We start from the raw sequence: 57,671 nt of genomic DNA on the forward strand, positions 1-57,671 counted from the left end.
CAAACAAGCCGAATCAACTACTGCTGCAGCGTGCTCTGAAGAACCTTCAGTACTTCACGAGCCGCAGTCGGCCCGGTATTGAGGTAGAAGACGTCGTCGTCGACAGCAACGGCATGATTGGCAACCACCCCACGTAACTGCGCCCACAACGGCGCGTTGGTCAACGTCGCCGGGTCCCCGCCCTGCACCCCGTAGAAGATCCAATCAGCGTCCGCCACGTTCAGCTCTTCCTCACTGATGTCTCTCGAAGTGTCGTCGAATTGCTGCGACTCCGGACGCGCCAGACCGGCATCCTGGGCGATACTTCCGGTGAATGAAGGAATACCGAAGATGCGCAGGCGATTTCCGTTCTGTCGGGTGAACGACACCGTGGGCGGCGATGACAGGGAAGCACCGAGGGCCGCCGCGTCGGCGTTGAACGTATCCAGTAGCGCCGTCGCCTGTTGCGTCTTTCCGACTCCGTCGGCTACCAGCAGGAAGTCCTGCTTCCAGTAGACACCGGTCCCCTGCGTTGCCACCGTGGGTGCGATAGCCGAAAGCTGGTCGTAGAGCGAATCAGCGTCCTTTCCTGCAACATTCATCAAGATCAGGTCAGGATCGAGCGTGACGATCGCTTCGAAATTCGGGGTGAAGCGACCACCAGCGTCAACGACATCACCTAGCTGAGTACGGAATTCCGGGTAGGCAGCCGACAAGTACGGCGGAACCAGGTCCGCACCGTCACCACGCGTCGAACCTGCGGGCACGACACCGAGCGACAGCAGTGCGTCGGCCTGTCCGGTCGAGATCACCACCACCTTCTGCGGCTGCGATTCGATCGTGGTGTCTCCTTTGAAGTGAGAGACGGTGCGAGGAAACTCGCCGTCCGACTTTCCGCTCCCCATTCCGGCCGGGACTGCTCGCGGAGCGACGAACGCAGAGTCCGTCGGCGCCGACGCACTGGTCCCTGAATCTGTGGTCGAGGCGTCCTCGCTCGAGCAGCCACTGAGAGTTGCCGCCAATGCCAGCGCGCCGATCAGCATTGCACTGCGTGACTTCTTTCGAAAATTCATGATCATGTCCCGTACGTCGTGAAGCATGACAGCTTTTACTTCCGCCATGGTTAGGTGACCCTATCCTTCGAAGAACTGTAAACTATATCTGTGTCAGATACAGTTTCAGGGCGTGGATCACACGAGATCGATCACTACTCTGATCGCGTGCCCACTGCAGAAGAAACGTCGAGATCACTCATCGCTGCAGCATTCGAATTACGTCGAGCGCTGCGCGAATACATGGATGCGTCGGGCACCGACGCGACTTTGCCGGAGGCACAATCCGAAGTACTTCACGATGTAGCACGTCATCCGGGCACTCGGATCGGGGCGGTGGCCGATCGACTCTCCCGGCGCCCGAACACCATCAGCACACTGGTGCGCACCCTCTCCGACAAGGACCTGATAGAGCGGCGACCCGACACCACGGACGGCCGAGTGAGCACACTTTTCGTGAAGGACGAGCGAAGCGCGCGTCGGGACCGTCGGTCCGAACTTCGCATCGGCGTCCTGGCCCAAGAACTGGCAGGTCTCGACGAGGGTGACCTCGACACACTGACCGCTGCCATCGGTATCCTCGACCGAGTCAATCGATCATTGAGAGTTCATGCGCCGCAGTAATGCGGCGGTAATGCTGCTCAGGTGACGTTCCCACTCTTCTCGTAGACGTCGGCAAAACGCTTCATCTGCTCCGTGATGCCCGTCAGGCTGTACCCCGTACGCAGTTCCACCGACGCGACCTGGCCCGAAACCACGGACGGAAGCCTCGTGAACGTCGGCGAATCGAGTTCCGGCGCATCCGACCACGTCGGCGGAATCAGAACGAGATCGGCCGGAAAGATGCCTGGCTCTTCCCAACTCGCCGATGCCCAGAAACCGTCCTCGCTGTCGAGCTTGGCGAATTCGACGCCCATCGTTTCGAGAATACTTCCGAGTGGAGTCCATCCCGGCACGGCGTAGTCCAGGCTCGATTCCAACGGAATCACGTATGCAACAGAGATATTCGTCCGCGCTGCAGCCAATTCGCGCACCCGATCGCCGAGCGCACTCAGCTCTTCCCGTTTCGCCGCGTAGACCGGCGAGGTGTCGGTGCCGCCGATGCCCTGGACCAACGAACTGAAGCTGTCCAGCGCCGCTTGCGCCCCATCGGTGATCTTGACACCTGCAATGGGAGCAACCTCTTCGACGCGAGCGATGTCGTCGCCCCAGATGCTGCCGAAGTTGCCACCGTTGTACGAACTCCAGATGTCGATGACAAGATCCGGGTTCACGGCCAGGAGTTTCTCGGCGCTGATGTCCGTGTCAGTCTCGCTGACATGGGCAATTCCGCTGAAGTCGAATGCATTCAACGTTGATTCGTCCAGCCTGGAGAAGCCGATGATGCCGACCGGAACGACGCCGTATTCGAGCAGTACCGGCGCGGTGTCCGCCGTCGCCACGATGCGTTCGGGGATCTTGTCGAGCGAAATCTGCTGACCACGCGCATCGACGTACGTCCACGCTTCACTGTCGTACGTCCACGCTTCACCGTCGCCCGTCGTGTCGGTCGTCGAGGTGCCACACGCAGCCAGCACCGTCGAAAGTGCCACTGCCACAGCCATGAAGATGGTCCTGCTACCGCGTTTCGAACGCCGCGCAACAAAATCGATCACTTCTGCCCCCATGCTGTCGAGCGGGTGTCGGGAGAACTCCGAACCCGGAAAGTAAAGTAAGCCTCGCCTACATGGGTAACGGTAGAGCGGATCAGGAGTTGACGCAATCGCGGAGTTTTGTCAGAGAATGTCGAAATCGGATCAACGATCCGCGTTCTTTCGAAAAACCATCGGCGTGACACCGGTGGACTGTTTGAAGGCGGCGACGAAACTGCTGGGCGTCGAGTATCCGATGCGTTCTGCCACGTCGGCGACCGCAGCCCCTTGGCCGAGCAGGGACATCGCCACGTTCATCCGAAGCAGCACTCGCCACTGGCCGAAACTGACGCCGGTGTCCACCTTGAATCGACGAGCCAAAGTGCTGGTGCTGACACCGATCTCGTTCGCCCAGTCTTCGAAACTGCGCGGGTCCTCCGGTCGAGCCAACAGGTCGCGCGCAATCCGGCCGACCGGGCCCGCATCGGGAATCTTGATCGCCCCGCGCGCGTCGCTGGGAACAACGAGGTCGAAGAACACTCGCTCGGCGCGGCCCCTCGCATCGTCCGACATCTCGCGAGCACTCAGATGCAGAAACAGTTCGTACAGAAGTGGCGTGCCATGTACCGCAACCGGATGATCGCCGAGCGAAGGCCCTTGTCCGACAGCACAATACACGGTCAAGAATTGCGCACCCGCGGCAACGCGCACCGAGTGTCGAAGCAGTGCCGGTATCCACAGCCCGCGCCCCGGGAGCAACGTCCACATCTGAGCGCCTGAGCGCACAACCACAATGCCGGAACGAGGGAACAATATCTCGTTCGATCGGTGTGAGTGGGTTTCCCACGTCACCGGTTGATCAGCACTCGACGCACCACCCCACAGAACCAAATCTTCAGGCTCGTCGTCCAATTCGTGTTCGGATACCACCAACTCGTCGTTCGACGGCACTCCCCACCGGAGCCAATCACCGTCGATCTCGGACTTTGTCCGCCTCACGTCTACATCCCTGGGTCGAGCGTCGCCTGTCCACGTGACTCTAACCCCTGGACATACCGAACAGGTGCGGCAGAAACCGATCCCACCGCACCTGTCAGCGAGTTACCCCGCTAGTTCATGTCGTTCGCGATGATGTTCTCGATATTCCGTTCGGCAAGCGCGGTGATGGTGACAAACGGATTGACGCCGACATTGCCCGGAACGAGGGATCCGTCCATGACGTACAGACCCGGGTACTCCGGCAGACGACCATAGCCGTCGGTCGCCTTGCCCAGCACACAACCGCCGAGGGGGTGATACGTCAACTGGTCACCCCACGTCTGTGTCGGGCCGAAGAGGTCGGTCCGGTAGATCGTGCCTTCCTTCTTGTTGATCTTGTCGAAGAGTTTCTTCGCCATGTCGATCGACGGCTGGTTTTGCGAGCGTTGCCAATTCAGTCCGACTTTGCCGGTTGCCGAGTTGAATTGAAATTGAGCGCGTTGCGGATTCTTTGCAATCGCCAAGTACAGACTCACCCACAGTTCGGTACCCGCCGGGAAGGGCGCGATTTCCGCGAAGACGGGAGCGGATGTGTCGGCCCAGTTGTCGATGCCCATCACGGGGATCGCCGACTGCTTCGCGCCGGTCGCGTCCCACATGTGATTGGCGCGGCCCACCATCACGTTGCCGTTGTGACCCCACTCCTGCCCCACAGCACCCGGCAAATTCGCCAGTTGCCCTTGCGCTTTCATCGAGACCAGAAGCTTGCTGGTACCGATACTGCCCGCCGCGAAGAAGACCTTGTCGGCTGTCACCGTCTTGGTGCCGACGGTGTTGCCCTGCTCGTTGATCTGATTCATCACCACTTGATAGCCACCACCGGTCGCGGCCGGCGCAACCGAGGTCACGACGTGCAGCGCCGAGATCGTGAGCTTGCCGGTGGCGGATGCCGCAGCGAGGTACGTCTTGTCCAGCGACTTCTTTCCCGCGTTGTTGCCGTAGATGACCTCACTCACCAGGGCAGACTTGGTGACCTGACCAGCAGCTTCCTGCTTCATGTAGTTGAAGTCGTACACATTCGGCACGAACGTTGTCGTGTAACCGGATCTCTCAGCGGTCTTTCGGCCGGTCCGTGCGAACTTGTAGTACTCGGTCGACTCGAACCAAGCCGGGTCGATGTTGTTGACTCCGAGCGCAGCGTTGGCCCGCGGGAAGTACGTCGAGTACATCTCGTTGGAATCGACTCCGGGCAGGATCTCTTCGAAATAGTTGCGCTTGGGTGTGACGGCCATGCCGCCGTTCACCAACGATCCGCCGCCGACCCCTCGACCTTGGTAGACCTTGATCCCGCCGAAGTCCTCGGCGTCGAGAACACCGACGTAGCGACTGATGTTCTTGTCCACCGAGCCGCCGGAAAAGTGTGAAACCGGTTGAACTGTACGGTCTCTGAGCCAGAAGGAACGGCCGTCAGGTGAGAGCATCGGGCAGAAGACCTTGCCGTCGGACCCTGGCGTGGTCCACGACTTCCCCATTTCGACCATGTGTGTGTCGATTCCGGCCTGCGTCAACCGAAGAGCCGCAACGGCCCCGCCGTATCCGCTGCCGATCACGAGCGCGGGGACACGGTCTCCGTCGTTCAATGCTCGCCTGGGCGCCGCGGCCGCCGTGGTCCACGAGGACGAGAGCGCGGCGGCCCCCACAGCTAATCCTGTTGCTGCCAAGAAGTTTCTACGCGAGAGCGTGGAATTGGTACGTGCGTGCCGTTCGTTGGATCCAGCGCGAATGCTCAAGTGTGCCCTTCTCTTTCCGTGACCCCCGCGCTGAGATATACCGGGAGAAACCGAACGAGAAGTCCATACTCGTGGGTAACTTGAAGGAACCGTTGATTTTCCACGAAAAGGGCCGATGAACAGAAAGTTCACCGGCCCTCCGAAAGAACGAGTCAGGGAAGAGAGATGCGACCTTCGACGGCGCCGAGTCCGATGTCCTTGCGGAAATGACCGCCGGGAAGCTTGACGTCGGCGATCTTTGCGTAGGCGTCGTCGCGCGCTTCGGTCAGATCCTTGCCCACTCCGACAACACTCAGCACACGTCCACCGGCCGAGACGACGGCTCCGTCTTCACGCTTCTTGGTACCGGCGTGCAGGACTCCGTCGGCGTCGGCTCCGGTGATCACGTCGCCGGTGCGCGGAGTCGCCGGGTAGTTCTCGGCAGCAATCACGACCGTGACAGCGGAACCGTCGCGCCACTGCAACGGACCGACCGAATCGAGTGTTCCGGTCGAGGCCGCATTGAGTAGGCCACCCAGCGGTGTTTCGAGGAGAGCAAGCACGGCCTGCGTTTCGGGGTCACCGAACCGGCAGTTGAATTCGACCACCGCCGGGCCGTCGACTCCGATCGCCAGACCCGCATAGAGAAGACCGGAGAAGCTGCTACCGCGTGCCACCAACTCGGCAGCGACAGGCTTGACGACGTCGTCGACAATCTGCGTGACCATCTCGTCGGGCAGCCACGGCAAGGGGGTGTACGCGCCCATGCCGCCGGTGTTGGGTCCGGAGTCTCCGTCGCCGACGCGCTTGTGGTCCTGAGCCGGAAGCAGCGGGATCACGGTTTCGCCGTCGACGAGGCAGAAGAGCGAAACTTCCGGACCGTCGAGGAAGGATTCGAGGAGAACCGGATGTCCGGTCTCGAGCAGTTCCGCGGCATGGTCGCGTGCGGCGAGACGATCCGTCGTGACGACAACACCCTTGCCCGCGGCCAGTCCGTCGTCCTTGACCACCCAGTTCGGCCCGAAGCGGTCGAGCGCTTCGTCGAGCTTGGCCGGATTGTCGACGATCTCGCTATGCGCGGTCTTGACGCCGGCAACAGCCATCACATCCTTGGCGAAAGCCTTGGAGCCCTCGATGCGGGCGGCGTCGGCCGACGGCCCGAAGCAGGCGATACCTGCTGCACGCACCGCGTCGGCGACACCGAGGACCAGCGGAACCTCGGGCCCGATGACGACGAGGTCGGCGTCGACCTTCTGGGCCAGCGCGGTAACCGCGTCACCCGAAGCGACGTCGACGGGGTGCTGCTCGGCGATTTTTGCGATCCCGGCATTGCCAGGCGCGCAGATCAGGGCCGTGACACCTGGATCGCGAGCAAGAGAGAGAAGGAGGGCATGTTCACGGGCTCCGGAGCCGATTACTAGTACGCGCACGGGGAACAGACTACGGCCTGCGATAACAGCGCTCTCGGAGTGCCACTGACGGGGCCAAGGTCCCAGCGTTCGACCTTTGTGCGAAATATCCGTTTCGAGATGCGATCATATGAATACCTGAATAGGTGAACAGATGTTTTTCGGACACCTGTCCACCAAGGAAAGGACACCCGTGAAACTCCACAAACCAGGCGTTCTGACGCTCACCGCAACCGCCGCAATCGGCGCACTTCTGATCACGTCGTGCAGTAGCCCGACTGGCACCGACTCATCGGGCAACGACAACGGCCTGGTCCTGGCCGACGGCTACGAATTGGGCGGCTACAACCCGGTCGCAGGTTTCGGCGCCGCCGGTGAAGCCAAGATGTACGACGGTCTCGTCCGGCTCACCGGAGGCACCGGCATGCCGGGATTCGAGCCGTCTCTGGCGGCGGAGATGCCCACCGCCAACACCGACGCAACAGTCTGGACGGTCAAACTCCGCGACGGGGTCACCTTCTCCGACGGATCGACCTTCGACGCCGCCGACGTGGTTGCCACGTACAAGGCGATCCTCGATCCCGCTTCCGCCTCCGAAGCGCGGTCGTCGTACGACATGATCAGCGACGTCGTGGCCGTCGACGACAGCACAGTCGAGTTCCGCCTCGCCTACTCGTATGCGCCGCTGCTGACGAAAATGCTGATCGGCATGGTTCCGTCGGAATCCCTCGCGACACCCGGGCTTGCCGCCGAGTCGCCGTTGAACACCGCGCCCGTCGGTACCGGTCCCTACACACTCGTCGACCTCTCACCGGATCGAGCGGTCTTCGAGGCGAACGAGAACTACTGGGACGGTGCACCGGAGATCAAGAAACTCACTCTCCTCTACGTTCCTGACGACAACACCCGAGCCCAGCGCATGGTGTCCGGCGAGATCGACGGCACCAATCTCCCTCCACTGCTTGCCAATACGTTTTCGGGCAAAGACAACATGTCCGTGACGGCCCACCAGTCAGCAGACTGGCGCGGCCTCTCACTCCCGACGAACAATCCCGTGGCAGGCGACAAAGCCGTGCGGATGGCACTCAATCGCGCCGCCAACCGCCAGTCGATGATCGACAACGTCCTGGGCGGACACGGCCGCGTTGCCGCCACTCCGATCCCCGAGGTGTACGGCGACTCGTACAACCCGAACGCAACCTTCGCCTACGACCCGACCGAGGCCGAGCGAATTCTGACCGAAGCGGGCTGGATCGAAGGCGCCGACGGAATCCGTTCGAAAAACGGTCAGCGGGCGCAGTTCACGATCATGTACAACTCCGTCGACACCGTTCGACGTGATCTTGCTCAGGCATTTGCCTCCGACGCCCTTGCGGTCGGCATCGAGGTGGATCTCGAGGCGCTCTCCTGGGACCGCATAGACCCTCGAATCAACCAGGATTCGACACTTCTCGGTGGCGGAGACGAACCTTTCGACCCCGACACGCAGGCGTACGACGCGCTGAACTCGAAGTACATCGCACCCGGGGTCGGCAGCATCTACGACAACGCCAGCGACTACTCCAATCCAGCAGTCGACGCAGGCTTGGAAGTAGGACGCCGCAGCCTCGACCAGGCAACGCGTGACGCCGCGTATCGCGACGTTCAGCAGGCGTACGTCGAGGATCCCGGATTTGTCATCCTCGTGTTCCTCGACCATACGTACGTTTCGAAGGATTCCGACTGGCAGATGTCCGGGCCGGTACTCGAACCACACTCACACGGTGTGACCTGGGGTCCGTGGTGGTCACTGCAGACGTGGGCCAGAGGGCAATGACAGCGGTCGACGTTCGGGCAGACACGCGGCCGACGCAGGGCCACCGTGACAACTCCCGCCGAAAGGCCATCCTCACGATGGTCGGTCGGCGGGTGTTGTTCATCGTGCCGGTGATCGTCGTGGTGTCCGCGGGACTCTTTGCTGCCGCTGCGATTTCACCGTTCGATCCGTTGGTCGGCTATCTAGGCACGCGATACATGACGACCAGCGACGCGGACAAAGCGCTGATCGCCGACCAGATGGGTTTCGACAACCCCTGGTACAGCACGTATTGGAATTGGCTCCAAGGAGTATTCACCGGCGATCTCGGGATTTCCAGGTCGTTCAATCAACCTGTTTCCCAAGTCATCTCCGAACGTCTGCCATGGACCCTGCTGCTGGTGGGCATCTCACTTCTCATTGCGATTCTCGCCTCGCTTGCCCTGGGTGTTCTCGCCGGAATCCGCAGTGGAGGAATCCTGGACAAGACCGTGTCAGGGCTGAGCGTCGTAATTCAAGGCCTTCCGCCGTTCGTCTTGTCTCTGGGGGCAATCGCCCTCTTCGCGTTGACCCTCGGCTGGCTCCCCGTCGCCGGACTGACCGACGGGGGTGCCGATCCCACACCGGGACAGGTGATCCGGCACTTGGTGCTGCCGGTGACGGTCCTCGCCATCTCGCAGATGCCGTGGCTCCTACTCGCGGTCCGAGAATCCGTCGTGGGTTCGAAAAGCGAGGGGTCTGTCGCGGGCGCGGTAGCGCGCGGAATCCCGACGCCGACCATCACGAAACGCCACATACTGCCCACATCGCTGGCACCGTTCGTCAACATCGTCGGCGTGCGGTTGCCCGAACTGATAGTCGGAGCAGTTCTGGTGGAAGAAGTCTTCAGTTGGCCAGGGATTGCCGGGGCCATCGTGTCGTCTGCGCGTGACCTCGACATGGCCCTTCTCGCGTTCCTCACCGTCGGTACGACATTGACGGTCATGCTCGGCTCATTACTTGCCGACGTCCTGGTTGCAGTACTCGACCCGAGAGTGAGTACCGATGGCTGAGCGACGCTTCAAGATCGCCCTCGGCGTGCTGATCTTCGTTGCGCTGTACGCGGCGCTGGTCCCATGGTTAGCCGACGTCGACGACCGAGTCACAGACTTCTCGTCGGCTCGCCTGGCCCCGTCCTTCGATCACCCGTTCGGAACGGACTCGGCAGGACGAGACCTTTTCGTGCGCATAGCTGCAGGGATTCGAACCTCACTTCTCATCGCGCTCGCATGCGCGCTGCTCGCCACGGTGATCGGCGTCGCCGTCGGTACCACGGCCGGACTGGTCGGAGGCTGGGTCGACAGGTTCGTCATGCGCGGCACCGACGCTGTCAACGCTCTCCCCCACCTACTGCTCGGCATCGTCATCGTCGCGATGTTCCGTGGAAGCATTGCCGCCATCGTGCTTTCGATCGCACTGACCCACTGGACCCAAGTGGCCAGGATCATCCGCTCCGAGATCTTGAGTCTGCGCGAGCGTCCCTACATCGACGCCGCCATTCTCGCGGGAGCAAGTCGACGTCACGTGATCATGCGCCACCTCGTGCCGGCGACGGCGCCGCAGGCCCTGATCGCAGTCGTTCTCCTGCTGCCCCACGCCGTCTGGCACGAATCGACGTTGTCGTTCCTGGGTTTCGGCCTACCCCCGCACAAGCCCAGTCTCGGAACGCTTCTCGAAGAGGCACGCAGTTCTCTGCTCCTCGGCGGTTGGTGGACGCTGGTATTCCCCGCCGCAGTCCTCGTGATCGCCACCGTCGCAGTTGCAGTCGCCGGTTCGGCCCTGCGGTCGATGCTCACGCCCCCTCGACCTTCGGAGCTACGACTGTGAACCCCGGCCTACGCATCGAATCCCTCACCGTCAGGATCCCGCTGCCCGGCGGATCCGTAGTCCACGCTGCGAGCGACATCGACCTCGACGTTCCAGCCGGCACGGTGACCGCGCTGGTCGGCGAATCCGGGTGCGGCAAGTCGATCATCGCCACCGCAGTCATGAACATGTTGCCGCCGAACGCTTCTCGAACCGGAACGGTCACCGTCGGTACCCCGGACGTCGAGATCGACGTCTTCTCCGGCACCCCCTTCCGCGGACGGTACGTGGCTCTCGTTCCACAATCCGCCGCAACACATCTCACCCCCGTCCGGACTGCGAGATCGCAGCTACAGGAGACGATCGACGCACTCGGCGGCGATCACACTTGCGACGCCTTGGCACTTCGCGTCGGACTCGACCCCTCGGCCCTGAACTGCTACCCGCACGAACTGTCGGGCGGCATGGCACAACGCGTTGCCATTGCCGGTGCGCTGGCCGGGAATCCGTCGGTGATCGTGGCAGACGAACCCACCGCCAACCTCGACCGGGAACTCACCGACCACGTCATGCGACTACTTCGAGAATGCGCGGACGCCGGGGCGGCGGTCCTGCTCATCACCCATGACCTTGCATCACTTACCCGCAGCGGAGTCGCGGATCGACTTGCCGTCATGTACGCATCACGCATCATGGAAACCGGACCGGCTGCCCTGGTGTTTCAGGATCCACTCCACGACTACACCCGAGACCTTCTCGGCGCCTTACCTTCCCGCGGCTTGCATCCGATACCGGGCTCGCCGCCGCAACTCACCGACCTCCCCGACGACTGCGTCTATCACCTACGACGCCCGGAGTCGAAACAGTCCGGCGGCCCGACCGAGTTGGTAACCCTCGGCGAACGCACATACCGAACATTGCGGAGGGTGGGCTGATATGAGTCTGCAAGCTCTGGGAATCACCAGCGGTTACCATCGCAACCGGCCAGTTCTCGAGAACGTCTCGCTCGAGATTCCGCCTGGGAAACTGATCGGCCTGACCGGTCCTTCGGGCACCGGAAAATCAACACTTGCAAGGATTCTCGCCTCACTGGACGCACCGTGGTCAGGCGAAGTGAGGATCGACGGATCGCCCGTTGTGGGTACCAAATTCTCGGTACCCGCAGCACTGCGCGGCACGGCGTCCATGCTGTTTCAGTCACCTCGCGCATCAACCGACCCTCGGCAGACGCTCGCCTCGATCATCGGCCAACCCGGTGATATTGCCGGTAGGACAATCGATGTGGCCGCACTGGCAGCAGAAGTGGGCCTCACTCCCGATCTCTTGTCGCGCAGACCGCACCAGGTCAGCGACGGCCAACTGCAGCGAGCTTGCCTGGCGAGATCGCTGGCGCAACAACCGAAATACCTCATCTGCGACGAGGCGACGGCGATGCTCGACGCTGCCACGACGGCCGCGCTCGTTCGGCTGGTCGAGAGTCGCGCCACCGAAACCGGCGTCGGCGTACTACTTATCAGCCATGATCGCGAATTACTCGACGCCTGCTGCGACCTGGTCCACGACCTCGACAGTATCAGCGCTTAGCCTCCCCGAAATCCATCCTTGACTCGAACGCATGTTCGAGTATGCTTTGGGTAGGGGATCGGGGGATTCAATGAGTGTTCTGTCATCGGATGTGGTGTCTGGTTCTGCGGTGGGGTTGCGCAAACGCCTGTGGCAGTTGTCTGCTGCGGAATTGCGTGATGGTGCTATCGAGGCGAGTGCGGAGATACTGCGCCTGGAAGCCGTTCGAGTGGCGGTGGTCGACGAGCTCTCGTTGCGCCCGGATGATCAGGTGATCGCCAGCCGCGGAGTGGGTTCCTGGTTGGCAGCGAACACGATGTTGCAGGTTCGGGACGGGAAAAAGATCGCCGCCCTCGGTGCTGCGCTGCGGCCGTTTCCGGCGGTGGCAGCCCGGTTCGATTGCGGGGATTGTTCGTTCGATCATGCTGTTTTGATCGTGGCGTTTTGCGAGTCGCCTCCGAAGGGGATGCCGGACGAAGCATTGCCTCGCTGCATCGACTTGTTGTTGGCTGCCGCGTCGGGCGTGGAAGCCACGACCACGAAGGTGCGGAACGTCATCGCGACCTTGGAGCGAATCTTCGAATCCGATGAAATTCCGCCCGCCGAAGACGTCGACCGCAACGAACTCCGGATCGCCTCGACGTTGAACGGTCGGGTGGTGGTGCGTGAGGATTTCGATGCCCTCACCGGCGAAATGCTGCTGTCGGCGTTGTCGAACCTGACGATGCCCACCCCGGCACCCGATGGAACCCCCGATGCTCGGTCGGCGGCGAAGCGGACCGCGGACGGGTTCACCGAACTGATCCGCCGCTATTTGGACTGCGCCAAGACCGGTATGGATGGTGGGCAGCGGCCGCACGTGAACGTACACATCAACGCCCGGGATCTCGCCGAGCACCGGGACTGCGCAGCATCTGCCGCTGCCGCTGACGTCGACGAAGGCTCGCTCGATCTGAATCTGTCGGATCTCGATGTCGGGCACATGCCCTGGCTCGGACCACTCTCGATCTCGCAGACCAGACTTCTCGGGTGCGACTGCTTCCTGTCCACTGTCCTACTCGATGATCACGGAGCGCCGCTCGATGCGAAACCAGGGAAACGGTTGGTCACCGCCGAACAGAGAGTGGCATTGATCGCGAGAGACAAAGGCTGCGCGTTCCCCGGCTGCACATGCGTCCCCGCGTGGACGGATGCCCACCACATCCGGCACTGGGCCAACGGCGGCCCGACCGTGATGAACAACCTGGTCCTGCTGTGCCGTTCACATCACCGCCTGATGCACCGCAAATCCGGGTACGTCGGCAAGTGGGAGATCCGGATCGGGGTCGACAACAAACCGTGGTTCATCCCGCCGCCGTCGATCGACCCGCAGCGGCACCCGTGGCCGGCGAACACCACCTTCAAAACCTGAGGACAAACCTCGGGCATACAACTTCACGCCAGGTCCGCATCGGAGGGAGCACCTCCGATGCGGACCTGGCGTGCGTTCATGTTGGTCAGCCTGCAACCGTCAAGTCGTAGAGGGTCACTCCGTCCACCGTTGTGGCGGTGAAGTTTTCGGTCACCCACGTCGAGATGGCTGTAGCGGTGCCTTCGGCGTTCATACTGCCACCCATCCCCCCGCCCGCAATGAAGTAGTGAATCTTGCCCTCTGCCACGTACTGCTGGAACTGCGCGAGCGTCGGGGACGGATCGCTCCCGTTGAAGCCTCCGATAGCCATGACCGGTGACTGCGTCGCAAGCTGATAGCCCGAGGCGCTGTTGGATCCTATTGCCGCGGCGACCCACGTGAACTGGTCGGAGTTCTCTTCGAGTGTGGACACGACCGCAGCTCCCGGTGTGCTGCCCTGAAGCAAACCACCTCCCGCTCCGCCGCCCATTGCGCCGCGTGTTGCGTCAGTGGTCGATGTGGTGCCGCCCGGAACTGTTGCACCCCCTGGTATCTGACCCATTCCCGCAGGCGGCACCCCCAGTGTCCCTGTCCCTGCCCCGGTACCGTCCGTCCGGCGGTTACCGCCGTCAGCCATGCCACTGAATCCGCCGAATCCTCCACGACCACCGCCGGGCCCGCCCATTCCACCTTCGACGCTCGGTCCGGCAGAAACTATGGAACCGGTGTGCGGAGTGTTGATCGTGTCGATCGCGTACGCAGTCGGACCCGCCAGACCGGTGAAGATCGCCGCGAGAATCACTGCCGCAGCCAATCGACCTCGCGTCACTGCCGGGATCAGCACTGCCACAGCAGCGACGATGCCGACGACCAGAATCGCCCAGCGAAGCCACGGTACGAACGAAGGCGAGCGTCCGAGCAGTACCCACGCCATCGCAATGGTTGCGGCCAACGACACTGCCAGAACGAGGCGAACCCAGAGAACGTCACGATGACGCCAAGCGAATACGGATCCTGAACCGATCAGTGCGGCGATCGCCGGCGCCAACGCAACCGTGTAGTACGCGTGGAAGATTCCCGCCATGAAACTGAAGGTCAGTCCGGTCACCAACAGCCACAGTCCCCAGACGATGAATGAAGCGCGCTGTGTGTCGACGCGCGGCGCCTTGCCCCGCAGCACGATTCCAGCCGCCAGAAGAATCAGTGCGGCAGGAATCAGCCAGGCAATCTGGCCGCCCTGGGCAGATTCGAACAATCGGGTGATGCCGGTACTCCCCCACATTCCACCGCCTGCCCCGCCCCCTGGTGCCATACCTCCCGCTGCCATACCACCTGCGGCCTCGCCCATTCCGGGGAAACCACCGACAGCACCGGTCGCAGCGTCACCAGCACCGCGCATTCCGCCGCCGCCGACGCTTCCGGTCTCGTTGCCGCTCAGGCGTCCGAGTCCGTTGTAGCCGAGCGTCAGTTCGAGAATCGAGTTGTTCTGCGAACCACCGATCCACGGACGTGAGTCGGCCGGCCACAGTTCGACGATTGCCAACCACCATCCGGCGGAGACGATCAGCCCGCCCAGTGCAGCGAACAGTTGAAGTACCCGCTTACCCAGTTTCGGCGGACCGGCGATCAGGTAGGTGAGCGCCAGTGGCGGTACCACCAACATGACCTGTAATTGCTTTGTCAGGAAACCGAATCCACAGAAGACACCGACCAACACGAGCCAGCGGGTGCGACCATCCTGAACCGCGCGCATCATCGCCCACACCGCCGCGATCATCAGGAGCACCAGCAGGGCATCCGGGTTGTTGAACCGGAACATCAGCGCCGCGACGGGAGTGAGAGCAAGAACCAAACCGGCGAGGAGGCCGGCGGCCGCACCGAAGTACCGTCGCACCGTTCCCCACAACAGCGCTACCGACCCGACACCGAGCAACGCCTGCGGCACCAACATCGCCCAGGAATTGAGTCCGAAGATGCGAACCGACAGCGACATCAACCACAGGGACATCGGCGGTTTGTCGACGGTGATCGAGTTGGCGGCGTCCGAGGATCCGAAGAAGAAGGCCTTCCAGGACACCGAACCTGCCTGTACCGCAGCGGCATAGAACGAGTTGGCCCAACCGGATGCGCCGAGACCCCAGATGTAGGCGACTCCGGTGCCCACCAACAGCACTCCGAGCGCCCACGGTTCCCAGCGCGCCTGACGTGGCGGTTCCGGTGCCGGGACCGGTGCGGCCAATCTCTCTGCAGTGGCGGTCATCGATTAGCTCCTACGGGTTGTGCGGTGCGAAACACCCAGCGCAGTGCGATGAATCGACTCACTGTGGCAACAAGATTGGCAATGACGAGTACTGCAAGTTCGACGTGCTTGGACGCGTCAGGCGCCACAACGTCGAGGACGAACAACGATCCGCTGGTGAGCAGTAGACCGAACCCGAACACGAGCAAGCCCTGCATCTGGTGACGGGCGGATCCCTCCGACCCGCGAATCCCGAAGGTGAAGGCTCGATTGGCGGCGGTATTGAACACTGCCGTCACCAGCAATGCGACGGCGTTGGCCCACTGCGCACCCATCACCGAGTGCAGTGCGAGGTAAAGCAGCGCATACGCGAGCGTCGAAATGACTCCCACCACGGCAAAGCGTGAGAGCTGCCCGACCATTCCTCGAGGAACTCCGGGAACCAGTGGTTCACGTCCGAAACTCGCCCTGAGCTCGGCCAGTGGGAGCGAGCCGGTCGACAGTGCTCGTCCGACGCGGACGACACCTTTGAGGTCGGCGACTGCCGTGGCGACGATGTCTACCCGACTGTCCGGGTCGTCCACCCAGTCGACGGGCACCTCGTGAATCCGCATGCCCGCTCGCTCGGCCAACACGAGCAGTTCGGTGTCGAAGAACCACCCGGTGTCCTCCACCAGCGGAAGTAGTTGCCGCGCAACATCGACGCGCATGGCTTTGAATCCGCACTGGGCGTCGGAGAAGCGAGCGTGCAGTGCGCTTCGGAGGATGAGGTTGTAGCTACGCGAGATGAACTCACGCTTGGGGCCGCGCACCACGCGCGACGACCGTGCCAGCCGGGAACCGATGGCGATGTCCGAGTGCCCGGAGAGCAGCGGAGCAATCAACGGCATCAGGGCGTTGAGGTCGGTGGAGAGGTCGACGTCCATGTATGCGACCACGTCCGCGTCGGAGTCGCTCCACACCTGCCGCAATGCTCGGCCGCGACCCTTCGCGTCCAGGTGGACGACCCGGACGTCGTCGAATTCTTCGGCGAGGGAACGTGCGAGCGCCAACGTGCCGTCGACACTGGCGTTGTCCGCGATGGTAATTCGTGCAGAAAATGGCACCTGTGTGCGTAAATGCCGGCGCAGGCGCCGCACGCACGTCTCGAGGCCTGCCTCTTCGTTGTATACCGGGACGACCACGTCCAGCACTACAGTCGTCGCGGAAAGCTCCCCTGCGTCCGTGCTGCCCGCGGTCTGCATGGCTTCTGTCGTCATGCGTCCTAGATTTGTCGGGCCGGCTCCGACGAACCTGCGTCCAGCCTGGGAGTTTCCTGGCAACCGGACGCGGGCTAATCTCGGGGTATGCCTTCAGTCTTCAGCGCCATCATCAACGGGGATCTACCAGGACGTTTCGTGTGGGAGGACGACGACGTTGTCGCGTTCTTGACCATCGCACCGGTCACGCAAGGTCACGTACTTGTCGTACCGCGCGCCGAGGTCGATCAGTGGCAGGACGTAGATCCTGACCTCTTTGCCAAGGTCACCGCGGTTGCACGCAACCTGGGTCAGGCCGTGAGGAAGGCGTTCGACGCACCTCGGGCCGGTCTCCTCATCGCAGGTCTGGAAGTTCCGCATCTTCACGTTCACGTCTTCCCCGCGTACGACATGGGCAACTTCGACATCAGCGGCGCCGACACTTCGCCGTCACCCGAATCTCTCGACGAGGCACAGACCAAACTCAAGTCGGCACTGCGCGACCTCGGCTTCGAGGCAACCGTCTCGACTCGTTGATCGCGCACCTTCGACCGAATTTCGCTGGCCGATAACTGGACTCCCCGCCGCAGCCTCCCCCGGAGGCTGCGGCGGTCGCATTTGTCGCTCCTACCGACCGTGACCTGCGATTGCACACCGAACAGTCCGTTTCGCGCTGTCGCGCGAGCACGAGTTTCGCTGCTACCGTGGGGCGCCGGTCCGGGACCTAGGGCCCTAAAACTAGTTCACGTGTTAACAGTCGGAGGACAAGGGAGCAATGCAGGAACGTGCCAAGATCAGTCGCCGACAGATTCTTCAAGGCGCTGCTGATCGGTTCGAAGTCACGGGGTACGGCAGCACGAGCATGAACGACATCGTGTCCGCGGCACGGATGACCAAGGGTGCGGTCTATTTTCACTTCTCGTCCAAAGACGAATTGGCCCAAGCCGTCATGGAAGAGCAACACCAGATCTCGATCTCGGCTTTCTCCGCGGTAGCCGCCACGGGCGCACCGGCACTCGAACAGCTCGTCATGGTGTGCCACGAGATGGGCCGCCAACTCGTCGCGGACTCGATTGTTCGTGCGGGAGTCCGGCTTAACCTCGAATTGGCCTCTGTCGACGGTTCGCAAGGCCCGTACCTCGCGTGGATCCGCGACCTTCGAAAACTGGCCGAGACCGCGAAGCTCGAAGGCGATATCCGCGAAGACGTGGAGCCGGAATCGGTGGGTCGCGTGGTGATCTCGGCGTTCACCGGCGTTCAGCTGGTATCGAACGTACTCACCCGACGAAGCGATTTGAACGATCGTATCGACGAGTTGTTCTCGTTGCTCTTGGCCGGTGTGGTCTCGGACAAGCGCCGCACCGAGGTCGCCGACCTGGTCGGATGCCGCCTCGAAACCTATGTGTCCTGACCCCGGAACACCCTGACAATCGATTGATTCGGCGTATCGGCACCGAACCGCGCGCCAACCTTCGTCGATTCGTACAAGACCCCCCGTCGTCGACTCACTATCGTCAGATCCACGAATAACCCAGATAGACGGATACCGACGAAAGGGCTTCTCGAATGACCGAAACCGCCACGTACGTTGAGAGCGCACAGCAGGAGATCGCTGCTGTACTGGCCGAAGCGAAGACCGATGCGTTCGTCCACGCACGCGACATCGATTCGGGCGAAGAGTTCGGCTACGGCGCTGACGAGGGTGTCATCCTCGCCTCCGTTTTCAAGATTCCCGTCGTGCTGCAGTACGCCCGCGAAGTTGCGGCCGGCACCCTTGATCCGACCGAGCACGCCACCGTGACCGCCGAGTTCCGCTCCGGCGGCATCGGTATCGGCGGTTGCGCCGACGACGTCACGGCCAGTTGGCGAGATCTCGCTCTGCTCATGATGAGCTTCAGCGACAACGCCGCCACCGATTTCCTGTACGAGCGTCTTGGACTCGACAACATCGTCGCGACGCTGCGTGGGCTCGGTTTGGAGAAGACCAACTTGGTTCGTGACTGCCGCGGTCTGTTCAAATCGGTCTACGACGACCTCGGCGTCGACAAGGGCACCTTGCTGGAGATGCCCCCGATCGAAATTCTCCGGACGATTTCCGTCATGGATCCGGCTCGCTCCAACTCCAGCACTCCTCGTGAGATCACAATGTTGCTGGCTGCAATCTGGAAGGACGAAGCGGGGCCCGCTTCAGCCTGTGAGGAAGTCCGAACGATCATGAGCAAGCAGGTCTGGCCGCACCGCCTTTCGTCCGGGTTCCCCGACGAGGTCACCGTCGCCGCCAAGACCGGAACGCTGGGATTGGTACGAAACGAAGCCGGTGTCGTGGCGTACCCCGACGGCAAGCGTTACGCCGTCGGCGTCTTCACCAAGTCCCACGAACTCACGCATCGCGCCCCGAAGATCGACGCCTCGATCGGAACCGTCGGCCGCATCGCCGTCGAAGCACTCCGCAACAGCTGAGCAGTACCCGCTGACAGCTGAGCAGTACCCGCTGACAGCTGAGCAGTACCCGCTGACAAAAGTGCGGGTCGCGCTGAGAAATCAGCACGACCCGCACTTTTCGGCTTTCGAGCTAGCGCGGACCGCGCAGACGAAGGTGCACCATCAAGCGGAACCGGACGTTGGGATCGTCGAGATCCAACGCGGCCATACCCTTGAGCTTACTTAGACGATACCGAAAGGTATTGGGGTGCACGTGCAATGACGCTGCAGCGTCACCGACATCGCCGAAGGCATTGAGCCACGCATCGAGAGTGTCGACGAACGAGGTCGCATGAGCAGCATCGTGGCTGGCGATCGCCTCGATGGGCCCCAGGTCCGAAAACCCTTCGGCTGCGGCTTCCGACGCAATCTCGAGCAGAATGGCGTCGACGTGGACACTGCTGAAAGTGGCGACGCTGCCCGACGCTCGTCCCGCCAACAACACTTCGAGGGCATGTTCGGCATCACGCTTCGATCGGCTCAACTGTGCCGGCCTGGTCACGACCCGACCGATTCCGATGATCGTGTCGCCGGACGCTCCGGTACGGTCCAGAAAATCCGAAGCCACACGGAACGCCTGCAGTTCGGCTTCGGCCGGGGAATGCCCGCGAACGGACAGCACTGCGTAGCCGGTCCCGTTGACCAAGGCAGCCGCCGACTGTGAGTGGACGGCGCCGAGGTGCATGGCCAGAGCGTCGGTCAGTCGCACCACGTGGGCGGCGTCATCGGGTTTCGACGAACCTTCGAAAGACCTTCGGCCCAAAGCCATTACGAGCGCCGGGCCGGTTCCGAGACCGAGGCGGTTCATCGCGTCGACCGCACCGGCCCCACCGTCGAGAAGGGTTGCGATCAGGTCTGCGCGCAGTCGACGTTCGGCATCCGCGCCGCCGCGCAAACGCAACATCTGCAGCGCGATCAACCCTGCCGAATCGCGCAAGGCTCGCATCCGGTCCTCGGACATCGGCTCACCGGTTGCCACCCACATGGAGCCGAGGAACTCGTCGCCGGCCCGGATGGACACGGCGATACGACCCATTTTCGTACCGAGGGTCTCGGCCGAGACCCACACCGGATCGTCGCTGCGATAGAGCCGGTCGAAAACCCCTGCTTCTTCGAGCACCCGAATGTACTGGTCAGGAACTTGCCGCTCCAAGACGGTCGCGATACGTGGACCGTCTCCTTCTTCCTGGCGGCCCGAGAAGGCGATGACCCGCGAGCTTCGGTCCTCGATCGTGATCGGCGCGTCCAGCAGCGCACTGACAGCGTTGGCGAAGGCGAACAGATCGCCCGCCGGACCACCCCCGCGTGAATGGATGTGCCCGACTTCGTTCCGTGCCGAGAGCACCGAATGAAGCAGACTGGTCAGCTGAACCCACGAGACTCCGCGGGCCAACGTCAACACGACGACGCCCGAGGACATGATGGATTCGCGGTCTGCGTCGCTGACCTCGGTGGTCACTCGCGCGACCACCACTCGCACTCCGCGCTCGGCCAGTCCTGCGACGGACTCCGCGATACGTTTGCCGCCGGTGATGCCGACCAGCAGCACCATGGAGTCGGGCGTCGAGGGTGAGTCGTCGTCGGGGTCGTGAATGACCACCGAAGCGATCTCCTCGACCGCCTCCGGGTCACCGACAACCGGATTCAGCACCGTAGTTCCCACGTCTTCGAGAAGCCGCACCAAACTGATGCGAGGTCGTACGGTGCCCACGTCTATCACTCCTTCGTCCTGTGAACGAAGTGTGTCATAGTGATTCGTCAAAACCGATCCATGCCGATCCATTCGACCGACGTGGTAATCGCTTCGAGCAGGTCAGGGATCGGTTCGACGCCGATACCCGGTCCTTCCGGGACCTTCACGTAACCGTTGTCGAGAACGAACGGCTCGGTGATGTCTTCGGCGAAGTACCGGTCGGAAGCCGACGTATCGCCTGGTAGGACAAATCCGGGGAGCGCGGCAAGAGCAACGTTGGCGGCTCGACCGATTCCGGTCTCGAGCATTCCGCCGCACCACACGGCAATTCCGTTGGCCTTGCAGACGTCGTGGATACGGCGCGATTCGAGATAGCCGCCGACACGTCCCGGTTTGATGTTCACCACGCTGCATGCACCGATGGCCAGTGCGTCGGCGGTAACCTTGGCGGAGGTGATCGACTCGTCGAGGCAGACCGGCGTCCGCATCATCTCGGCCAGCCTGGCATGGCCGCGGAGTTCCTCTTCGGGAAGCGGCTGCTCGATCAGCAGGAGGTCGAAGTCGTCGAGCCGCTGGAGATGGCGCGCGTCAGCCAGGGTGTACGCGGTGTTCGCGTCGACCTGGAGGAGTACGTTTTCGCCGAACCGCTCGCGGACCGCGCGGACCGGCTCGATGTCCCAGCCCGGTTCGATCTTCAGTTTGATCCGCAGGTATCCGGCATCGAGGAAGCCGCTCACCTCCTCGAGCAGTTCGTCGATCGAGTTCTTGATACCCACCGAGACACCGGCCGGTACGCGATCGACTACTGCGCCGAGGTACGAAGACATGCTCGTCCCGCAGGCGCGCAACTCGGCGTCGAGGAAAGCGGTTTCCAAGGCGGCTTTGGCCATCGGGTGTCCGGCGAACTGTTCCATCGCGGCGCTCAGTGCGTGCACGTCGGGATCGGTGAGTTCGCCCAGAGACGGGATCAGGAACTTGCGAAGTACTTCGGCGGCGCCGTCCGTGTATTCGGAGCAGTAGCGAGGCTCGGACATCGCTACGCACTCGCCCCAGCCCTCCGACTCGGAGGTGACGACCTTGATGAACAGCACGTCCTTGGTGGTCTCCGTGCCGAACGAGGTCCGGAACGGCGCCTTCAACGGCAGTGCTGCCCGGCGTAATTCAACTCCGTCGATCTTCACGAGGTAACCTCCGCTGTTGTCCTGCCTGCCTGTGTTCCCGGCGCACGGTCCAGGACATACTTTCCGGTCCTGGTGACAGCGAGAACCACTCCGTTCTCGGCGAGCACACCGCCGAGAGTCTCGCGGACTGCCAGACGCCAGTCGTTCGCTGCCGCCGGATCCGACTTACGTAGTGCGTACACGTCATTCGGTGTAGCCACCGTGACGAAACGATTCTTCGTCGACTTCAACACGGGCAGGCCGGCTTCGGAGATGGACAACAGTTCGCTGGCTCCCAACGACTCGGGAGTCGGGACCTCTCCCGAACCGGCGACGACGTCGGAAACCTTGCTGCTACCGATTTCCCAGTCGATCAGCAACCGGTCGCTGTCTGCGCCGCCGTTGAGACTGTCGTTCATCGGCGCGTAGAAACGCGGCAGATACTGGATCGGGAACGCACCGAGTTTCGAGACGTTGAAGTAGGCATTGCGCGCGACGAGCGGGTCGAAAGTCCACCGCACGTGGAGAATTCCCCGTTCCAGTGCCCACGCTCGCTGGAACAGTTTCAACGCGAGGCCGATGTGCCCGTTCTGCACGTTCGGGAGGATCCCCGTGATGTGTGAATGCAACGAACGATGTTGCGGTTCCTCGAAGAATGCGACCGAGCCGCCGATCAGATCTCCGCCGCGAAAAGCGCCGGCGACGTAGTTACCGGAGTGCGCGAGCGCTTTCATCATGTCCCGATGGACGGGAGGGTTACCGCTCTCCGGCTGCCATACCTTCTCGAACAGACCGAATACCTGTTCCAACTCGGCATGTCCGGTGACGGTTTCGATAGTCACACATGCAAGCAGTGCGGCCTGCTCGGCCTGGCTGATAGCTTGCCGCATCCGTGAAGGCGATACACCTCCGAATGGTTGAACGGTCTTGCGTTGGACATTGTTCGGCGTCGTCATCGTCACAGTCCTCCCTCCAGGATTCGAGTCACCAGACCGGCCAACAAGGTGGCGCGCGGGATCATCTGATCTATCTCTACGTGTTCTGTCGCTGCGTGGGCACCACCGCCGACGGCGCCGAGGCCGTCCAACGTGGGAGTTCCGACTGCGGCAGTGAAGTTTCCGTCCGAGGCGCCGCCCACAGCGCAGTCGCGAAGCATTCCCAGCCCGTTCTCGCTGCTGACCTGGTGAGCGAGAAAGTACAGCTTCTCCGACGACACTGACTCCAAGGGCCCACGGTTGGGTCCTCCGGACACCGAAATTCGACTTTCGGCCAGCACCGGCATCAGTGCGCGGATCGAACGATCGATGCGTTCCTGTTCCTTCGCCGACCACATACGAACGTCACACGACAGTTTCGCTTGCGCTGCAACGGTATTGGTGGTGGTACCGCCACTGATCACGGACGGCACCACCGACGTTCCTGCCGACGGGTCCGCGAGCTCCACCACGGCCTGAATCTGATGTGCGAGTTCCACGACAGCGTTCACGCCTCGCTCCGGTTCCAGTCCGGCGTGTGCTGCGCGTCCTTCGATGTCGACGCAGTACAGCGACATTCCCTTGCGCGCTGTCTTCACCGCGCCGTCGGCCGCGGCTTCGAGGACCAGCACCGCGTCGACCTGACGTGCTTGGTCCTCGATCAGTGCGCGCGAGGTCGGGGAGCCGATTTCCTCGTCGGAATTGAGGAGCACGACCACCCCGTCCAGCGACGGAAGAGACGCCAACGCATGGAAGAGCTGGACGATGCCGGCCTTCATGTCGAAGACTCCGGGTCCGGTGGCGATGTTGTCGGTGACCGACCACGGCAACTCCGCGAGCGTTCCGAGCGGCCAGACGGTGTCGAAATGGCCCAGAAGCATCACCTTCGGCTCCGCGCCGAACGACCAGCGCAAGTGCTGGCGACCGTCGATGCGGATACGTTCGGGAGCGCTTCCAAGATGACGTTCGCCGATTTCGGCCACCACGTCCGCACATGCATCGACTGCGCCGAGATCGGAACTGGGCGACTCGGCGGTTACCAACGCCGCCAGGTCCGCCACCATTGATTTCTTGTCCACTCCGACGCTCTCCTGTCACCGACTTGCAACTTCGCAGTCAAGCTTGGTCGAAGCGACCCTGTCGGATCTTGTCCAAGACTCCTGTCCTTCGGGCTCGGATTCGTCGTGTGTCACGAACAGCTGGGTGTAACAAGCAGGTGCGTCAGGTTCCGATCTCGGTTCGGGCGGCAAACAGTTCGGGGAAGAAGCTCAACTCCAGCGCACGTTGCAAGAACCCGGCACCGCCACTCGAACCGCCGGTCCCCTTCTTCATGCCGATCACTCGCAGCACGGTCCGAAGGTGCCGGAACCGCCACAGCTGAAAGCTCTCCTCGAGGTCGACCAACTCCTCGAACGCCTCGTACGCGGTCCAGTGCTGCTCGACGTTCTCGTAGATTGCCTTGACCAGCGGAATCAGTTCGTCGTTTCGCACGTAGGGCGCGCTGACATCTCGCTCGAGAGCCGACGCCGGAACGTCGTAACCTTGCCTGGACAAGTACCGCCAGAACTCGTCGTACAGTGTCGGCTCCCCGAGCAGGGTCTCCAACAATCGATGGGCGGACGGATCCGATTCGAACACCTTCAGCATGCCCGCGTTCTTGTTTCCGAGCACGAATTCCACGGCGCGGTACTGGTACGACTGGAATCCCGAGGAGTTGCCGAGAACGCCCCTGAACTCCGCATACTCCGCCGGTGTCAGTGTCGCCAGCACGGACCACTGTTCGGTGAGAGTGGCCTGGATGTGTTTGACGCGTGCGATCCGCTTGAATGCGACGCGGATGTCGTCGGCAACGATCGCCGCTCTGGCCGCCCGTATCTCGTGGAGAAACAGCTTGAGCCACAACTCGCTGGTCTGGTGCTGAATGATGAACAGAAGTTCGTCATGGTGTTCGGGCTCGCTCACCGGGTGTTGCGAATCCAGAAGGGTGTCGAGTCCGAGGTAGGCCCCGTAACTCATCTTCTCGGAAAAATCGGTGACGACGTCGTCTTCGATCTTTCGTGTGCCGTCAGTTGCCGACATCTTCGGTCTCCTTCTCAGAATTTCGCCGGGGTCTGCGGAACGATCATGGCCACCAATGCGGCAGCGCTCGTCGCTCCGACCAGGACTCCGAATGCAGCCATGTACGAGAACTGGTCCACCATCCATCCCATCACGAGCGGAGTGATGAAACCGGCGAACTGACCACACCCGTTGATCAAACCCATTCCGGAACCCAGGAATTCGGAGGGAAGTGCCCGCAACGGCATCGCGAAGATCGACATCGAGCACAGACCGCTGATGCCGAGAGCCAAGGTCTCGTAGAACGTGAACATCGCGACGGTGTCAGCAGTTGTCATCAGGAACAACAGGACGGCCGACGTGGCCATACACGGAACCAGAAGAATCCGAGCCCGGTCGTGGAAGTACTTGTCCACCAACCGCCCGCCCACAATCGTGGCCAGCGCCGTGACGATGAAGGGGATCGCGGCAAAGATTCCCGTATCGATCAGCGATAGTCCCTTGTCGTTGAGCAGATAACTCGGCACCCAGGTCATCAGCCCGTACGCGGACATGTTGGCCAGACAGAACAGAATCGCGAACTTCCACACCGACGCGGACTTGAACACCGCGGCGCGGGAGTGCTCGCTCGCGAGGGGTTGCAGCGCAGCCTCCGGATCTTCCGAGATTTCGGTGTCCAACGGCGCCGGCAGCACCAACCACACCACCGTGCCGATCACGGCGCCGACGATCGCCACCAGCCAGAACGCGTCACGCCACCCCACGGCCATGAGGACCGGCGCGATGATCAGCGGTGCGATGCCGGGGCCGAGGTTGTTGGCGCCGAGCATGAAACCCATCGCGGTCGCTCTGGTTTTCGGACGCGTCCGCTCAGCCAAAGCCTTGAACGACGCCGCCGGAAAGAGCCCCTGGCTGATGCCGAACATCGCACGCATGACCATCAGCGAGATGAGCCCCCACGCGAACCCTGTCAATGCTGTGAACACCGACCACAGGATCAAAGCAACGATCAACAGGGGCCTGGGTCCGAAGCGGTCGGCCAACATTCCGCCGGGAACCTGCCCGAGCATGTAGAAGATCGCGAAGACCGAGACCACGCCACCCAACTGCGTACTGCTGAGCGAGAATTCGTCGCCGATCATCGGAAGCGCAAGCCCGATCATGACGCGATCCACCATGTCGATCAACCAGATAGTACTTAGCAGCCCCACCGTAACGGTGGTCGTGCGACGAATCGACTTGTCGTCCATCATGTTTCGAACCGAACCGTCGACCCTCCGCGATGATTCTTCCACTGTGACGCGTTCCGCCTTCATCAAGCCTCCCGAATTGTCTTGTGCTGCATGGACTGGAACATTGAAAGACTGATGAAGTGTGACAGCGAACACGTCTACCGCATTGGTCCGTTTCACCAATACCCGAAGCAACGTTTGGTTGTTCGGAACATGTTCTGCCCCAGGAGATGACAAATGCCGCCGACGCACACGGCGTCGGCGGCATTTCGCGATAGAGTCGCTACTTCATTACGTGCGATTGGCGACTGCGATGATCGTCGAGACACCCGCGGCTGCGAGCCGAGCATTGACAGTGATCAGACCGAGAATGTCGTCGACGCTACCGAGCGTGTGCGAAATCGTGCGGTCCGAAATCCGTCGCGAGCCGGGAACAGCCTCGGCGAGTTCGGCTCCCGTCGTGGTGGGGTGAACGATCTCGAGGGTCCATTCGTCACGCAGCTCGACCGGCTTCAGTGTGTCGGCCTTGCGCACTGCACGCTCGGCGCCTGCTCGGATCTGCTCGCACGCCAGCGAAGGCGGCAGCGAATTGGTTGCCGACCATCCGTGCGCCTTCTTGACCTCGACGGTCTCGGTTGTCGGCGAGGCCGCATCCACCAGGCCACAGATGATGTCGTCACCCGTCACCAACCCGACGGGAACGCCCTGCGTGGCGGCATAGAGGGTGTTGACGTCGGTCTCGGAGACGGACTTACCGTCGAGGCGGACGTCGGCGAACAAACTCGAGAACGTGTGCGCCAGAACGCCGGGGCCGCCGGCAGGTGCGTGGTAGCCGACGAACAGTGCGACGTCGTGATCGGACGTCAGCCCCTCCGCCATGCACTGCATCTTCGGTGTTCCGAAGATCAGACGCGCCCGTGGATCCAGGTCTGCGTGAAGCAGGTTGTCCATCGTTCCGTGGCTGTCGTTGACCAGGACGCTCGTCGCACCGGCGTCGAACGCACCCGCGATCGCAGCGTTGGTCTCGGCGGTCATGAGCATCTGCGCACGGTGGTAGCCGCCACCGCCACGGATCGTCTGATCGAGCGTCGCGATACCCGCGATACCCTCCATGTCCACCGAAATATAGACGTGCATTCCTGTCCTCCATCGATCTCAATCGGCCGAATTGATAACTTCGCTTTCACCTTCACACTCGGCTGCATTCGTTTCTTGTCCGGTAGAACGGTGAGTCGGCCTCCATTTGGGACGTTCACACCAGATTCCGCTACCCGAGCCGTGAAACCATCGGGACATTCGCCGGGCCAGGCGGTTCGACCAACGACAGGAGTGCAGCGCTGATGCAGGTCCACGACATCGTGTTCACCGGCGGCCGCGTCGTCGATCCCGCATCGGGGACCGACGAGGTTCGGGGCATCGCGATCACCGGCGGCAAGGTCTCCGCTTGGGGTCACGACGCGATCGAAGCCCGGCAGACGATCGACGTGACCGGTCAGGTGATCTGCCCCGGATTCATCGACCTGCACAGCCACGGGCAGGAAATCGCCGAGCAGCGACTTCAAGCGTTGGACGGAGTCACGACGGCCCTCGAACTGGAGGCCGGCGTCATTCCCGTCGCGAAAGCATATGCGCGAGCCGGTGCCGAGGGACGCCCGATCAACTACGGCTACGCGACGTCGTGGGCGCACGCCCGAATGATCGAGCTCTCGGGAGCCGATCCCGACGGCGACATCAGGACTCTCCTGCATCATCTCGGTTCCCCGAGCTGGCAGGGCGAGCCCACCGCCTCCCAGCGTGCACACATTCTCGAACTCCTCGAAAACGATCTGGCCGCAGGCGCTCTCGGCATCGGCGTCGTCGTCGGGTACGCCCCGAAATCCGATCCGGTGGAGTACTTGCAGGTGGCGGATCTCGCGGCCCGAGCCGGTGTCCCCACCTACACCCATGCGCGCCCGCTCATCTCGGCCGATCCGTCGAGCCCGGTGGACGGCGCCGTCGAAATCGCCCGTGCAGCAGCCGAAACCGGCGCACACATGCACTACTGCCACGTCAACAGCACCTCGGGGATGCACGTCGACCACGCGCTGTCGGTGGTGGCGCAAGTCCAGGCAGCCGGATCACGCGTCACGACGGAGGCGTATCCGTACGGTTCCGGGTCGACGGCCGTCGGAGCTGCGTTTCTCGATCCGGACAAGCTGCACCTGATGAATCTGACACCACGGTCGCTGACATTCGTGCCCACCGGCGAACGTATCGCGGACCGCAAACAGCTCGAACACCTTCGGGCCACCGACCCTGGTGGGCTGGTACTGGTGGAGTTCCTCGACGAAAACGACACCGTACAGCGCGAATTCCTCGAACGGGCGATGACTTTCGACCGCGCCGCCATCGCGAGCGACGCGATGCCACTGACCTGGCCCGGCCGTTCACCCGCCGATGCTTTGCAGTGGCCATTGCCCGAAAAAGCACTCGGTCATCCCCGCGGCGCCGGCACCTACGCACGCGCGTTTCGTACGCTGTATCGCGAGCGTCAACTGCTGTCGTTGTCGGAGATCATCGCGCGCTGCTCGTTGATCCCCGCGCAGATCCTCGAGGAGTCGGTTCCCTCGATGGCGACGAAAGGTCGGATCAGCCCCGGTAGCGACGCCGACATCCTCGTTTTCGATCCCGAGCGGATCACCGACAACGCCACCTACATCGACGGCACCCGTCCCTCCAGCGGAATCAGCCGCGTGCTGGTCGGCGGGGTACCCGTCGTCGAAGGCGGTGTCGTGGTCGAGGACGCACTGCCCGGTCGCCCGGTACGCCGCCCGTAGCCGAATCACGTTCTGACCTGCATAGTTCTGACAGAAAGTCACCACACATGAACACATCGTCTGCAATCAACGGCACAATCGATGCCATGACGGATTTCGCGAACCCCCCGATCGGTTGGCAGCACAAGGCCTTCGGCACCGACCTCGAAGGTCGCGACGGTTCCGACCTCGAGCCGCTGGGGATCTCGGCGCTCGACGGCAACCTCCTGCTGCCGGTGATGACACTCAACCGTGCAGCGATCGCGCACAATGTCGACCTCATGGCGCAGTTCTGCTCCGATCACGATGTGGACCTGGCGCCCCACGCGAAGACCACGATGAGCCCCGAACTGGTTCGTCGGCAACTCGACGCCGGGGCATGGGCTATGACGGCGGCAACCGTTGCGCAGGCACGCATCCTGCGTGAGTTCGGTGTGGACACCATCGTCATCGCCAGCCAGGTTCTCGATCCCGCCGGCATTCGGTGGATCTGCGACGCCCAGGCCACCGATCCCGATTTCTTCGTCACCACCCTCGTCGACTCCGTCGAGAGCGTCCGGCTGATGGAACAGTTGATCGCGAAAGTCTCACCGGCCAGCCGTATCCGGGTTCTCGTCGAGTTGGGCTACGACAGCGGGCGCGCCGGCGCTCGCACGGTCGAGCAGGCACTCGATGTTGCACGCGCAGCGTCGCAGGCTCCTTCCTTGATTCTCACCGGAGTCGAGGGGTTCGAGGGCATGATGCCAGGAGCCTCGGTAGCCGCCCGCCGTATCTCCGTCGATTCGTATCTCAAATCCGCGCGGGTGTTCACGGAAATCTGTGTGGCCGAGAACCTGTTCGAGAACAACTCCGCGAAGGCTCCGCGGCCGCTGGTCACTTTCGGCGGCAGTGCATTTCACGATCTCGTGGTGCGCGAACTGGCCGGCCGGTGGGCGCTCGACAACGGCGTACGCGTCGTACTGCGCAGTGGTTGTTACATCACCCATGATCACGGTCTCTATGCCGAGACTTCGCCGTGGGCGGACGGTCCGCGAACTCTGCAGGGAGCCGCAGAAGTCTGGGGTGTCGTGCTGTCGATTCCGGAACCCGGCCGCGCGATCTTGGGTTTCGGGCGTCGCGACGTCGGTTCCGACGCAGGCTTTCCCATCGTCCTGTGGCGCCGACGCGACGGATCCAACCGCTCGGCGCGAGAACTGACCATCACCGCGCTCAACGACCAGCACGCGTACGTCGACGTTCCGGCTGACTTCGACGTGACCGTCGGCGATCTGCTCGGTTGCGGAATCTCGCATCCGTGCACCACTTTCGACAAGTGGTCACTGATTCCCGAGGTCGACTCGGAATACCGCGTCGTCGGCACGGTGCACACCTACTTCTGAGAAACAGCTCCCTTAAGTCCTCGTCAGTCGTCCTTCGAGTCACGCGGCAATTCGACGCGGAACGTCGTTCCCTGCCCGAGGGCCGTCTCGACGCTGACGGTTCCGTCGTGCGCTGCAACCAAAGCCGAGACGATGGACAGGCCGAGACCGGCGCCCCCGGTCTCGCGGGTGCGAGAGGTGTCCGCGCGGTAGAAACGCTCGAAGATACGCGCGGCATCCTCGTCACTCAAACCCTGGCCGGTATCCGAAACTTCGACCACCGCGGAGTTCTCGGTCGTACCGACACGAACGGTGACCTGCGCATCCGGCGGCGTGTGTTTGATCGCGTTGCCCACCAGATTGGCGACGACCTGACGCAGTCTGGCCTCGTCACCGTGCACCTCGGGCAGGCCTGGGCCGCCGGTCATCTGAAGTTTGACAGTTCGATCCGGTGCAATCGCACGCGCCGCCTGCACCGAATCAGCCGCAACTGCAAGCAGATCCACCGGCTTGTTCTCGAGCGGTCGCTGTTCGTCGAGCCTGGCCAACATGAGCAGATCCTCGACCAGAAGTCCCATCCTCGACGCCTCGCCCTCGATCCGGTTCATCAGCGTTTCCGTATCGGTCATGGCCCCTTGGCGATACAACTCGGCGAATCCACGAATAGTCGTCAAGGGTGTGCGCAACTCGTGACTCGCGTCGCCGACAAATCTACGCATCTTCTCCTCGGAACGCCGTGCTGATTCCTCCGAAGCCTCGGTCGCCGCAAATGCGTGTTGAATCTGCGCGAGCATTCCGTTGAGCGCCACGGACAGTCGGCCGACCTCGGTGCGGTCGTCACGCTCCGGAACGCGTCGATGAAGGTCGCCGGCGGCAATGGCAGCGGCAGTTTCCTCCACCTCGACCAGCGGACGAAGGCTCCGACGAACCACGAAATACGCTCCGCCGCCCAGGATCAGCAGGACAACCAGGCCGATGCCGAGTTGCAGACCGACCAAGTCGTCGACGGTCTGCTCGTTATCCGTCAGTCGCACACCGATAGTCGTGGTCGTGCCGTCTCGGACCGTCGTGAGAACTCGCCAGTTCACGTCCGAACCGTCGCTCGATCCGACGGTGATCGGGCCGTTGGTGGAATCTTTCGACAGGTCGGGTTCCGTGGTCGTCGACCTGTCGTTCAGGATGATCACCCGTCCGTCCGGGGTCACTGTCCGGACGAAGAAGGGGCTGGGTGGGCGGGTGCCCGGGCCGACGTCACTGGGCGGCTGTAGATCTCTGGTGTGCGGCTTCGCCCAACCGTCGACCGCCTCGTACAGCGTTTTGTCGGTCCGCTGGGTCAGCGAATTCTCCAGAGCAGAAGTGACCGCCACGCCCGACGCCAACAAACCCAGCGCGGCCAACACCAGCAAAGCGGCAACCAAGGTGAAGCGCAGCGGCAGTGAATGGAGACGGAAACGACCCCGCTTCGGAAGCTGATCGTTTTCCGCGGCGGCGATCATTGCCGCGGTTCACGCATCACGTAGCCGACCCCACGCAATGTGTGAATCAGCGGCGTCTCCCCCGTATCCACCTTGCGCCGCAGGTAGGACACGTAGGACTCGACAACTCCTACCTCCCCGCCGAAGTCGTAGTTCCAGACGTGGTCGAGAATCCGCGGCTTGCTGAGAACCGTCCCGGCGTTGACCATGAAGTATCGGAGCAGTGTGAACTCGGTGGGTGAGAGTGCGACCAGTTCACCCTTCTTCCAGACCTCACGGGTGTCGTCGTCGAGTTCGATGTCGGCGAACTTCACGCGCGGCGACTGCTCCGGCGCGACACCGCGACCGGCACGGCGCAGGATGACCCGCAACCTCGTCACGACCTCTTCGAGGCTGAACGGCTTGGTGACGTAGTCGTCCGCGCCGAGCGTCAGACCACTGATCTTGTCGTCAAGCGAGTCCTTCGCCGTCAGAAACAGGACCGGCGCGTCCACGCCGTCGGCGCGGAGGCGTCGAAGCAGACCGAAGCCGTCCATCCCGGGCATCATGACGTCGAGAACAATCGCGTCGGGACGGAAAGTCCGTGCGACGTCCAGACCTTGCGCGCCGCTCGAAGCAGTTGCCACCTCGAAACCCTGGAACCGGAGGCTCACGGAGAGCAACTCCACGATGGTGGGTTCGTCGTCGACGACGAGGATGCGGGCTTCAGGGGTCTTGTCGGTCACGAGAACCATCTTCTCCCTTGGCACTGGAATCCCGCTGTATGTTCCCTGGGAGCTTCCTGTGAACGGCCGAGTGCAGGTGAAAAGCTGAGTGCAGGTGAAAAGCTGGGGCGCAGGGCCCACGAACCGGAAGGACGCGGCATGTCACTGCCCCCACTGTGGAACAGAGACTGCTTGACCTGGCGCATTCCTCTGTTCACCAACAACACTGATCCCGGCGAGGATCCCGGCTTCGCACCACCGGAGTCTTGGGCACAAGCCCTTTTCGATCAACAGCGACTACAACGTCACGATCGGCTGGCAAGGCGCACGCGACATCGGCGGATTCAGCCACTTCGACGCAATGCCGATGGACGACGCAATGCCGATGGACGACGCAATATCGATGGACACTGCATTCGCGGACGCTGCGGTGTGGGTCGCCGATATCGTTCAGACCAAATTGGCCGGCTACGACTTCGTCCAGTGGCCGAGCCGAGGGCGCCATCTGCTTGTTCCTCGACGTCGAGACGGGGAACCGGTGTGGATGGATCCGCACGGTGACGTGACGGTCGGTCGCATCGGAGAGTTGTGCAAAAATGCGACCAATTATGCAGCAACCTAGCTCAGTTCAAATCGCTCAGCTCTACGGTCCGGTGGCGTCTGCGTTGGTCGGCGGCGTGGTGGCCGCATACGCAGTGGCCGAGTCGCGAGTGGACGACTTCTCGTTCTCCGACGACGGCGTTACCTCGGTGGTGATCACGCCGCAGTGGGCGGGAGCAACCGCCGCGGTAGTTGCCGCAGTCGGCGTTGCGCTACTGCATCGCTGGGGACGTGGCGGATTCGCGAGTGTCTTCGCTGCGGCCGGCGCCCTCGCCATCGCGCTACCGACATTCGTTTCGATCTCCGCCCAAATGTCGGTGACTCTGAATGCAATCGGGGCCGGCGCTTTCCTCGCTGCGGCGGCATTTCCGACGAAGGGGCACCGCGGAGCACAAATCGCTCTCGCACTCGGGCTGATCACGACGACCCTGTACTTCGGCGCCGCGGACTTGTGGCGCGATCGCGTCGCCCGATGGTCACTCACACTTCCAGGTGATACCTATCCCGTGCCGTCCACGGTTCCCGTCTGGATTCTGCTCGCTGCAACTCTTCTCGTGGGCGGGGTCGCTTCAGTCGCACGCTCAGAGCAGGCACCGGACGACGTCGACACACGCCTGGTGACGCTGGGAGTTGTTCTGCCTCTGGCATTCACGGCTCTCTATGTGTGGTTGGGCTCGCCGTCGACATCACATGGGTTCTGGTTGACTACAGTGGGGATCGCGGTTGTCGTAACCGTCGCACTGGCTTGGCGGTTGCCCCCGCACGACGGTCGTTTCATACTCGTCGGACTGGCAGTCAGCGCGGTTTCGGTCGGCACGATCCGCTTTTCGTCCGACTGGACTTGGGCGATACCCGCGAGCGCTGCTGCCCTGGCGCTGGGCGTCGTCGTCGGCTGGAAAAGGCCGATGCCCCAACTCGGGCTGGGACTCCTTGCCGTGACCACACTCTCGGGACTGCTGGGTGCCGCCCCGACCATGGTTGCCCACATCCTCGTCCTCCCGCTTGCGCTGGGACTGGCCGTCGCGTCATGCCTGCCTGTTGCGGTCGGAGCAGTTTCGAGCGGGGCCGTACTGCCCTTCGCTCTTACGTTGTTCTCGGTTTCAGCGACCTTCTTGGACCCGGCCGCGCAGGAATTCGGGTGGTCGAGCGGTCCGCTCGCCGAACACGGTCCTGCCACGGTGAACACGTCGATTCCACTGGCCGTTCTCGCGGCAACGGCGACGATCGTGGTGGCCATGACGGCCATCCATCAGAAGAGAGTTCGAACGGCGGTGGTGACCTAAATCGCCAGCTGATCGGGTCGGAGCGCAGAATTCTGTTGCTATGGTTGGTTGGTCAACGACGACATCCGGACGAGCGCACCGTACCCGGCCAGCGAAAAGACGGTGCCTTGGGAGTTGTTCACCATGGCATGGATCGTGCTCGTCATTTCCGGACTTTTCGAAGCTGTCTGGGCTACCGCACTCGGTAAGTCCGACGGATTCAGCAAGATGTCACCCACCGTCGTCTTCGTCCTCGGCCTGATCGTCAGTATGGCTGGTCTGGCCTACGCAATGCGCACCCTTCCTATCGGGACTGCGTACGCGGTCTGGGTGGGCATCGGCGCTGCCCTCACCGTCGGATATGCGATGGTCACCGGCGCGGAGTCCACGTCGGTCGTCAAGATACTCCTGATCCTGGGCATCGTCGGTTGTGTCGTCGGTCTGAAGGTCCTTCACTGACCGGCGATCCTGGTGAGTGTTTGTGTGTTACCGGTTACAGTTAATGCATGAAACTGCTGGAGATGCTCACGCTTCCCCTACGCGCGGGCATTGCAGCCGCAGAGATCAGTTTGGGAATCGCGGAGCTGACGGTCACGACAGTTCGTATCGCCGTCGGTAATACCGGCGCCGTGACAGCGGGTGCTGCCGGCTTGGCAAGCCCCCGCGGACCCATGCAGATGATCCAGCAGTTGTCATCGCTTACTGCCGACGATCGGCCCATCGGGCAGGCCTTGGCCCCCGGTGGGCCGCTCGATCGACTTCTCTCACCCGGCGGTCCGGTGGATAAACTGACTGCACCCGACGGCACTCTCGAACGACTACTCGCTCCCGGCGGACCACTCGAAAGACTTCTGGCCCCGGGCGGCCCGTTGGATCGAGTGCTCGCCGAGAACGGCGCTTTGGAGCGGCTACTCGCCCCGGACGGATTGCTCGATCGAATGATGGCCGAGGACGGTCCGCTGGAACGCCTGACGGCACAGGACGGTGCCGTCGAACGCCTGACGGCCAAGGACGGCGTCATCGATCGCGCACTGGCCGAGAACGGCATCCTCGAAACACTCCTGGCAGAGAACGGCGCCTTCGAGCGGCTCATCGCCGAAGGCGGCCCGCTTGACCAGATCGTTGCACTGTCCGACACCTTGACTTCCCTCGCCCCCAACCTCGAGCGAATGAGCGCAAGCATCGAGGTACTTCAAGAAACCGTCGGAATCCTCAGTGCTGCAGTCGGTCCACTCGGAGAACTGGCCGGCAAACTTCCCAATCGGTGGCTCAAGAGCAAGAGCGAGCGCCCAGGGCCGGACCTTCCGATCGAGTCGGCATAACGAAGGGTTACTCGCCGATTACGCGGTCAGTTGTTGATCACGATATTGAGATTGATGATGATTCCGCCGAAAGTCAGGATCGTGTTGGCCAAGCCAACTGTCATTCCGCTGTTCAGAGCCGCGATCAGTCCGTTCATCGTCGTATCCCCTTCACTGTCTACGGGTTACGCGTACAAGATTGTGCGCTGGCGCTGACAATAGGCCAAGTTCGCGACCTGCGCGCCATTGCGGAGAAAACTTGTACCCCGGTCGCAGTTTTCACGTTAACTGTTGCAGGACAACATAATTCCAAGATCGGCGCACTACCCGCTAACGGCCGAATCAAACATCACGATTGGGCATACGGAGCCCACTCCGCATAACCGTCCGTCTCATCAGACACTTGTCCACCCAAACAGAGTGCACAACAGTTAGTCCGGTGCAACAATAAGACGAATCGGACATGCCTGCGACGTGATGGGGAAGGGTGGTTGAAACAATGACGGCGCCGCGCATTGCCAGGGAACACCGCGGCCCCACCGGGGGCCGAAATTCCGCGTCGCAGGACAGCCTGGACGCCGCCTCGGACGCCTTGCAATCGCTCTATGCGCACCTCGATCCACACGCTCAGGCAGAGCAGTTCCTCGAACAGGTCTGCAAACACGCCGTCGACCTCATCGCCGACGCGGACATGGCCGGAATTACCATCGGCGGTTCGGATTCGACGTTCCGAACCGTAGCCGCCACCCACCAACTTGTTCGCACCGTCGACTCGATTCAATTCCGACTGGACTACGGACCGAGTGTGACGTCGTCACGCACGGGAACGGTTGTCCGCGCACATGCCAGCGAAGCTCACAGCCGGTGGCCTCAATTCGCAAGCGCGGCAAAGGCAGTCGGCGCCGTCAGTTTCTTGTCGATGCCGTTGCCCGGTAGAGATCGCCCGCTGGGGACCCTCAACCTCTACAGCCACGACCTCCGAGGTTTCACCGGAGCCGACGTCGCACTGCTTCAACTGTTCGCCGTGACCTCGGCCTACGCTCTGCACAGCTCGCAGCGCCTCGACATCGCCAGAAAGCACGCGATGGACCTCGAGCGAGCACTCGAATCGAGAGGCGTCATCGAACAGGCCAAGGGCATCATCATGGGCACTCATCGCGTCGACGCCGACCGAGCCTTCCGCATCCTCATCCAGGACTCGCAGCGAAGCAACGTCAAACTGCGAGTGATCGCCCAGCAGTACATCGACGGCGCGATCGACCCGCGTCAGGCTACGAACAAGCCCGAGACCAACTGATCCGGGCCTGCTGAACCGGGCCTGCTGAACCGGGCCGGCAAACACAGCAGCATCTCGGCAAACACAGCGTCTCGGCAAACACCGCATCTTGGAAAACACAGAGGCACCCACCAAATTCTCGGTGGGTGCCCTCTTCGATGGAGCCTCCTGTCGGGATTGAACCGACGACCTTTCGCTTACAAGGCGAGTGCTCTACCACTGAGCTAAGGAGGCGAAGACCGACGCGTTCCCGCGACTGACTTTGCGGAGCCATCATATCCAAGCCGTCACGGTGGCCGCGCCCGGGTCACGTTAGATAGCGTGGGCCCCATGCGCAACTCCCACTCCGCCCCCTGATGGCGAAATTCACCGAAGTACTCACACGCCTGACGGGTAACCGCCAAGCCACCGTCGACACGGTCACGTCGGCTCCCGCACCGCTTCAACCGATCGACCTCACCGACGACGCCGTCGTCGCAGAAGTCCTGGACCTGGCGGTTCGGGTCGGCGAAGTCCTCCTCGCATCCGGGACCGCGGCTATGGACACGGCGGAGCAGGTGCAGTTCATCGCCGCTACCTACGGCCTTGCCCAGTGTGACGTCGACGTCACCTACAACTCGATTGTGCTCTCCGCCTATCGCGGCCCGACGCGACCGCCGGCGAGCACGATGCGCATCGTCCACTACCGCTCGATGGACTTCACACGATTGGCGGCTGTCGACCGACTGACGCGTCGTATCCGTCGTGAGGCGATCACGCCGGACCAAGCGCACGACGCGCTCACAGCCATCACGACAGCGCCGCACCCGTACAACCGATGGACCGCGACCATGGCCTGGGCTGCGATGGCGGCTTCGGTCTCCGTCCTGCTCGGCGGCGGGTTTCTCGTTGCCACAGTCGCGTTTCTGACGACGATGGTGATCGACCGCGTCAACCGCGTACTGAACCGTTTCGGGTTGCCGTTCTTCTTCCAGCAGGTTGTCGGTGGTCTCATCGCGGCTGCGCCCGCAGCGACGCTCTATACCTTTCAGGACCAACTGGGGATCAGTATCCGGCCGTCGTTGGTGATCGCGGCCGGAGTGGTCGTCCTGCTGTCCGGGCTGTCGTTGGTGGGCTCGGTCCAGGACGCGATCATGGGTGCGCCGATCACGGCTGTCGCGCGATTCTTCGAAGTGGTGATGATGACGGGCGGCATCATCGCGGGCGTCGCGATCTCGTTGCGGATGACCGGAATGCTGGGTTCGACGCTTCCGCCGATCAACGTGGAAGTCTCCACCATCACCCAGTTGCCGATCCTCATGCTCTCCGGTGCATGCGCGTCAGTCTTCTACGCGCTTGCCTGCTATGCCGAGCGCCGCGCACTGACCGCGGCGTTCCTGGGCGGCGCGGCCGGCAGTGGTGTGTCGATCTTCGTGCAGACACTCGACGTCGGCCCTGTGATCGCCGCCGCGATCGCCGCAACCGTGGTCGGTCTCGCCGGTGGCCTGATGGCACGTCGCGCCCTGACGCCTCCGCTGGTTGTCGCGGTCGCCGGCATCACTCCCCTGCTCCCCGGTCTGTCGCTGTATCGAGGCCTGTACGCATTGCTCAACGACCAGGTACTGATCGGCCTGACTGCCTTGCTGTCGGCCTTCGGCATCGGCTGCGCCCTGGCCGCGGGCGTGACGCTCGGCGAATGGGGAGCGCGCACGCTGCGTCGTCCCCGAATCCTGATGCGCGTCGACTCGCTACGCCGGCCGATGGTCCGCAAGCGCAGACGCCGGGTTCCCGTCACCGAGAAGTAGAGAGATACGAGCAGAAAGAGCTGGGCACCTGACGGTGCCCAGCTCTTTCGGTTCACTCGGCGGTTTCCGAGCGGTGAGAATCAGCTCTCGACTGCATGCTTTCCGCCGGCAGCCTGATCGGCTTCCATGGCCTCGCGCAGGCTCTTCGGACGCATGTCGGTCCAGTTCGCCTCGACGTATTCGAGGCACGCCTTGCGGCTGTCTTCGCCGAACACCACGCGCCAGCCGGCGGGGACCTCGGAAAACGTGGGCCACAGCGAGTGCTGGTCCTCGTCGTTCACCAGCACGTAGAAGCGGCCGTCTTCGTCATCGAAAGGGTTAGTGCTCATCTCGCCTCACTCGTTACGTACGTGTCTTGTGCGCCCAGACTAGCAAGCGCACCAGTTCGGTTCTGGTGGCTCAGTACCGACGCCAGAATCTCCCCCGCCCGCACTGCCACGTTCGACAGCAGCGACGACGTCAATCCGTGAGTCTGTTCTGTCCCACCCTGCAGATAGATACCGCCTGTCACGTCCTCCGTTACAGCCAGTCGATAATCCCGACTGACGTTACGCGGAACGGACGAATCCGGCACGAGTTCACCCAACAAATTGTCCAGCGGTGCCGGGGTGAAACCCGTGGCCAGAATGAGTGCGTCGCACGACAGCGTGTCGGTCAAGCCGTCGAGGTTGCTACGGACGGCCAGTTCGATGCCGGATTCCGTCTCGACAGCGCTCGTGATCTCCGAGGCCCGACGCATGAACAGTCGCCGCGGCCCACGAACCATCTCCTGATACTCAGTGGCATACAGCTTGTTGATCAGTTCGATGTCGACGACCGAGTAATTGGTACTGCGGTGCAAATCGAGCAGTCGACGTCGTTCCGCGGCGTCGGCGCCGTGCAGCTGATCGACGGCTTCGGGATCGAAGATGCGGTTCGCGTACGGGCTGTCGTCTGCCGGGCTGTAGCCGTAGCGGGCGAAAACACTGTGAACTTCGGCGGTCGGGTAGTTCGTGTGCAGGTAGTCGACGATCTCTGCGGCACTCTGGCCGGCGCCGAGAACGACGAACCGGTTGTGTACGGGCTCCGGCATGGCTTCGAGGTGGAAGAGGAACTGGTGATTGTGGAAGCACCGGGACGACGGCGTTGCCCACTCCGGGATCCGCTCTTTCAGCCCGGCTCCGACGACGATGTTGCGCGCGATCACCGTGTCACCGTCGGCTGTGCGAACCGCAAAGCGATCGACCACGCCGTCGGAGTTCTTGATGCCCTCGACCCCGTCGACGGTTGTCCCGAACTGCACATCCGCGTCGACTCGTCGAGCTGCCCAGCACAGGTAGTCGTTGAACTCGTGGCGCGTGGGAAAGAAGGTCTGGTGGTTGACGAAGTCGACCAGCCGCCCCTGCTCGAACAGATACGAGAAGAAGGTGTATCCGCTCTGTGGGTTACGGAACGTCACCAGGTCCTTCGGAAACGCGATCTGCATCGTGGCACCGTCGAGCAGCATCCCGGGATGCCACGCGAACTGAGACTGCTTTTCGAAGAACCGCGCATTCACCCGATCAACGGCTGCACAATTTGCATTGTGTTCTTCGACAGCGATGGCCAACGCGAGGTTGGCCGGACCGAACCCGACGCCGACGATGTCGACAATGGCAGGTTCGGCGCTGGAGTCTCTCGGTGATTCACTCATTACAGGTAGTCCATCCCCGACGGGACGACCTGATACGGTCGCCAATCGATGTCCCGAAGTAAGTAGCAAAGGCTACCCTTAATGAGGTGAGGGTATCAATACTGCGAGCCCTCGTATAGCGGTCGACCCCGCGGAGCGATGCGACGTATGTCATAGTTTCGCCGCCTCCCTCACGTCGTCCCCGTCGACGATGGCCGCGGCCTCGATCACGTCGACCAGCTGACCTGCCCATTCACGGACTGCGACCGCGTCGACGCGGTCGGCACGGAACCCGAGAGTTGCAAAAACAGGCCCTTCGCCCACCGGCTCGTAAAAACTCAACGTCACATCCGCATCGGGTACTCCCACCGGAATCGGTACGAGAGAACCGAAGTCGCCGAGCCCGTCCAAATCCGCCTGTTGGTGATGGATCACCATCACCTGAGGTCTCATGGACGCCGGATTACCCAGAGCCTGCTCGACATACACATATGAGACGTCCTGATTGCTCAGCGCTTCCAGATTCCCCTCCCTCACCCGAGCCAGCAATTCTGCGAACGTCGGACTACCGGACGTATCCGTGCGCAGGAGAACAACATTGAAGAAGGATCCGATCATCGGTTCGAGACGGGGATCCGACCTGCCCGCAACCAACGAACCGATCGGAAAATCGGTACCGGCCCCAGCATTCGTGAGAACGGCGGCCAGCGCGGCTTGCAGGACCATGAACATGCTCGTGCCGGTGCGCGCGGCCAGTGCGTCGATCCTGGCGTGCAGATCCGCGTCGATGTCGACAGAGACCACGTCGCCCCGAGGTTCCGAGTCATCTTCCGGCAACGGAAGATTCACACTGGTCGGTATTCCGTCGAGCGCATCCTGCCAGTACGCAAGTTGCTTCGACGCACGGCTGCCCACGTCCAGGGGGTCTCCCAAGAGCTCGTCCGACCACACTGTGTAGTCGGCGTACGTCAACGCAAGCTCGTCCCAGACCGGTTGATCTCCCTGCGACCTGGCTGCATAAGCAGAGACCAGATCTCCCAACAGCGGCACTACGGACCACTCGTCGACGGCGATGTAGTGCATGACGAGAAGCAGTGTCCGAGAACCGTCTTCACCGAGCACGAGGTGCACTCGCAACGGCGGTTGCTCACGCAGATCCATCGGAAGTTGAGCCAGCTCGAACACCGCTCGGCCCAGGTCGCCGGCACCGACATCGACGACATCGACAGTCGGCCGAACCGATTCCCTCGCCACGACGATGCCGTCGACCTCGACGAATGTGGTCCGCAGAGGTTCGTGCCGCGACGTCACATCGTCCAATGCGTGCCCGAGAATCTCCGGATCGATCTTCGATTTCAGGGTCAGTGCCAGAGCATGGCTCGCTTGCGGATGTGCGCCGGCAGAACGGAACAACTCCCACTGACGACGTTGCGGCGCAGACAGACCCATGGTCTCCGGACGCCTCACCGCCGGTGCCAGGACCGGGCGTCCACCTTCCGAACGCGCAACAACTGCCGCCAACTCAGCCACGCTCGGTGCGTCGAACACGTCTCGAATACTGATGTCCACACCGAATGCTTCACGAATGCGACCGACCAGTTTCATCGACGCCATCGAGTGCCCACCGAGTTCGAAGAAACTGTCGTGGACTCCGACGCTCGGGAGTTGCAGTATGTCCGCGAAGGCAGCCGCAACGGTGGACTCCACGACAGTGCGAGGAGCAACATCACCTGCCAGCTCCGACCAGTCCGGAGCGGGCAACGCCTTGCGGTCGAGCTTTCCGTTGGGTGTCAACGGCAGCGGGCCGTCGAGGGCGACGACCATCGTCGGAACCATGTAGTCGGGCAACGACACTGCAGCGAGATTGCGCACTGCCGTCGTGTGCACCACCACGCCGGGCTCGGGTGACACATAACCGACCAGACGCGTGATTTCACCCTGCCGATCCGCGACGACCGTCGCCTGCTTCACCGTCGGATGGGCACTGAGGGCTCCGATGATTTCGCCCAATTCGATTCGGAAACCACGGATCTTGACCTGATCGTCCACACGGCCGAGGAAGTCGATGTTCCCGTCAGCCCGCCACCGCGCTCGGTCACCGGTGCGATACATGCGATCGCCTGCGGTGAAGGGATCAGCAGTGAATCTCTGGGCCGTCAGATCGAATCGGCCCAGATAGCCTCTCGCCAGGCCGCGGCCCGCGATGTACAGCTCGCCGGATACTCCCGGCGGAACCGGACGCAGTTGATCGTCGAGCACGTACGCCTGTTCGTTGGGGTCGGGGATTCCGATGGGCACGGCGCCGTTCCAACCTGGCTCCGCCTGCCACAGTGTGTTGTTCACCGTGGCTTCGGTGAGTCCGTACGCGGCAAGCAAATTCAGCCGCTCTGCCCATCGCCCGATCAGCTCCGGCGGCACCGTCTCGGTTCCGACCAACACGGTGCAGCCTTGCGGAACTTCACATCCTGCCGGCAGGGCTGCCAGCAACGAGGGCGGGATGATCGCGTGGGTGACACGATTGTTCGTCATGAAATCGGTCAGCGCCGGGCCGGCAACCCGGGCGCTCTGCGGCACGATCACCAGGGTGCTGCTCGTGCCCAGAGCCATCGCCAGTTCGAATACCGCGACGTCGAAGCCGACCGAAGCGAACTGCATCACCACCGAACCCGGTACCAGTCGCATCCGAACCTCGGCTGTGGCAACAAGACTCGGAATACCATCGTGGGACAGCACGGCTCCCTTCGGCTTGCCGGTCGAACCCGAGGTGTAGATGACGTAAGCAGCGTGGTTGACGCCAACTGGTGGCCGGGGAGTTTCCACGATCGCTGCCTCGTCCAGTTCTGCGCGGATCAGCGGATCGTCCAGGAGGATTCGCTCGACGCCGACCACATCCTCGATTCGAGAACTCTCCTCGGAGGTGGACAGCAGTACCGAGGCGCGAGAATCGGTGAGCATGTACGTGATGCGCTCGCTCGGGTGACTCAAATCCAGGGGTAGATACGCTGCCCCCAGCTTGAGCACGGCGAGGACCGACGCGACCATCTCCACCGAGCGCGGGACGGCAAGTCCCACCACGTCTTCGACCGAGACCCCGCGCCGATACAGCACACCGGCTATCCGATCACACTGCTCGGAGAGTTCGCGGTACGTGGCCTGCCCCGCTTCGTCGCGCACCGCAATCGCCTCGGGCGTAGCAGCGACTCCACGCGCGAAAGCGTCGTAGAACGTCTCTTCCGGCACGTCGACGGCGGTGTCGTTGAACGCGGTGACAACCTGTTCGAGTTCGCCTGGCAAGAAGATGTCGATGTCACCGATCTCGATGTCGGCCGATTCCACGACTGCAGAGATCACCGATTCCAATCGGTTCGAAATTCGCTGTGCGGTTTCGCGATCGAAGAGGTCACTGCCGTATTCGAGCCGGACGTCGATGCAGCCTTCGTCGCCCAGGTACTCGGTGAAGTTGAACACCAGATCGAACTTGGCCGTGTATTCCTCGAGTTCGAACGGATCCCCGCCCGTCGCCTCGCGGCTGTGATAGCCGACCATGACCTGGAACAGCGGGTTGCGTGCCAGGGTGCGCGACGGATTGAGGCGTTCCACCACAGTTTCGAACGGAACGTCGGCGTTGGCGAAGGCCTCGAGATCTCCCGCCCGAACGCGATCCACCAACTCCCGGAACGTCGGGTTACCCGACGTATCCGTGCGCAGCACAATGGTATTGACGAAGAAGCCGACCAAGTCGTCGAGCCCCTGTTCACTACGTCCGGCTACCGGAGCGCCGAGGGGAAGGTCCTCACCCGCTCCGAGCGCAGTCAGCAACGCCGCCGACGCCGCGTGCAGGACCATGAACATCGAACTCTGGCTCTCGCGCGCCAGATTCCGCAATGCCGCAGTTGTCTCCACGCCCAACCGTGTCACCACTGCCCCACCGGAGAAACTCGGTCTGGCTGGTCGACTCCGATCGGCGGGAAGCAACAGTTCTTCGGGGGCTCCGTCCAAACTCTTCGCCCAGAAGTCCAACTGCGTGCTCAGGACGCTCGACGGATCGTCGGCGCTGCCGAGTAATTCCCTTTGCCACAGGGTGTAATCCGCGTACTGCACCGGAAGCGGTTCGAAAGCTGGCTCCTCGCCCTGAATCCGAGAGGAGTAGGCAGACATCAGATCCCGAAGGAACGGTCGATCGGACCATTCGTCCGTTGTGATGTGATGCAGAACGATCACGACGACTACTGCATCGTCCACCCGGATCAGACGTGCACGAATCGGAATCTCGTTCGCAAGGTCGAACGGACGGCCCACCGCCGCTGTAACCTCACCGGCGACGCCGGCTTCTCCTGAATGAACTGTCTCGACCGGAACCGTCGCCGATTCGAGAATTATCTGTTCCGGCGTTCCGTCGACCAACCGGAACACCGTACGCAAGGATTCGTGTCGTTCGACCACATCGTCCAGCGCCGCGGCGAAGACGTCCGCGTCCAGTGCACCGTCCAAGCGGAGCACGATCGGGAAGTTGTAGGCCGCGGAGTTCTCCTCCATCTGTCCGATCAGCCACAATCGCTGTTGAGCGGCAGAAAGGGGGAGGTGGTCCGGTCGCGGCTTCGCGACCAGCACCGGTCGCGTCGATCCCTGCTCGGCCGCAATACGTTCCGCGAGTTCCGCGACCGTCGGTGCTTCGAAGAGATCACGCATGGTCAGAGCGTTGGGAATGGCGATCCGAGTTCGGCTGATCAGTTTGGTGGCCAGAAGCGAGTGACCACCGAGGTCGAAGAAGTTGTCGTCGACACCGATGCCGTCGACGTCCAGCACGTCGGAGAAGAGTTCGCAGAGGACCTCTTCCGTACGGTTTCTGGGCGCGATCGCTACCCCACTGCGCTCCCCCAGCACCGAATCGGCCGTGGGCAGCGCCTTGACGTCGAGCTTTCCGTTGACGGTCATCGGCAATGTCTCCACCTCGACGACCACGGCCGGAACCATGTAGTCGGGCAGGAGAACGCGCGCCCGCGCGCGGTAGTCGTGCGCGACGCCGAGGCGCACCGGTGTCACGTAGCCGACGAGTCTCTTGACTCCACCCGCCCCGACGTCGACCACCACCGCTGCTTGCCGCACGTGTTCGTCGGATTCGAGAACGGAGACGATTTCGCTCGGCTCGATCCGGTGACCTCTGATCTTCACCTGATCGTCGGTGCGGCCGAGGAAGTCAAGGTTGCCGCCACCGCGTCGCCGCACCAAGTCACCGGTGCGGTACATACGTTCTCCGGTCCCAGCCGGATCGGCGACGAAGCGCTCGGACGTGAGCGCGAAGCGTCCGAGGTAGCCGCGAGCCAAACCAGCTCCGGCAATGTACAGTTCGCCGGCAACTCCGTCGGGGACCGGTCGCAGCCAGCTGTCGAGAATGTGCGCCGTGGTGTTCCAGATCGGCTTACCGACGGTCGGGGTGTCACTGTCGGCAGTTCCGCCACCGAGGGTGTTGATCGTGTATTCCGTCGGACCGTAGAGGTTGTAGCCCACGGTTCCCTCGGTGTCGCGCAGCCGGTTCCACACCGAATCCGGAACGGCTTCACCACCGAGCAGGACCAGTGGCGGGCGGTGGTGCCCCACACCGTCGTCGAGAAGTCCGCTGTCGATCAGGTGCGTCGCGTAGGTCGGTGTCACGTTGACGACGTCGATGTCCTGTGCGTCGCAGTATGCGACGAGCGCCTCGGCATCACGACGCAGATCCTCGTCGCAGATGTGCACCTCGTGGCCTTCCACGAGCCACAGAAGTTCCTCCCACGACATGTCGAAGGCGAAGGACACGGTGTGCGCGATCCGCAGGCGCCGCCCCGCCGCGGCGATGACCGGTTCGAAGATCGCCTCGCGGTGGTTGAACTGCATGTTCGTCAAGCCGCGGTATCCGGTGACCACGCCCTTGGGCTTGCCGGTCGAGCCGGAGGTGTAGATGACGTACGCGGGGTGGTCGAGTCGATGCGGTGCCCCCGGGGCGAATGCTCCGAGTTCCGACGCGGAGAGCGCCCGTGCCGAGATCGTCAGTCTCCTTGCCGCAGTGTCCGGCTCGTCGATCACGATAGTGCGGACGTCCGCGCCGTCGAACTTCGGTGAGGCGGCAACGGTGGTCAGCAACACGACGGGCCGCGCGTCGTCGATCATCACGGCCAACCGTTCGGCTGGATGGTCGAGTTCGAGTGGTAGGTAGGCCGCGCCGGTACGCAATACGGCGAAGAGCGCGACAACCATGTCCACCGATCGTGGTAGACCAAGGGCCACAATTCTTTCCGGACCGGCCCCGTAGTTGATCAGCAACCGCGCCATCCGGTTGATCTCGCCGTCGAGATCGGCATAGGTCATCCGACGCTTCCCGAACACGAGTGCCGTGTCGTTCGGTTGCACCGACGCCACCTCTTCGAACAAGTCGGCAATGGTGCGCTCCGGCAACTCTCGGATCTGCGTCTGCTGCGCCACTACAGGCACCGGAGTCGCAACAACCGAACCTGTCATGTCCTGCGACCAACTCTGCAGCAGGTCGACGAAGTGACCGATCAGGTCCTCGGCTCGACGCGCGGTCACCAGATGCGGATGGAACTCGAACTTGACGTTGACGGTGGTACCCGGTGTGACCACGACGGTCAGCGGATAGTGCGTGTGGTCGATACTGTCGCTGCCGCTCACGTCGTGAGCGGCATTGAGTGCGTCGACTTGTTTCTCGTCCACGAAGTTCTGCAGGACTATCAGCACGTCGAACAGTTGACGATGTTCGGACAGACGTTGAATCGAGGCCAAGCCGAGGTAGTCGAACGGCATCAGCGATAGACGATCCGCCTGCGTGCGGCGAAGAAGTTCGTCGACGCTCTCGTTCGGATCCAGTTGCAGCCGAACGGGAACGGTGTTGAGGAACATTCCCACCACGGTGTCGATTCCCGGCACCTCGGGAGGCCTTCCGGCAACGGTGGAGCCGAAGACGACATCCTGTCGACCGGTGGCCGACGCCAGCACCAGGGCCAGCGCTGCGTTCAGTACCGTGTTGAACGTGACGCCGGACGCGGCGGCACGCTCACGCAGGGCGCGCGAAAGCGATTCCGGCAGAACCACATCTCGGCGATCCGGAAGCTGACGTTCGGCGTCCGGCGCCGGCACGGCGACAAGCGTCGGCTCCTCGAGGCCTGCCAGCGCTCCGCGCCACGCCTCGTCGGCGGCAACACCGTCGCGATCGGCCAACCAGGCGAGGTACGTCTCGAACGACCCCTCGGGTTCACCGAAGGCGCTGTCGTCGCCACCGGTATCGTAGAGCGCCAGAAGCTGGCTGACGACAAGGCCGTTGGACCAGCCGTCCCACAGCAGGAACTGCCGGTTGATCACCAGACGATCGTGCCCGCCGGGCAGATGCAGCACGTTCATACGCCACAGCGGCGGTGCTGTCAGATCGAATGTAGTAACTCTGTCCTGGGCAGCGATCCCCTCGGCGCGCTCACGAGCCGCCGAGTCGTCGAGTTCACGGAGATCATGGACGGCAACGGGAACGTCGAGTCCCGCGCTGAAGAACTGCACGGGCTCGTTCAGTCCTTCGCTCACGAACCCCGCTCGCAAGGTGGGATTTCGTCGTTGAAGTGTCCGGGCAGCCTCAGCCAGCCTGTCCACGTCGAGCGTGTGCCCGAAGTCCATCGAGAACTGTGCCGTGTAGATGTCCCCGCCAGTGCTTGCACTGCTGTCCGAGTATCCGGCCTGGAAGTACAGGCCTTCCTGCAACGGTGACAGCGGCAGGATACGGCTCACACCTGCCGGGCTCGCATCGGCTATCGCGTCGATCTCGGCCTGACTCAGGTCGAGCAAGGTCACATCGGACGGAGTCAGGAAGGGCGGACCGTCGTGACGTGCGGCCGCAGCCGCCAGATCGCCGAGTGCCGAAACCCAGCCCTCGGAGAGTGCCAGCGCGTCAGTATCGGACAAATCTTCACTTGCCCAGGCGAAGTCGGCGCGAAGCTCCGAATCGACACTCACGACATTGACGATCAGCCGGTACGGGCCTCCCATGTCCGCGTCGGGATCGGTGGACATAGCGTCGGATTCCGCCGCCAGAGACCATGCGGTCGATCCAGGAGCCGTCGCACGTCCGAGATAATTGAACAGCACCTGAGATTCGGAACACCCCGCCAATATCGTTGCCGTGCGGGCATTCACGTACCGCAGCATCCCGTATCCGATGCCGCCGTCCGGTGCACGTCGCAGGCTCTCCTTCACCTCACGCAAGGTATCCACCGGATCGGTTCCGCTGTGCAGTCGCATGGGCGCGATGGTGGTGAACCAGCCGACTGTTCGCGACAGATCGGTTCCCGGCGCCAACTCCTCCCGGCCGTGCCGTTCGAGATCGACCAGCAATTCGCGCTCACTGCGGCCGGTGGAGCGACGCCAGCGATCGACGGACATCGTCAGCGCTGCCAACAGAACATCCGTTCCCTCGGCACCCACCATTGCCGCAACCGATCCAAGTGCTGCCTCGGAGATTGCTCCGTCCACCGTGACCGTGCGCCTCGAGCCTCCGGATACGACGGCATCGCCCGCGGCATCGGGGATCAACTGTGCGCCCGGAGCGGTCACGGTCAGCCAGTGATCGAGTTCGGCGAATCGATGTGCACTGTATGCGTGTTCGGCCACCGTGCGGGAGAAGGTACGCAGCGAAGTTCCGACGGCATCCAGTGCGGCGGGCTCTCCGGCTTCGACTGCCACCCAGGCCATCGCGAGATCCTCGAGCAGAGTTCCCCAGGAAACCCCGTCCACGACCAGGTGGTGCGCGACTATTGCGAGTCGGCCCAGATTCTCCGCGCCACAATCGAACCAGACCACCGAGACCATCCGCCCTGCAGACGGATCCAATCGACTGGTCGCTGCTTCGGAGTGCTCCGCAATGAGCGTTCGCAAATCGCCGTCGTCCAGTCCTTGCGCGTCGACTCGGGCGACCACGTCCGCTGCCCGGACACTGCCGGGTTCCTCGACCCGCGCCGACCACATGCCGCGGTCATGTCGGATCAAGGTTTGGCGAAGCCCGTCGTGGTGATCGAGCACCGCCTGCAACGCACCGGTGATCGAACCGAGAGATGTTGCCGGAGAGTGGATCAGAACTGCCTGGTTGAAGCGATCGGTACCACCCGCCCATTCGGACAAGCGGTGAACCACCGGCAGCGGTACCAGCTCACCCACACCGATGTCGGCCGAGGCGGTGGCAATCGAGGTGGCGACATCACCCACCGTTGCGGCGATCGCGGCGGGAGTGCGCAATTCGAAGATCTGACGCGGGGTCAGCACTACCGAATCACGACGAGCCAGGTTGACCAGTCGGATCGCCAGGATACTGTCGCCGCCGAGAGTGAAGAAATCGTCGCGCACCCCGACACGGGGCAGTCCGAGAACCGTCGCGAAATGCCCGGCGAGAAGGTCTGCAACGCCCGAGGAAACTACTCCCGTCGAGTCGCCCACCTGTGCCGCGAAATCCGGTGCAGGTAGTGCTTTTCGGTCGAGCTTGCCGCTCGGGCTCAGCGGCAGTGACTCGAGTCGCACAAAGGCGCTGGGCACCATGAATTCCGGTAGCACCGACAGCAACTGAGCGCGAACCGCAGCATCATCAACATCGCCGACCAGATAGGCAACCACCTGTGCGCGGTTGCCAGGACCGTCTGTTCGGACGATCACGGCACTGGCCGTGACTCCGGGGCACAGCGCCAACTGTGCTTCGATTTCACCGAGCTCGATGCGGAATCCACGAACCTTCACCTGCTCGTCCACGCGGCCGAGGTACTCGAGGACGCCGTCGGCATTCCACCGCACGATGTCACCGGTCCGGTACATCCGCGAACCGCCGTCGCTGTACGGATTCGCCACAAATCTTTCGGAGGTGAGTCCCCCACGTCCGTGGTAACCACGCGCCAGTTGTGGTCCCGCCAAATACAGCTCACCGGTGGCACCGGCCGGGACGTTCTGCAGGTAGGGATCGAGAACGAACAGGCCGGTGTCGGCTGCGGGTACGCCGATCGGGACACTGACGGCGTCTGCCGGAGTTTCCTGCACCGACGGCTGCCAACTGACGTCGACGGCGGCCTCGGTGGGGCCGTAAAGGTTGTCCACCAGAACGTTCGGCAAGATCTCGGCGACCTTGCGTGCAACGTGAACGGGCAGAGCCTCACCGCTGCAGTTGACGATCTCGAGGGAAGAGCACAGTGCTGCTTTCGGCTCTGCAAGAAACACTTCGAGCATCGACGGAACAAAATGCACTCGGGTCACGGACTGTTCGACGATGACGTCGGCCAGATAGCCCGGGTCCTTGTGCCCGTCCGGCTCGGCCATCACCAGGGTTGCCCCCACCAGGAACGGCCAGAAGAATTCGGGAACGGAGACGTCGAAACTGGACGGGGTCTTCTGCAGCATCCGGTCGGAAACGTCCATCGGACGTATCTGCTGTGCCCAGAGCAATCGGTTGACCACACCCTCGTGGGTGACGACAACACCTTTGGGACGACCGGTCGAACCCGAGGTGTAGATCATGTACGCGGTATCCGCGGGTGATCCTGGGGCACTCAGCGGATCGGCTGGGAACTGCGCCGACTCCGATACGGTCACCCGCGGAACCGAACCCGAATCAAGTGAAGAGTCTTCCGACACCACGACGCACACCGGATCGGCGTCACCGAGCATGTACGTCAGCCGCTCCGCCGGGTAACCGGTGTCGAGGGGCACGTAGGCGCCCCCGGCCTTTCCGATGCCGAGTATCGCGACCATCAGTTCGATGGAGCGCGGCAGGGCAACGGCCACCAACGATTCGCGTCCGACGCCACGTTCGCGCAGCAAGTGCGCGAAACGATCAGCGCGAGAGTGAAGTTCGGCGTAGGTCAACGACTCTTCACGGAAGATCACTGCGGTGGCTTCGGGCGTACGCCCGGCTTGATCACGCAGCAGCTCGGTCAGCGTTGCGCGCGGCCGATCCAAGGCCGTGCCGACGCTGCCCGGCTGTGCGGGTGCCAGCGCGATCCGGCCGATGACCTGGTCGAGATCGCGAGAGAGCTCGGCGAGTACGACTGCGAGAGCTTCGGCCAGCGACGCAGCGGCATCGCCGTCCACCTGAGCGGCGTCGTACTTGAGCTCCAATGCCAACCGATCGCCGGGGACGACGATCAGCGTCAGCGGGTAGGCCGGCCGCTCGTCGAATCGAATTCCCGTCAGTCGCACCGAGTTCGTCGGATCGGCGATAGCGGTGTCACCGAGTGGATAGTTCTCGAACACGACCAGTGATTCGAAGTTCTGCTCCAGTCCGCCGGTCCGCCGCAGTTCGGGCAGCCCCAGGTACTGATGGTCGAGTAGTTCCGATTGTTCCCTCTGCCAACGAGAAAGTGCTTGCGAGGCTGTCTCTGCCGGATCGAAACGCAATCGCGCCGGCACAGTGTTGATGAACAGGCCCACCATGGTCTCGATGCCGGGCAGGTCTCCACCGCGTCCCGATACTGTTGATCCGAACAGCACGTCGGTTCGGCCGGCCATTCGGCCGAGCACCAGTCCCCAGGCGCCGTGCACGAGCGTGCTCAGTGTCAGTCCGTGTGAGCGTCCGTTGGTCACGAGTGCGCGCGTGTCTCGGTCGGTCAGTTCGACTCGGGTAGCGTGGATCCCGCTGCTGCCCGCACTCGGCGCGGGAAGTTCGACCGCGGGCCCGGGAGAGTTCAGAGCTTTCCGCCACACCGCCGCCGAAGCGTCGTGATCGTGACCGGCCAACCATTCGAGATAGCTACGGTACGGCGCCGGGTTCGGGAGCACGACGCCGGAATCGGCAACGCTGTACGACGCCATCAGCTCCCGCAGCATCACCGGGACCGACCATCCGTCTGCGACCGCGTGGTGAATCGACTGCAGCAGAAGGTACTTCTCCGAGGAGGCACGGACCAGCGTGTAAAGGACGAGCGGCGGATGCGCGAGGTCGAACCCGCGCGCGCGGTCGACTGAGAGCAGTTCGTCCACGTCGGCGCCGGCATCCGTGACTACTGTCATCTCCACGACGACGCTCGGGTGCACCACCTGCACGACTCGACCGTCACCCAGGACCGAGAATCCGGTGCGCAGCGCCTCGTGCCGATCCACGACGGACTGCAGCGCACGGCGCAGCGATGCGCTGTCCACGGCACCAGTCAGTTCCACAACCTGTTGCACGACATACTGATCCGATCCCGGATCGGCAAATGCCGAATGGAAGTAGATCCCTTCCTGCAACGGAGTGAGCGGGAGAATCTCGTCCGCCTTCGGCAACCCGTCCACGTCGGTCTGAGTGAGCGCCACCAGAGGGTAGTCGGAAGGTGTGGCTCCGCCGAAAGCAGCGAGCCCGGCCACGGCCTTGAGCGAGTCCAGCCACAGCCGCGCAAACCTGTCGATGTCGCTACGCAGGAAGATGTTCGACGCCCAGGTCAAGGTGGCTCGCAGTCGTGGACCACCCGCAGCGTCCTCGGCTACGACGTCGACCGACAGTGCGTGCCCCAACGGCATGGACGGATCGGCAGCACCGTCCACCGACACCGGGAACCAGTCCCCCTCTGCAACTGCAGTGCGCCCCAGATAGTTGAGCACCACCTCGGGTGCTGCGACGCTACGCAACTGACCCGAGCCGCCGAGGTATCGCAATGCTCCATATCCGAAGCCGGCGTTCGGGACGCGTCGAAGTTGCTCCTTGACGTTCTTGAGAACCCCCGCCAACTCGCCGCTCGCTTCGAGATCCGGAGCGGCTGCACTGATCTCGAGTGCCACCGGGAACACTGTGGTGAACCATCCGACAGTTCGTGTCAGGTCGACGTGCGCAGCGCCGTCGCCGCGAACGACGTCCTCGTCGCGTCCGTGACCTTCCAAGTCGATCGTCACCGATCCGGCACCGCTCCACTTGGTCAGCGCAACGGCCAGTGCGGTGACCAGCACTTCGCTCACGTCGGTCCCGAATGCCCTTGGAACACTGCCCAACAACCGATCGGCGAATTCCGGAGGCAGGGTGATCGATCGCGCCGCAGCGGTGCGCGCGAGGTCAATTGCCGGGTCGAGTGCCCGACGGCCGAGGGGTGACTGTGGTGCCGACGTGACCGAGTCCCAGAACTCGATTTCCGAGTCCAGTCGCCCGGCTCCGACCGCCTCCGAAACGAGTTCGGCATACCGTCTCACGGAGGTACCGACCGGAGCGAGTGAGAGTTCGTCGCCATTCATCGCTGCGATACCGGCGCGCGCGAGGTCTTCGAGGATGATGCGCCAGGAGACACCGTCGACCACCGCGTGGTGGATGGCAAGCAACAGTCGCCCAGGACCTGTCGCAGTAGTGAAAAGAACGGCACTGACCATCGTTCCGTCAACCGGATTCAGACGCCTGACGGCTCGCTCGGTCTCGGCGACTAACAGTGGCCCGCATTCTTCGAGCGGCACCGGTAGCGCCCGGGTCTCGAAGACCACAGCCGCTTCGTTGGTGGCCGGAACAAGCAGCGTTCCGTCGGAAGTCAACTTCGCACGAAGTGCATCGTGGCGTGCCACGAGGATGTCGAGCGCCGCCGCGACGTGCTCAGACGTCAACGCTGACGGAGTCTGAATCAGCGCTCGCTGATGGAAGGTTCGTACTGCGTCCGGTGTCCCGAGGACCCTGGCAGCGATGGGCGTCGTGGCTACGTGACCGATCGGTTCGTCCGCATGATCGACGATCTCAGCCGTTCGGCCGGATTGGGCACGCGCCATGGCCTCGGCGGTGCGCAGTTGGAACACCTCGCGTGGACTGATCGACAAACCGGCTGCACGAGCCGCGGTCACGAGCGAGATCGCGACGATGCTGTCCCCGCCCAGTGCAAAGAAATCGTCGGTCACGCCAACCGAATCGAGACCGACTGCCGACGCGATCAACGTGCAGAACTGTTGTTCGACTTCGTTTCTCGCAGCGACATGCGCGCTCAGTTCGGCTAGATCGGGCTCGGGAAGCGCTCGACGGTCGAGTTTGCCGTTGGCCGTGAGCGGAAACTCGTCGAGGACGGTGACGGTGGTCGGGATCATGTAGTCGGGCAGCTTGCTCGCCGCCCACTCGCGAATGTCCCGCGAGTCGATCGCGCGGTCAGTCCCCGACGCTGCGCTCACGTAAGCGGCGAGATACTTTGCCCCTGTGGGCGCTTGACGCACCAGAACTGCCACATGCCGCACTCCAGGGTGCGAGATCACCGCGGCTTCGACATCTTCGAGTTCGAGGCGCATGCCACGAATCTTCACCTGATTGTCCGTGCGTCCGAGGAAGTCGAGGGTGCCGTCCGGGGCCCATCGGGCCAAGTCACCGGTGCGGTACATCCGGGATCCGGCCAGATCACCCGTGACAAAGGGATCCGCGACAAAGCGAGATGCGGTCAGCGCCGACGCGCCGACGTATCCGCGTCCCAGCAGGAAGCCCGCGGCGTAGAGTTCGCCGCCGGTGCCGACCGGAACCGGCTGCAGGTCGCCGTCCAACACGTACAGGCGAGTGTTGGGGTTCGGCCGACCGATGGAGGTCGCGATTCGTTCCGCGTCCTCTCGATAGATCACATGGGAGACACCGATGGTCGCTTCCGCCGGCCCGTAGCCGTGATACAGCGTCGTGGACAGTTGGGCACGGAACCGGTCGAAGAGTTCAGGCGTGAGAACCTCACCGCCGCACCACACGTGCTTCAACGAATCGAGCTGATCGGTCTCGTTCGCCAGGTCCAGCAGTATGTCGAGCATGGACGAAACCAGGTAGACGAAGGTGACCGATTCTTCGGCGATCAGGTCGAGCAGGTATTGCGGATCGCGTTCCCCCTCGGGCCTCGCGATCACCAGTCGACCGCCGGACACGAGCGGGAGCAGGATCTCGTTGATCGAGATGTCGAACGAGAGTGGGGCTTTGAACAGCGAGGCATCGCTCGATCCGAACCCGAGAACCCGCTCCCGCTGCCACAGCAACCGTGCGCAGATCGCCTCGTGGCGGATCATGGCGCCCTTCGGACGTCCGGTCGAACCGGACGTGAAGATGACGTACGCCAATTGGGCACCGTGAATACGAACGTCGGGCGTCATGACCTCGGACAGGACCGACGGCCCGTCCTCGTATGCCCACGCGATCAGATCGACCGGAACGGAGTCGTCTACACCGTCCGAGGTGAGCACCAGTGTGACGCCCGCGTCGACGAGTACCGATTCGCGGCGTTCCGCAGGCCATGACGGATCCAGCGGAACGAAGGCACCACCGGCACACATGACGGCCAACAACCCCACCACCATCTCGGCGGATCTCGGAAGCCCGATCGCCACAACGGTTTCGGTCGCAACACCGCGAGAGATCAAGTGCGCGGCGAGCTGTGATACCCGACTTTCGAGTTCGCCGTAGGTCAGCCGGACGTCCCCGTCGACCACGGCGACAGCGCCCCGATCGGCAGAGAAGCTGCTGCGCAACAAATCCGGCACCGTCGTGACGGGCTGCGGCTCTGCGGTGTCGTTCCACCCGTGGAGCACGAGTTCTCGTTCCGCCGACGCCATGGGGTCGAGTGCCGAGATCGGAAGCTGCGGCTCGGCTACGAATCGATCGAGGAACTGTTCGATTCTCGCGGTGTGATCGGCCAACTCCCTGTCGAATCCGGCCGGGGCGCGGACGTCGATCTCGATCGGCTCCCCGTCCTGACCGCCGCGCACACTCAGATCCAGGTCACTGACTCGACCGGTTACCGAATTACGCACGCGCACCGGGCATCCGCCGAAGGTAAGTGTGTGTTCGAACATCATCGAGTTGATGCCGGGACCGAAGACCTGACGGTCGGGATCGATCGCCCGAATGTCGCGAGCGAGATCCTCTCCCCGGTAGCGCCCGTGCTTGAGTAACGAGATCAGGGCGGTGTCGAGTCGAGTTGCCAACTGGCCGATGGTTTCCGAGCGTTCTACTCGAATACTCAGCGGAAGAATCGTCGACGCCATCGAGGGAATGCGACGCATGTTGCGCCCCACCCGAGCCGCCATCGGTACCGAGACGACAACGTCGTGCTGTCCGGTGGTTCGTGCGATGTACGCGATCAGCGCGGCCATGGGCAGGCGAGTTCGCCGAATCCCGGCGTCGGCCGCATAGCGATAGAGCTGTGCCGCACGATCGGCATCGAGCGTGAGCACTGCCGAGATCGGGGGCAGCGAATCATCGACCTGCCCATGCAGAATCCGCGTCGCTTCCGGTCCTGATTCGACTCGCTGCACCCAGTACTGACGGTCGAGCTCGAACCGCGGAGAGTTCCGGTAGTCCTGATCGGCTGCAACCACTGCATCGAGTGACCATCGCGGTGCGTCAGTCCCCAGATTCGGATTGTCGTATCTTTCTGCGACGTCGGCGACGATGAGCGAGATGCCGTAGCCGTCGACCACACTGTGGTGATAGCGCTGATACCAGATGACTCGGTCGTCGGCCGTCAGCAGAAGTGTCTGACGGAAGAGCAGATCGTCCGCACCGAAGACCCGGGCCATGTCGGTGTCCATCCACGACTGCGCTGCCGAATCGGGATTCGCCTCGGCCCGAAGGTCGAGAATTTCCACGTCCCAGCGTGCATCCGGAATCGGCACCTGGATCAGCTGGTTGTCGGCATCGACCTCGAAGTTCACGAACAGTGCTTCGACGCGTCCGACGGCGGCCCTGATCGCCGCTGCGGCGCGCTCGACGTCGATGGTGCCGTCGACCTCGACGACAAGTCCGATGTTGTACACCGGGCTACTCGGATCGACGTTCTGAGCAACCCACACCTCACGCTGAGCGACCGTCGCCGGGAGCGCTGCGTCCAGATGGCCACCGCCCGATACAGCCGGGTGAGCTACCTGAGAGTGGTCAGACATCGAGAATCCGATCATCGTCGTTCATGCTCATCGAACGACGAACACCCTCGCAAGTTTAGGGTAGGCTACCCAGGAACGTGAAGGTACGCTCCCACCCTGGTCAGACCTGTTCCCACGGACCGAATTCGAGC

At 62.8% G+C, this 57,671-nt stretch carries 39 protein-coding genes, 1 tRNA gene and 1 riboswitch (2 of these 41 cut by a window edge); of the genes, 19 read left to right on the top strand and 21 right to left on the bottom strand.

What is annotated here, in order from left to right; translation table 11 throughout:
• Window positions 1-82, top strand: partial view of a phosphatase PAP2 family protein gene (locus I7X09_RS22045; RefSeq protein ID WP_234036674.1) — the 3' end only. 752 nt of this gene lie to the left of the window's left edge; the window shows 82 of its 834 coding nt (coding positions 753-834); its start codon lies beyond the left edge, outside the window; its stop codon occupies window positions 80-82.
• Here I7X09_RS22045 and I7X09_RS22050 read toward each other — a convergent pair.
• A complete protein-coding gene (locus I7X09_RS22050; RefSeq protein WP_234036675.1) occupies window positions 18-1,100 on the bottom strand; it encodes an ABC transporter substrate-binding protein in 1,083 nt (360 codons plus the stop codon). The two genes, I7X09_RS22045 and I7X09_RS22050, sit on opposite strands and share 65 nt — an antisense overlap.
• 99 nt (window positions 1,101-1,199) lie before the next feature.
• Between I7X09_RS22050 and I7X09_RS22055 the strand changes: the two genes are divergently transcribed.
• Window positions 1,200-1,655: a MarR family winged helix-turn-helix transcriptional regulator gene (locus I7X09_RS22055; RefSeq protein ID WP_200313684.1), complete on the top strand. Its 456-nt coding sequence runs from the start codon at window positions 1,200-1,202 to the stop codon at window positions 1,653-1,655.
• A gap of 17 nt (window positions 1,656-1,672) precedes the next feature.
• On the opposite strand, the gene I7X09_RS22060 is transcribed toward I7X09_RS22055, so the two are convergent.
• The 4 genes from I7X09_RS22060 to purD all read right to left on the bottom strand — a co-directional run bounded on the left by I7X09_RS22060 (window position 1,673) and on the right by purD (window position 6,839).
• Window positions 1,673-2,635: an ABC transporter substrate-binding protein gene (locus I7X09_RS22060; protein ID WP_200313686.1), complete on the bottom strand. Its 963-nt coding sequence runs from the start codon at window positions 2,633-2,635 to the stop codon at window positions 1,673-1,675.
• A gap of 192 nt (window positions 2,636-2,827) precedes the next feature.
• Window positions 2,828-3,661 (bottom strand): helix-turn-helix domain-containing protein, encoded by an 834-nt coding sequence (locus I7X09_RS22065; protein ID WP_166811552.1) that lies wholly within the window; start codon window positions 3,659-3,661, stop codon window positions 2,828-2,830.
• A 110-nt stretch (window positions 3,662-3,771) separates the two neighbouring features.
• Window positions 3,772-5,340: a GMC oxidoreductase gene (locus I7X09_RS22070; protein ID WP_200318017.1), complete on the bottom strand. Its 1,569-nt coding sequence runs from the start codon at window positions 5,338-5,340 to the stop codon at window positions 3,772-3,774.
• 242 nt (window positions 5,341-5,582) lie between these two features.
• The gene (gene purD, locus I7X09_RS22075; protein WP_166811550.1) at window positions 5,583-6,839 is read right to left on the bottom strand and encodes a phosphoribosylamine--glycine ligase; all 1,257 of its coding nucleotides are present in this window, start codon (window positions 6,837-6,839) and stop codon (window positions 5,583-5,585) included.
• 172 nt (window positions 6,840-7,011) lie between these two features.
• Here purD and I7X09_RS22080 point away from each other — a divergent pair, with 172 nt between their 5' ends.
• From I7X09_RS22080 to I7X09_RS22105, 6 genes are all read left to right on the top strand, one after another.
• Window positions 7,012-8,634 (top strand): ABC transporter substrate-binding protein, encoded by a 1,623-nt coding sequence (locus I7X09_RS22080; protein ID WP_200313688.1) that lies wholly within the window; start codon window positions 7,012-7,014, stop codon window positions 8,632-8,634.
• On the top strand, window positions 8,631-9,665 hold the full coding sequence (locus tag I7X09_RS22085) for an ABC transporter permease (protein ID WP_200318019.1): 1,035 nt from the start codon (window positions 8,631-8,633) through the stop codon (window positions 9,663-9,665). The genes I7X09_RS22080 and I7X09_RS22085 overlap by 4 nt, the downstream gene beginning before the upstream one ends.
• Complete coding sequence (locus tag I7X09_RS22090; RefSeq protein ID WP_200313690.1) at window positions 9,658-10,479, top strand: ABC transporter permease; 822 nt, start codon at window positions 9,658-9,660, stop codon at window positions 10,477-10,479. The genes I7X09_RS22085 and I7X09_RS22090 overlap by 8 nt, the downstream gene beginning before the upstream one ends.
• On the top strand, window positions 10,476-11,393 hold the full coding sequence (locus I7X09_RS22095) for an oligopeptide/dipeptide ABC transporter ATP-binding protein (RefSeq protein ID WP_200313692.1): 918 nt from the start codon (window positions 10,476-10,478) through the stop codon (window positions 11,391-11,393). The genes I7X09_RS22090 and I7X09_RS22095 overlap by 4 nt, the downstream gene beginning before the upstream one ends.
• Before the next feature lies 1 nt (window position 11,394).
• Window positions 11,395-12,042 carry an ABC transporter ATP-binding protein gene (locus tag I7X09_RS22100; protein ID WP_200313694.1) on the top strand — a complete coding sequence of 216 codons (648 nt, stop codon included), beginning with the start codon at window positions 11,395-11,397 and terminating at the stop codon, window positions 12,040-12,042.
• Window positions 12,043-12,112: 70 nt separating this feature from the next.
• Complete coding sequence (locus tag I7X09_RS22105; protein ID WP_200313696.1) at window positions 12,113-13,432, top strand: HNH endonuclease signature motif containing protein; 1,320 nt, start codon at window positions 12,113-12,115, stop codon at window positions 13,430-13,432.
• Window positions 13,433-13,517: 85 nt separating this feature from the next.
• Here I7X09_RS22105 and I7X09_RS22110 read toward each other — a convergent pair whose 3' ends face one another.
• Together I7X09_RS22110 and I7X09_RS22115 are read right to left on the bottom strand one after the other, a co-directional pair.
• Window positions 13,518-15,671, bottom strand: a complete 2,154-nt coding sequence (locus I7X09_RS22110) for an ArnT family glycosyltransferase (protein WP_200313698.1) — start codon at window positions 15,669-15,671, stop codon at window positions 13,518-13,520.
• Window positions 15,668-16,909 carry a glycosyltransferase gene (locus tag I7X09_RS22115; RefSeq protein ID WP_124568799.1) on the bottom strand — a complete coding sequence of 414 codons (1,242 nt, stop codon included), beginning with the start codon at window positions 16,907-16,909 and terminating at the stop codon, window positions 15,668-15,670. Before I7X09_RS22115 ends, I7X09_RS22110 begins: the two co-directional genes overlap by 4 nt.
• A gap of 87 nt (window positions 16,910-16,996) precedes the next feature.
• On the opposite strand from I7X09_RS22115, the gene I7X09_RS22120 reads away from it, so the two are divergent.
• The 3 genes from I7X09_RS22120 (at window position 16,997) to I7X09_RS22130 (ending at window position 19,348) form a co-directional block, all read left to right on the top strand.
• On the top strand, window positions 16,997-17,425 hold the full coding sequence (locus I7X09_RS22120) for an HIT family protein (RefSeq protein ID WP_095971444.1): 429 nt from the start codon (window positions 16,997-16,999) through the stop codon (window positions 17,423-17,425).
• Between the two features lie 238 nt (window positions 17,426-17,663).
• Window positions 17,664-18,299 (top strand): ScbR family autoregulator-binding transcription factor, encoded by a 636-nt coding sequence (locus I7X09_RS22125; RefSeq protein WP_200313700.1) that lies wholly within the window; start codon window positions 17,664-17,666, stop codon window positions 18,297-18,299.
• Between the two features lie 155 nt (window positions 18,300-18,454).
• Window positions 18,455-19,348 carry a serine hydrolase gene (locus I7X09_RS22130; RefSeq protein ID WP_124568800.1) on the top strand — a complete coding sequence of 298 codons (894 nt, stop codon included), beginning with the start codon at window positions 18,455-18,457 and terminating at the stop codon, window positions 19,346-19,348.
• Window positions 19,349-19,460: 112 nt separating this feature from the next.
• Here the strand turns inward: I7X09_RS22130 and I7X09_RS22135 are convergent, their stop codons facing one another.
• The 7 genes from I7X09_RS22135 to I7X09_RS22165 all read right to left on the bottom strand — a co-directional run bounded on the left by I7X09_RS22135 (window position 19,461) and on the right by I7X09_RS22165 (window position 27,623).
• Window positions 19,461-21,080: a PucR family transcriptional regulator gene (locus I7X09_RS22135; protein ID WP_200313702.1), complete on the bottom strand. Its 1,620-nt coding sequence runs from the start codon at window positions 21,078-21,080 to the stop codon at window positions 19,461-19,463.
• Between the two features lie 47 nt (window positions 21,081-21,127).
• Entirely contained in the window at window positions 21,128-22,243 is a 1,116-nt protein-coding gene (menC, locus tag I7X09_RS22140) for an o-succinylbenzoate synthase (RefSeq protein WP_200313704.1), read from the bottom strand.
• Entirely contained in the window at window positions 22,240-23,112 is an 873-nt protein-coding gene (locus I7X09_RS22145; protein WP_234036676.1) for a GNAT family N-acetyltransferase, read from the bottom strand. Before I7X09_RS22145 ends, menC begins: the two co-directional genes overlap by 4 nt.
• Before the next feature lie 68 nt (window positions 23,113-23,180).
• Window positions 23,181-24,275 carry a M20 family metallopeptidase gene (locus I7X09_RS22150; RefSeq protein ID WP_200313708.1) on the bottom strand — a complete coding sequence of 365 codons (1,095 nt, stop codon included), beginning with the start codon at window positions 24,273-24,275 and terminating at the stop codon, window positions 23,181-23,183.
• A gap of 142 nt (window positions 24,276-24,417) precedes the next feature.
• Complete coding sequence (locus I7X09_RS22155; protein ID WP_124568804.1) at window positions 24,418-25,275, bottom strand: tryptophan 2,3-dioxygenase; 858 nt, start codon at window positions 25,273-25,275, stop codon at window positions 24,418-24,420.
• Window positions 25,276-25,289: 14 nt separating this feature from the next.
• Window positions 25,290-26,570: an MFS transporter gene (locus I7X09_RS22160; protein ID WP_200313710.1), complete on the bottom strand. Its 1,281-nt coding sequence runs from the start codon at window positions 26,568-26,570 to the stop codon at window positions 25,290-25,292.
• Between the two features lie 207 nt (window positions 26,571-26,777).
• Window positions 26,778-27,623, bottom strand: a complete 846-nt coding sequence (locus tag I7X09_RS22165; RefSeq protein WP_050655401.1) for a M55 family metallopeptidase — start codon at window positions 27,621-27,623, stop codon at window positions 26,778-26,780.
• A gap of 203 nt (window positions 27,624-27,826) precedes the next feature.
• Here I7X09_RS22165 and I7X09_RS22170 point away from each other — a divergent pair, with 203 nt between their 5' ends.
• Entirely contained in the window at window positions 27,827-29,302 is a 1,476-nt protein-coding gene (locus tag I7X09_RS22170) for an amidohydrolase family protein (protein ID WP_200313712.1), read from the top strand.
• 86 nt (window positions 29,303-29,388) lie between these two features.
• Complete coding sequence (locus tag I7X09_RS22175) at window positions 29,389-30,660, top strand: alanine racemase (protein ID WP_234036677.1); 1,272 nt, start codon at window positions 29,389-29,391, stop codon at window positions 30,658-30,660.
• 23 nt (window positions 30,661-30,683) lie between these two features.
• On the opposite strand, the gene I7X09_RS22180 is transcribed toward I7X09_RS22175, so the two are convergent.
• Window positions 30,684-32,135 (bottom strand): sensor histidine kinase, encoded by a 1,452-nt coding sequence (locus I7X09_RS22180; protein WP_200313714.1) that lies wholly within the window; start codon window positions 32,133-32,135, stop codon window positions 30,684-30,686.
• Window positions 32,132-32,848, bottom strand: coding sequence for a response regulator transcription factor (locus tag I7X09_RS22185; protein ID WP_007734368.1), 717 nt, complete (start codon window positions 32,846-32,848; stop codon window positions 32,132-32,134). The genes I7X09_RS22180 and I7X09_RS22185 overlap by 4 nt, the downstream gene beginning before the upstream one ends.
• A gap of 337 nt (window positions 32,849-33,185) precedes the next feature.
• Between I7X09_RS22185 and I7X09_RS29500 the strand changes: the two genes are divergently transcribed.
• The 5 genes from I7X09_RS29500 to I7X09_RS22210 all read left to right on the top strand — a co-directional run bounded on the left by I7X09_RS29500 (window position 33,186) and on the right by I7X09_RS22210 (window position 37,278).
• Complete coding sequence (locus tag I7X09_RS29500) at window positions 33,186-33,440, top strand: hypothetical protein (protein ID WP_234036678.1); 255 nt, start codon at window positions 33,186-33,188, stop codon at window positions 33,438-33,440.
• 31 nt (window positions 33,441-33,471) lie between these two features.
• Window positions 33,472-34,701 carry a hypothetical protein gene (locus I7X09_RS22195; protein ID WP_234036679.1) on the top strand — a complete coding sequence of 410 codons (1,230 nt, stop codon included), beginning with the start codon at window positions 33,472-33,474 and terminating at the stop codon, window positions 34,699-34,701.
• Between the two features lie 46 nt (window positions 34,702-34,747).
• Window positions 34,748-34,810, top strand: a riboswitch (guanidine-III (ykkC-III) riboswitch).
• 14 nt (window positions 34,811-34,824) lie between these two features.
• Window positions 34,825-35,139, top strand: coding sequence for a DMT family transporter (locus tag I7X09_RS22200; protein WP_095971489.1), 315 nt, complete (start codon window positions 34,825-34,827; stop codon window positions 35,137-35,139).
• 47 nt (window positions 35,140-35,186) lie between these two features.
• Window positions 35,187-36,002, top strand: a complete 816-nt coding sequence (locus tag I7X09_RS22205) for an ABC transporter (RefSeq protein WP_095971455.1) — start codon at window positions 35,187-35,189, stop codon at window positions 36,000-36,002.
• 478 nt (window positions 36,003-36,480) lie between these two features.
• Window positions 36,481-37,278, top strand: a complete 798-nt coding sequence (locus tag I7X09_RS22210; RefSeq protein ID WP_095971456.1) for a GAF and ANTAR domain-containing protein — start codon at window positions 36,481-36,483, stop codon at window positions 37,276-37,278.
• A 138-nt stretch (window positions 37,279-37,416) separates the two neighbouring features.
• Here I7X09_RS22210 and I7X09_RS22215 read toward each other — a convergent pair.
• A tRNA-Thr gene (locus I7X09_RS22215) sits at window positions 37,417-37,491 on the bottom strand.
• A gap of 122 nt (window positions 37,492-37,613) precedes the next feature.
• Between I7X09_RS22215 and I7X09_RS22220 the strand changes: the two genes are divergently transcribed.
• Window positions 37,614-39,041 carry a threonine/serine ThrE exporter family protein gene (locus tag I7X09_RS22220; RefSeq protein WP_007734361.1) on the top strand — a complete coding sequence of 476 codons (1,428 nt, stop codon included), beginning with the start codon at window positions 37,614-37,616 and terminating at the stop codon, window positions 39,039-39,041.
• A gap of 80 nt (window positions 39,042-39,121) precedes the next feature.
• Here I7X09_RS22220 and I7X09_RS22225 read toward each other — a convergent pair whose 3' ends face one another.
• From I7X09_RS22225 to I7X09_RS22240, 4 genes are all read right to left on the bottom strand, one after another.
• Window positions 39,122-39,370, bottom strand: a complete 249-nt coding sequence (locus I7X09_RS22225; protein WP_003945538.1) for an MbtH family protein — start codon at window positions 39,368-39,370, stop codon at window positions 39,122-39,124.
• A complete protein-coding gene (locus tag I7X09_RS22230; RefSeq protein ID WP_200313717.1) occupies window positions 39,367-40,713 on the bottom strand; it encodes a lysine N(6)-hydroxylase/L-ornithine N(5)-oxygenase family protein in 1,347 nt (448 codons plus the stop codon). The genes I7X09_RS22225 and I7X09_RS22230 overlap by 4 nt, the downstream gene beginning before the upstream one ends.
• Window positions 40,714-40,863: 150 nt before the next feature.
• Window positions 40,864-57,555, bottom strand: a complete 16,692-nt coding sequence (locus tag I7X09_RS22235) for a non-ribosomal peptide synthetase (RefSeq protein WP_200313719.1) — start codon at window positions 57,553-57,555, stop codon at window positions 40,864-40,866.
• A gap of 85 nt (window positions 57,556-57,640) precedes the next feature.
• On the bottom strand, window positions 57,641-57,671 hold the 3' end of the coding sequence (locus I7X09_RS22240; protein ID WP_200313720.1) for a class I SAM-dependent methyltransferase. Its footprint extends 554 nt past the window's final position; 31 of the gene's 585 nt are visible here — the last part of the coding sequence; its start codon lies off the right edge, out of view — the gene reads right to left on this strand; its stop codon occupies window positions 57,641-57,643.

The sequence above is a fragment of the Rhodococcus sp. P-2 genome (assembly GCF_016598535.1).
Classification (GTDB): Bacteria; Actinomycetota; Actinomycetes; order Mycobacteriales; family Mycobacteriaceae; genus Rhodococcus_F; species Rhodococcus_F baikonurensis.

Coding starts and splice junctions, on each gene's coding strand:
- I7X09_RS22160 (WP_200313710.1), bottom strand. CDS start 26,570: ATGAAGGCGGAACGCGTCACAGTGGAAGAATCATCGCGGAGGGTCGAC.
- I7X09_RS22170 (WP_200313712.1), top strand. CDS start 27,827: ATGCAGGTCCACGACATCGTGTTCACCGGCGGCCGCGTCGTCGATCCC.
- I7X09_RS22100 (WP_200313694.1), top strand. CDS start 11,395: ATGAGTCTGCAAGCTCTGGGAATCACCAGCGGTTACCATCGCAACCGG.
- I7X09_RS22200 (WP_095971489.1), top strand. CDS start 34,825: ATGGCATGGATCGTGCTCGTCATTTCCGGACTTTTCGAAGCTGTCTGG.
- I7X09_RS22220 (WP_007734361.1), top strand. CDS start 37,614: ATGGCGAAATTCACCGAAGTACTCACACGCCTGACGGGTAACCGCCAA.
- I7X09_RS22230 (WP_200313717.1), bottom strand. CDS start 40,713: ATGAGTGAATCACCGAGAGACTCCAGCGCCGAACCTGCCATTGTCGAC.
- I7X09_RS22090 (WP_200313690.1), top strand. CDS start 9,658: ATGGCTGAGCGACGCTTCAAGATCGCCCTCGGCGTGCTGATCTTCGTT.
- I7X09_RS22165 (WP_050655401.1), bottom strand. CDS start 27,623: ATGCACGTCTATATTTCGGTGGACATGGAGGGTATCGCGGGTATCGCG.
- I7X09_RS22175 (WP_234036677.1), top strand. CDS start 29,389: ATGACGGATTTCGCGAACCCCCCGATCGGTTGGCAGCACAAGGCCTTC.
- I7X09_RS22050 (WP_234036675.1), bottom strand. CDS start 1,100: ATGGCGGAAGTAAAAGCTGTCATGCTTCACGACGTACGGGACATGATC.
- I7X09_RS22235 (WP_200313719.1), bottom strand. CDS start 57,555: ATGATCGGATTCTCGATGTCTGACCACTCTCAGGTAGCTCACCCGGCT.
- I7X09_RS22060 (WP_200313686.1), bottom strand. CDS start 2,635: ATGGCTGTGGCAGTGGCACTTTCGACGGTGCTGGCTGCGTGTGGCACC.
- I7X09_RS22155 (WP_124568804.1), bottom strand. CDS start 25,275: ATGTCGGCAACTGACGGCACACGAAAGATCGAAGACGACGTCGTCACC.
- I7X09_RS22225 (WP_003945538.1), bottom strand. CDS start 39,370: ATGAGCACTAACCCTTTCGATGACGAAGACGGCCGCTTCTACGTGCTG.
- I7X09_RS22120 (WP_095971444.1), top strand. CDS start 16,997: ATGCCTTCAGTCTTCAGCGCCATCATCAACGGGGATCTACCAGGACGT.
- I7X09_RS22115 (WP_124568799.1), bottom strand. CDS start 16,909: ATGACGACAGAAGCCATGCAGACCGCGGGCAGCACGGACGCAGGGGAG.
- I7X09_RS22110 (WP_200313698.1), bottom strand. CDS start 15,671: ATGACCGCCACTGCAGAGAGATTGGCCGCACCGGTCCCGGCACCGGAA.
- I7X09_RS22130 (WP_124568800.1), top strand. CDS start 18,455: ATGACCGAAACCGCCACGTACGTTGAGAGCGCACAGCAGGAGATCGCT.
- I7X09_RS22125 (WP_200313700.1), top strand. CDS start 17,664: ATGCAGGAACGTGCCAAGATCAGTCGCCGACAGATTCTTCAAGGCGCT.
- I7X09_RS22085 (WP_200318019.1), top strand. CDS start 8,631: ATGACAGCGGTCGACGTTCGGGCAGACACGCGGCCGACGCAGGGCCAC.
- I7X09_RS22145 (WP_234036676.1), bottom strand. CDS start 23,112: ATGCGGCAAGCTATCAGCCAGGCCGAGCAGGCCGCACTGCTTGCATGT.
- I7X09_RS29500 (WP_234036678.1), top strand. CDS start 33,186: ATGGACGACGCAATGCCGATGGACGACGCAATATCGATGGACACTGCA.
- I7X09_RS22210 (WP_095971456.1), top strand. CDS start 36,481: ATGACGGCGCCGCGCATTGCCAGGGAACACCGCGGCCCCACCGGGGGC.
- I7X09_RS22185 (WP_007734368.1), bottom strand. CDS start 32,848: ATGGTTCTCGTGACCGACAAGACCCCTGAAGCCCGCATCCTCGTCGTC.
- I7X09_RS22205 (WP_095971455.1), top strand. CDS start 35,187: ATGAAACTGCTGGAGATGCTCACGCTTCCCCTACGCGCGGGCATTGCA.
- I7X09_RS22105 (WP_200313696.1), top strand. CDS start 12,113: ATGAGTGTTCTGTCATCGGATGTGGTGTCTGGTTCTGCGGTGGGGTTG.
- I7X09_RS22180 (WP_200313714.1), bottom strand. CDS start 32,135: ATGATCGCCGCCGCGGAAAACGATCAGCTTCCGAAGCGGGGTCGTTTC.